Source organism: Cyclobacterium qasimii M12-11B (assembly GCF_000427295.1).
GTDB classification, from domain to species: Bacteria; Bacteroidota; Bacteroidia; order Cytophagales; family Cyclobacteriaceae; genus Cyclobacterium; species Cyclobacterium qasimii.
In genome coordinates this window covers 1-52,131 of record NZ_ATNM01000146.1, presented here as the reverse complement: position 1 = coordinate 52,131, position 52,131 = coordinate 1, and the positions used below count along the sequence as shown (strand labels likewise).

36 protein-coding genes, 3 pseudogenes and 1 riboswitch are annotated in these 52,131 nt (G+C 40.2%); of the genes and pseudogenes, 23 read left to right on the top strand and 16 right to left on the bottom strand.

The features are described from left to right. The 3 genes from ADICYQ_RS27220 to ADICYQ_RS18975 form a co-directional block, all read right to left on the bottom strand. Positions 1 to 119 (bottom strand): twin-arginine translocation signal domain-containing protein (locus tag ADICYQ_RS27220; protein ID WP_152520503.1); only part of this gene is annotated, 119 nt, incomplete at its 3' end. A gap of 9 nt (positions 120 to 128) precedes the next feature. Then, the gene (locus tag ADICYQ_RS18980) at positions 129 to 1,556 is read right to left on the bottom strand and encodes a DUF1501 domain-containing protein (protein WP_020893156.1); all 1,428 of its coding nucleotides are present in this window, start codon (positions 1,554 to 1,556) and stop codon (positions 129 to 131) included. 15 nt (positions 1,557 to 1,571) lie between these two features. After that, the gene (locus ADICYQ_RS18975; protein WP_020893155.1) at positions 1,572 to 4,070 is read right to left on the bottom strand and encodes a DUF1549 domain-containing protein; all 2,499 of its coding nucleotides are present in this window, start codon (positions 4,068 to 4,070) and stop codon (positions 1,572 to 1,574) included. 355 nt (positions 4,071 to 4,425) lie between these two features. On the opposite strand from ADICYQ_RS18975, the gene ADICYQ_RS18970 reads away from it, so the two are divergent. The 3 genes and pseudogenes from ADICYQ_RS18970 to ADICYQ_RS18965 all read left to right on the top strand — a co-directional run bounded on the left by ADICYQ_RS18970 (position 4,426) and on the right by ADICYQ_RS18965 (position 8,631). Next, positions 4,426 to 7,170, top strand: a complete 2,745-nt coding sequence (locus tag ADICYQ_RS18970) for a DUF1553 domain-containing protein (RefSeq protein WP_020893154.1) — start codon at positions 4,426 to 4,428, stop codon at positions 7,168 to 7,170. A gap of 1 nt (position 7,171) precedes the next feature. Continuing rightward, a pseudogene (locus tag ADICYQ_RS30405) lies at positions 7,172 to 7,249 on the top strand (hypothetical protein); the annotation flags it as partial. An 18-nt stretch (positions 7,250 to 7,267) separates the two neighbouring features. Beyond that, positions 7,268 to 8,631: pseudogene (locus ADICYQ_RS18965) on the top strand (DUF1501 domain-containing protein). Positions 8,632 to 8,944: 313 nt separating this feature from the next. Here the strand turns inward: ADICYQ_RS18965 and ADICYQ_RS18960 are convergent. Then, a complete protein-coding gene (locus ADICYQ_RS18960; RefSeq protein WP_020893150.1) occupies positions 8,945 to 9,985 on the bottom strand; it encodes an amidohydrolase family protein in 1,041 nt (346 codons plus the stop codon). Positions 9,986 to 10,397: 412 nt separating this feature from the next. On the opposite strand from ADICYQ_RS18960, the gene ADICYQ_RS18955 reads away from it, so the two are divergent. After that, on the top strand, positions 10,398 to 10,904 hold the full coding sequence (locus ADICYQ_RS18955; RefSeq protein WP_040417121.1) for a phosphohydrolase: 507 nt from the start codon (positions 10,398 to 10,400) through the stop codon (positions 10,902 to 10,904). 262 nt (positions 10,905 to 11,166) lie between these two features. On the opposite strand, the gene ADICYQ_RS18950 is transcribed toward ADICYQ_RS18955, so the two are convergent. After that, positions 11,167 to 11,514: a GIY-YIG nuclease family protein gene (locus tag ADICYQ_RS18950; RefSeq protein WP_235114801.1), complete on the bottom strand. Its 348-nt coding sequence runs from the start codon at positions 11,512 to 11,514 to the stop codon at positions 11,167 to 11,169. A 427-nt stretch (positions 11,515 to 11,941) separates the two neighbouring features. On the opposite strand from ADICYQ_RS18950, the gene ADICYQ_RS18945 reads away from it, so the two are divergent. Both ADICYQ_RS18945 and ADICYQ_RS18940 read left to right on the top strand, forming a co-directional pair. Continuing rightward, entirely contained in the window at positions 11,942 to 13,132 is a 1,191-nt protein-coding gene (locus ADICYQ_RS18945) for a CynX/NimT family MFS transporter (RefSeq protein WP_051160287.1), read from the top strand. 228 nt (positions 13,133 to 13,360) lie between these two features. Then, entirely contained in the window at positions 13,361 to 13,963 is a 603-nt protein-coding gene (locus ADICYQ_RS18940; protein WP_020893146.1) for a DUF2179 domain-containing protein, read from the top strand. Positions 13,964 to 13,972: 9 nt separating this feature from the next. Here ADICYQ_RS18940 and mtgA read toward each other — a convergent pair whose 3' ends face one another. Together mtgA and hflX are read right to left on the bottom strand one after the other, a co-directional pair. Then, entirely contained in the window at positions 13,973 to 14,659 is a 687-nt protein-coding gene (gene mtgA, locus ADICYQ_RS18935) for a monofunctional biosynthetic peptidoglycan transglycosylase (RefSeq protein WP_020893145.1), read from the bottom strand. Positions 14,660 to 14,921: 262 nt separating this feature from the next. Next, a complete protein-coding gene (gene hflX / locus ADICYQ_RS18930; RefSeq protein WP_020893144.1) occupies positions 14,922 to 16,187 on the bottom strand; it encodes a GTPase HflX in 1,266 nt (421 codons plus the stop codon). 229 nt (positions 16,188 to 16,416) lie between these two features. On the opposite strand from hflX, the gene rfbC reads away from it, so the two are divergent. The 7 genes from rfbC (at position 16,417) to ADICYQ_RS18895 (ending at position 22,732) form a co-directional block, all read left to right on the top strand. Further along, positions 16,417 to 16,968 carry a dTDP-4-dehydrorhamnose 3,5-epimerase gene (gene rfbC, locus ADICYQ_RS18925; protein WP_020893143.1) on the top strand — a complete coding sequence of 184 codons (552 nt, stop codon included), beginning with the start codon at positions 16,417 to 16,419 and terminating at the stop codon, positions 16,966 to 16,968. Then, positions 16,968 to 17,723 (top strand): tyrosine-protein phosphatase, encoded by a 756-nt coding sequence (locus ADICYQ_RS18920; protein ID WP_020893142.1) that lies wholly within the window; start codon positions 16,968 to 16,970, stop codon positions 17,721 to 17,723. The genes rfbC and ADICYQ_RS18920 overlap by 1 nt, the downstream gene beginning before the upstream one ends. 23 nt (positions 17,724 to 17,746) lie before the next feature. Continuing rightward, positions 17,747 to 18,709 carry an NAD-dependent epimerase/dehydratase family protein gene (locus tag ADICYQ_RS18915; protein WP_040417119.1) on the top strand — a complete coding sequence of 321 codons (963 nt, stop codon included), beginning with the start codon at positions 17,747 to 17,749 and terminating at the stop codon, positions 18,707 to 18,709. A 100-nt stretch (positions 18,710 to 18,809) separates the two neighbouring features. Beyond that, positions 18,810 to 20,222: a tetratricopeptide repeat protein gene (locus ADICYQ_RS18910; protein ID WP_020893140.1), complete on the top strand. Its 1,413-nt coding sequence runs from the start codon at positions 18,810 to 18,812 to the stop codon at positions 20,220 to 20,222. A 37-nt stretch (positions 20,223 to 20,259) separates the two neighbouring features. Beyond that, positions 20,260 to 21,021, top strand: coding sequence for a phosphosulfolactate synthase (locus tag ADICYQ_RS18905; RefSeq protein ID WP_020893139.1), 762 nt, complete (start codon positions 20,260 to 20,262; stop codon positions 21,019 to 21,021). Between the two features lie 32 nt (positions 21,022 to 21,053). After that, entirely contained in the window at positions 21,054 to 21,989 is a 936-nt protein-coding gene (locus tag ADICYQ_RS18900) for a DUF368 domain-containing protein (RefSeq protein ID WP_040417117.1), read from the top strand. Beyond that, positions 21,986 to 22,732 carry a shikimate dehydrogenase family protein gene (locus ADICYQ_RS18895; RefSeq protein WP_020893136.1) on the top strand — a complete coding sequence of 249 codons (747 nt, stop codon included), beginning with the start codon at positions 21,986 to 21,988 and terminating at the stop codon, positions 22,730 to 22,732. Before ADICYQ_RS18900 ends, ADICYQ_RS18895 begins: the two co-directional genes overlap by 4 nt. A 95-nt stretch (positions 22,733 to 22,827) precedes the next feature. Here ADICYQ_RS18895 and ADICYQ_RS18890 read toward each other — a convergent pair whose 3' ends face one another. Then, positions 22,828 to 25,320: a zinc-dependent metalloprotease gene (locus tag ADICYQ_RS18890; RefSeq protein ID WP_020893135.1), complete on the bottom strand. Its 2,493-nt coding sequence runs from the start codon at positions 25,318 to 25,320 to the stop codon at positions 22,828 to 22,830. Positions 25,321 to 25,451: 131 nt separating this feature from the next. Between ADICYQ_RS18890 and ADICYQ_RS18885 the strand changes: the two genes are divergently transcribed. Continuing rightward, the gene (locus ADICYQ_RS18885; protein ID WP_020893134.1) at positions 25,452 to 26,567 is read left to right on the top strand and encodes an NAD(P)/FAD-dependent oxidoreductase; all 1,116 of its coding nucleotides are present in this window, start codon (positions 25,452 to 25,454) and stop codon (positions 26,565 to 26,567) included. Between the two features lie 83 nt (positions 26,568 to 26,650). Here the strand turns inward: ADICYQ_RS18885 and ADICYQ_RS18880 are convergent, their stop codons facing one another. The 5 genes from ADICYQ_RS18880 to ADICYQ_RS18860 form a co-directional block, all read right to left on the bottom strand. Beyond that, positions 26,651 to 29,053, bottom strand: a complete 2,403-nt coding sequence (locus tag ADICYQ_RS18880; RefSeq protein ID WP_020893133.1) for a TonB-dependent receptor — start codon at positions 29,051 to 29,053, stop codon at positions 26,651 to 26,653. 82 nt (positions 29,054 to 29,135) lie between these two features. Beyond that, a riboswitch (TPP riboswitch) is annotated at positions 29,136 to 29,232 on the bottom strand. Positions 29,233 to 29,281: 49 nt separating this feature from the next. After that, a complete protein-coding gene (locus tag ADICYQ_RS18875) occupies positions 29,282 to 30,349 on the bottom strand; it encodes a fatty acid desaturase family protein (protein WP_040417116.1) in 1,068 nt (355 codons plus the stop codon). A 95-nt stretch (positions 30,350 to 30,444) separates the two neighbouring features. Beyond that, complete coding sequence (gene gldD, locus ADICYQ_RS18870; protein WP_020893131.1) at positions 30,445 to 31,059, bottom strand: gliding motility lipoprotein GldD; 615 nt, start codon at positions 31,057 to 31,059, stop codon at positions 30,445 to 30,447. After that, entirely contained in the window at positions 31,059 to 31,667 is a 609-nt protein-coding gene (locus ADICYQ_RS18865; protein WP_020893130.1) for a nitroreductase family protein, read from the bottom strand. Before ADICYQ_RS18865 ends, gldD begins: the two co-directional genes overlap by 1 nt. A gap of 24 nt (positions 31,668 to 31,691) precedes the next feature. Next, entirely contained in the window at positions 31,692 to 33,944 is a 2,253-nt protein-coding gene (locus ADICYQ_RS18860) for a TonB-dependent receptor domain-containing protein (RefSeq protein WP_020893129.1), read from the bottom strand. Positions 33,945 to 34,092: 148 nt separating this feature from the next. On the opposite strand from ADICYQ_RS18860, the gene ADICYQ_RS18855 reads away from it, so the two are divergent. Next, positions 34,093 to 34,635 (top strand): gluconate 2-dehydrogenase subunit 3 family protein, encoded by a 543-nt coding sequence (locus tag ADICYQ_RS18855; RefSeq protein WP_040417114.1) that lies wholly within the window; start codon positions 34,093 to 34,095, stop codon positions 34,633 to 34,635. Between the two features lie 13 nt (positions 34,636 to 34,648). Continuing rightward, complete coding sequence (locus ADICYQ_RS18850) at positions 34,649 to 36,352, top strand: GMC oxidoreductase (RefSeq protein ID WP_020893127.1); 1,704 nt, start codon at positions 34,649 to 34,651, stop codon at positions 36,350 to 36,352. Positions 36,353 to 36,998: 646 nt separating this feature from the next. Here ADICYQ_RS18850 and ADICYQ_RS18845 read toward each other — a convergent pair. Next, the gene (locus ADICYQ_RS18845) at positions 36,999 to 37,748 is read right to left on the bottom strand and encodes a helix-turn-helix domain-containing protein (protein WP_020893124.1); all 750 of its coding nucleotides are present in this window, start codon (positions 37,746 to 37,748) and stop codon (positions 36,999 to 37,001) included. Positions 37,749 to 37,989: 241 nt separating this feature from the next. Here ADICYQ_RS18845 and ADICYQ_RS18840 point away from each other — a divergent pair, with 241 nt between their 5' ends. From ADICYQ_RS18840 to ADICYQ_RS27835, 7 genes are all read left to right on the top strand, one after another. Next, positions 37,990 to 38,385: a CesT family type III secretion system chaperone gene (locus ADICYQ_RS18840; protein ID WP_040417113.1), complete on the top strand. Its 396-nt coding sequence runs from the start codon at positions 37,990 to 37,992 to the stop codon at positions 38,383 to 38,385. A 12-nt stretch (positions 38,386 to 38,397) separates the two neighbouring features. After that, the gene (locus tag ADICYQ_RS18835) at positions 38,398 to 39,111 is read left to right on the top strand and encodes a PspA/IM30 family protein (protein ID WP_020893122.1); all 714 of its coding nucleotides are present in this window, start codon (positions 38,398 to 38,400) and stop codon (positions 39,109 to 39,111) included. Between the two features lie 3 nt (positions 39,112 to 39,114). Beyond that, positions 39,115 to 39,819, top strand: coding sequence for a hypothetical protein (locus ADICYQ_RS18830; protein ID WP_040417111.1), 705 nt, complete (start codon positions 39,115 to 39,117; stop codon positions 39,817 to 39,819). Between the two features lie 9 nt (positions 39,820 to 39,828). Continuing rightward, complete coding sequence (locus ADICYQ_RS28975) at positions 39,829 to 40,989, top strand: flotillin family protein (RefSeq protein ID WP_020893120.1); 1,161 nt, start codon at positions 39,829 to 39,831, stop codon at positions 40,987 to 40,989. 77 nt (positions 40,990 to 41,066) lie between these two features. Then, positions 41,067 to 41,894, top strand: a complete 828-nt coding sequence (locus tag ADICYQ_RS28970; RefSeq protein WP_020893119.1) for an Inner membrane protein YqiK — start codon at positions 41,067 to 41,069, stop codon at positions 41,892 to 41,894. Between the two features lie 164 nt (positions 41,895 to 42,058). Next, the gene (locus ADICYQ_RS27840; protein ID WP_020893118.1) at positions 42,059 to 44,317 is read left to right on the top strand and encodes a DNA repair ATPase; all 2,259 of its coding nucleotides are present in this window, start codon (positions 42,059 to 42,061) and stop codon (positions 44,315 to 44,317) included. A gap of 128 nt (positions 44,318 to 44,445) precedes the next feature. Continuing rightward, entirely contained in the window at positions 44,446 to 46,926 is a 2,481-nt protein-coding gene (locus ADICYQ_RS27835; RefSeq protein WP_020893117.1) for an AAA family ATPase, read from the top strand. 446 nt (positions 46,927 to 47,372) lie between these two features. On the opposite strand, the gene ADICYQ_RS18815 is transcribed toward ADICYQ_RS27835, so the two are convergent. Further along, a complete protein-coding gene (locus tag ADICYQ_RS18815) occupies positions 47,373 to 48,017 on the bottom strand; it encodes a lipoprotein signal peptidase (protein WP_020893116.1) in 645 nt (214 codons plus the stop codon). Between the two features lie 3 nt (positions 48,018 to 48,020). After that, positions 48,021 to 51,393, bottom strand: a pseudogene (gene ileS / locus ADICYQ_RS18810) (isoleucine--tRNA ligase). Positions 51,394 to 52,131: the final 738 nt, after the last annotated feature.

Here is a 52,131-nt window from a genome sequence, read left to right as displayed (position 1 = left end):
TTATCATTTTCCATTGCGTAAGTTTTATTTACAATAATATTAGGAACCACTGCACCTGCGAGTACAGTAAGACCTGATTTCTTAAGGAATTCTCTTCTTGGGTTTAGGTTTTCTTTCATGGGTGTAATTTAAGCGAATAAATCCATTTCTGCTTCCCCATGACCATCAGGAGTAGTATAAAAAGGACGTTTTTCTATTTCAAAATTCGTTTCAGGGTCCATGCCCAGTGCATGATATATAGTTTGATGGATTCCTGCTATCTTAATAGGGTTTTCTATACTTTTACAAGGTCTTTCATCAGCAGTTTTGCCGTAAACATGCCCTTTTTTTATCCCTCCACCAAACATCAACATGGAGCAGCCATCTGTAAAATGCCTGTGCATGCCATAATTTTTTAAATCTTCAATAATATCTGGCACTTCTACCTGGTCTTTCACCGTTGCTCCTGGTCTGCCCTCGGTAAGCATGTCGCGGCTAAACTCACTGGCCAAAACCACAATGGTTCGGTCAAGCCTACCACTTTCATCTAGGTCTTTAATTAGTTGAGCGATGGGAGCATCCACCTGCTTTTTCATATCCGTAAGCCTTGTGTGCCCATTTTCATGCGTATCCCAACCTTTAAAAGGTTCGTATTCGGAAGTTACACTTATAAACCGAGCGCCCTGATCCACCAGTCTTTTGGCCATAAGACAGCCCAAACCAAATTTACCGGTATTGTATATATCATACTTTTCTTTGGGCTCCAGGCTTAGGTCAAAGGCTTTCGCTTCTGGAGAGTTCAATAACATATAAGCCTGCTCCATGGAACGTTTCAAGGATTCTTTCTGGTAATCACTACCAAATTCTCCCATGGCACTTTCCTTTACCAGGTTTTCATAGAGTTGATTTCTAGCTTCAAATCGCTTGGTAGACATCCCTACTGGTGGTCGAACGCTGTCCAACCCAGAAGTTGGGTCGGGTATTAGAAATGGCCCGTACTCACTGCCTAGAAAACCTGCACTATGGAAAGCTTTCAATTCCTCCCCTTCACCTACGGTGAAACGCTGCCCAATATTAATAAATGCAGGGATTACAGGATTTACCGAACCTAACTCTTTGGCCATCCATGAACCCATATGGGGGACTGCCACGGATTGAGGGGGCTCATAGCAAGTATGCCAATTGTATTGATGCCTGGTATGCAAAATATGCCCGAGGTCAGCCGCCACATAAGACCGAATAAGGCTTCCTTTGTCCATCACCTGACCAATTTTTTCCAATCCTTCAGAAAAATTAATACCATCTAATATGGTAGGCACTGCCTTAAAAGTACTCAAGACTTCCTTGGACTCCATACCTTTTCTAAACGGCGTATACCTTTTAGGATCAAAGGTCTCGGTATGTGCCATACCTCCAGCCATATACAATAAAATAACTGTATCCGCCTTACTTGTAATTTGATCCTTGGGCGAGCAAGAATTTAATAATGCTGATATTGGAGCTCCTGCAGCCATGGCTGCAATTGATGCAGCACTTGTCTTCTTTAGGAAATCTCTTCTCCTCCAATTATAATTCATAGCTTTTGCATTTGATCAGTAAATTAATTGAAATTCAGGAAGTAACAAAACAGCCCAAAACAAATCTTGGATGTCTTCTGCCTCAGGCGCTTCTCCCAATACAGCCATGGCTATATTGAATTCGCTCTGTTGAGGCTCTCTACCCAATAACTGTCGGTATACTTCATGGACTATAACATCCCCCGCTTCATATTTCTCCTTCCATTTGACAGCCCCTGTTTTAAGGGTATTGTTGAGCTGTTCCCCATTTGTTAATTCCAAGGCTTGCAATAAGCTGGCCTGACTGTCTCTACTTGTCATTACCACCTCACGGTTAGTACGTCCCAATGCTTTAAGGAGCCCATTATTGGCTACCAATGCTGCACGCACAAATCCAATGTCAGATTCCTCAGATACGCTCAATTGGTTGGGATCATATTTGATTTCTTCTTCACTGAAAATTGGATGAATTTTTTGACTTACGCCATCAGAAAACTGTTCCGCTGTCATTCTGCGTATTACAGTACCCTCAAAAACAAAATCATCATCTGCCAGAAACAGTGGATTTTCTACGCCAACTGCCGGTTGTTGGTAGGCTTTGGAAATAGCGATTTTATAAATCAATTCTTTGAGATCATAGCCTTCATCTTCAAAATCTGTGGCCAGCCAATCCAATAAATCCTGGCTCCATGGAACATTGTCCATCTCATCTGCAGGTTCCACTAGCCCTCTTCCCATTAATTGCTTCCACATTCTATTGACTACGGTGCGGTAAAGCCTGCCATTAGCAGGTTGCACCAGGTAATTGGCAAGCTGTTCCAGCTTTTCCGCCCTGTTGGCAGTACTGTCGATTTCACCCAATTCTTCCCATAAGATCTTTGTCCCGGCTGTTTCTCCAGTAGGAATATCACAGCGGCTAACGATTAATGTAGAATCTGAAAATATATTGGCAAAAGCATAGGCTTCTTTAAGCTTCCAATCACTTACAAAACTATCGTGACAAGAGGCGCATTTAAGGTTAAGGCCCAAGATGACCTGCCCAACATTTTGAGCAGCTTGCATTTCTGTCACCTGACTAGCATTTACATCTCCTCTCCAACGTATGCCTTCAATAAAGCCTTTGGATTTGTCATCCGGATTCAATAGTTGCTTGACAAATTGATCATACGGTTTATTGTCGCGCAAGGAAGTATACAGCCAATCGGTAATGGCATACCGGCCATTGGTGATATAACCTGTGCCAGTATAATCATTCCTTAAAGCATCGTTCCAAAAGGTCATCCAGTGAGTAGCATAATCGTCGTCCCTGTCTAGAAGTTCTCTAACCCAAATGGCCCGTTTATCCGGTCTGCTGTCTTTTGAAAAAGCATCATATTCTTCTGTGGAAGGCTGAAGCCCTATTAAGTCCAGGTATATCCTCCTTAAATAAACCTTGTCTTCAATGGGTTCCTTCCATTCGATCTCTTGCTCCTTAAAATATTCATCTACCCAAATGTCTATGGGCTGATTCAATCCACTTCTTGAAGCTGGTAAATCAGGTCTTCTTGGAGCCAATTCAGCTACCCTGTACACGCTTACATTCTCAGCAGCATCTGGCCAGGGAGCGCCTTTATCAACCCAAAATGAGATCAAAGCAATCTCATCATTGGAAAGCACCTTGCCTTTTGAGGGCATTGATTCCTTGTGATCCTTGGGTAGTTTTATTCTGCGAACCAAATCACTTTTTGCTGCATCTCCCGGAACGATTACAGGACCAGACTCTCCGCCTGCAAAGGTAAATTCTTTCGTGTCCAGCCTTAATTCTCCTTTTATCTTGGCATCACTATGGCATTTATAGCAATTGTGGGCAAAAACTGCTCTAACCTTACCAACCAATTCAATTTGCTTTTGCTCACTAAGATCTCCTTCCGTTTCAAAAGCCACCAAGTCTATGTCCAGGTCCTCGGGTGAGAATTCCGGTTCATTCCAAGGGAAGGTTTCTGTTAAATACTCTTCTCCATGAGTCAGCGAGGCACCGAAATGCCCTGCCACTGAAACTGACACCGCAGTAAAGAAAAGGACTGTTCTAAAAACTTTTATCGCCTGCTTATTTTTGATGCCATCGGCTTTACCCATCAAATAGATCAATAACAAACCCAATACGGCTGTTCCGATCCCCGTCCACTGGTGAATATCCAACATGTTACCGCCATAATCTTCTATATTCGCTAAAAGCAATCCCAAGACAACAGCTACAACCGCTCCTATCCCTCCTGCCCAAACCAACATGTATATACCAGGTCTTAACTTGTGGTTAAAGTTCTTTAGCGTAAACAATTCCAACAAAGCAGCAAAAAGCAAAAGGCTCACTGGGAAATGAACGGCAAGCGGATGTAAACGGCCAAAAAACTTCCATAACCAGAAAGAAGTTTCAACCTCCTCAGCCTGAAACAGTAGGACTGTTCCCAACGCGCTCACTTCCGTTGAGGCGACTAAAACCAGGAAAAAGAATAATCCCCAGAATGATAACAGGTTATCTTTATTCATCATTTTCATTAATTTCAATTTTCTATGGCATCCGGTAATACAAGTGTTTTTAATTAATCAAAAGGTAAAACTCCTCCGAAACGGATAAAAAATATTTGATCTAATAAGGGCCTCTTTTATTATTGAAACAACTGTAAAACCGAATATATGCTTAACTAAAAACAAGAATAGCTTGACACAATACTATTAAAATTTTGCTTCACAACCACCCTGTACTATCCTGCTTATTAAATAAAAGTTAAGCTTTGATTTGTTAAGCCACAAGTCTTTTTACACCAATCCCAAAGATCAGTACAAGTTCGGACTTTGAAAGTAATACTTTAATTCCTTACATTTAATGCGTTTGTTAGATTAACTACCCAAAATGAAAAGCCGCTATCTCATTTTCTTATTGCCTCTATTGCTTGTCCTTACCTTTTGGTTGTGGCCTGGAAAAGAACAGATAAGTTATAACCGCCAAATCCGGCCAATAATAAATAATAAATGCATCTCCTGCCATGGAGGTGTCAAGCAATCCGGTGGTTTCTCTTTGCTTTTTGAAGAAGAAGCCAAAATGAATACCGAATCAGGCAAACCTGCCATTATCCCCGGCGATGCAGATGGCTCCGAAATGTTAAAACGGATCATCCACAATGATCCTGAAATGCGAATGCCTTTGGGCAAATCTCCTCTTTCTCCTGAAGAAATTGAATTGATCAAAGAATGGATCAATCAGGGAGCAAATTGGGAAAAACATTGGGCCTATATTGCTCCGGAAAACAACATTGAAGTTCCGGAAGTAAACCTGGACATGCCTGTGCAAAATGAAATTGATCACTTCATTTACAAGCAATTGGAGCACATGGAACTAACGCCTAATGAAGAAGCACCCAAAGAAGTGCTACTTAGAAGGCTGTCTCTGGACATTACAGGATTGCCACCCACACTAGATGAATATGATGATTTCTCAAGTGACTCATCTCCTATGGCTTATGAAAAAACCGTAGACAAATTACTTGCTTCTCCTCGTTTTGGCGAAAAATGGGCTGCCTTCTGGATGGATCTTGCACGGTATTCAGATTCCAAAGGCTATGAAAAAGACCTGCACAGGGAAATCTGGAAATACAGGGATTGGCTCATAAATGCTTTTAATGAGGACATGCCTTTCGATACCTTTACAATTGCACAATTGGCTGGAGACCTCTTGCCTAACCCTACCGAATCAGATTTATTGGCGACTGCTTTCCATAGAAACACTATGGCTAACGATGAAGGGGGAACGAATGATGAGGAGTTCAGAGTAGCTGCTGTCATGGAAAGAGTGGGTACAACTTTTGAAGTTTGGCAAGGAACGACAATGGCTTGCGTACAATGCCACAGCCATCCTTATGACCCCATCCGGCATGAGGAATTCTACCAAACGCAGGCATTCTTTAACAATACCCAAGACAAGGATCTTTACAATGAACAACCTAAAGTATTCACCTACCAACCCGCTGATGAAAAGAAGGTAAAAGACCTACTTTCCTGGGTGAATGACAAGCTCAATCCTGCAGAAAAGCTTCCGGAAATCTCAGAAGATTTTCTATACCAACAAAAAGAGGATTTACTCTATTCATTAGGATATAGAAAGGTAGAAGCGGAAGAATTTCAGGACAAAAGCAGGTTTATAGAATTGGTAGCACATGACCAGGAATCAATTTGGCAGGTACAGGACAGTTCATGGATCATGTTTGAAAATGTGGACTTAGATCAAGTCAATGCCATTTCCTTGGGTTATGCTTCCGTCTACGGTGCCAAAGTAGAAATAAGGTTGGACTCCATGCTGGGCAGAATCATTGGCGAAGGAACCTTTGGCATTACAGACAAAAGTTTTCCTCGCAACCGTCCCGAGGATTGGAAAACTTTGAAGATACCCATCGAACCAGTTTCGGGAAAAAGAGACATTTTTTATTATTTCAAAAAAGACAAATCATTTGCGCAAGACTTGATCCGGGTAGACTGGGTTTTTTACCATGAAAAAGCACCTTTAAAAGACAAGTATCCTTCAAATATTCAAGCCAAATTGGTAGAGCTATCCAATGCCAAACCTATTCAAACACCTATATTAAAGGATTTACCAAAAGCTGATGCTCGAAAAACCTATGTATTCGAGCGTGGTGATTGGAGATCGCATGGAGAAGAAGTTAATGCAGGTATTCCTGAAATCATGGGTACAATCACCAATCAGGAACCCAACAGGTTGGATTTCGCTAAATGGCTGGTTAGTCGTGAGAACACGCTGACTTCCCGTGTCATTGTAAATCGCATTTGGGAACAATTATTTGGTTTTGGTATCGTTGAAAGCATGGAGGACTTTGGCAGTCAGGGCATCCCCGCCAGCCATCCCGAGTTACTGGATTGGTTGGCCGTATCCTTACAGGATGACATGAACTGGTCTTTGAAAACTTTGATCAAAAAGATTGTCATGTCGCAGAGTTACAGGCAAAATTCTACGACCGATGCTCAAAAAATAAAGAAAGATCCTTACAATAAGTACCTGTCAAGGGGCTCAAGGACTAGATTATCAGCAGAAACCATCAGAGATCAGGCCTTGGCCATTAGTGGTTTGTTGAATAAAAAACAATTGGGACCAAGTGTTATGCCTTACCAACCTGAAAACATCATTAGTTTTAACGGTAAATTTTGGTTTCCCAGCGAGGGAGAAGAACAATACAGGCGAGCGGTATACACCTATTGGAAGAGGACCCACCCTTACCCTTCATTTGTGACTTTTGACAGCCCCTCCAGAGAAATCTGTACCTCGAGGAGAATAAGAACCAACACACCGCTACAATCCCTCGTTTTATTAAACGACCCTGTATACATAGAAGCAGCAGATGCCTGGGCCCAGCGAATATTGAAAGAAAGTGGAGAGGACATTGAGAAGGGAATTGAAAAAAACCTTCAGTTGGTGACCGCTCTAAAGCCTGAGCCTGAAAAAGTAGCGGTATTGTTCCAATTATACGAGGAGTCACTTGCCTATTATAAAGGAGAAGGAAAGGATTTGGATGAAAATGCCAAATTAGCGGCCATGCGAATTGTTAGCAATGCCATGTTGAACTTAGATGAATTTGTAACCAGAAGATAGGATGAATATTTGGGAAGAAGCACTGATCCGAGAAGCACAATACAATAGTAGGCGCCATTTTTTAAAAAAATGCACCTCAGGACTTGGCGCATTGGCCATGGGTTCACTTATTGGCTGCGGAGCAAAATCAAGCCCTGAAGCGGCAACATCATTTCTCCATAAAAAAGCCTCCCATTTTGCCCCAAAGGCAAAAAGCGTGATTTTCTTGCACATGGCAGGTGGTCCTTCTCATTTGGAGTTATTTGATTTCAAGCCTACACTTCAGGAATTAAATGGTAAGGACACTCCACAATCATTGATGGAGGGAAAAGAATTTGCCTTCTTGAAGGGAACACCTAAGTTATTGGGACCTCAGGCAAGCTTTAAAAAATATGGGCAATCAGGCGCTTATGTATCTGATTACATGCCTGAATTTGCCAAAATGGTGGATGAAGTAAGCTTTCTAAAAGCCATGCATACCAATGAATTCAATCATGCTCCTGCTCAATTATTCATGCATACTGGAAGTCCTAGATTGGGCAAACCAAGCATAGGCGCCTGGTCTACTTATGGGCTGGGTTCGGAAAATGAAGACTTACCGGGATACGTGGTACTCACCTCAGGTGGGGGCGCCATAAGTGCAGGGAAAAGCGCTTGGGGAAGTGGCTTTTTGCCTACCATCTACCAAGGTGTACAGTGTCGCTCGGAGGGTGATCCTGTTTTGTTTTGTCCAATCCAAACTCCATTGACAGCCATCTCAGAAAAAAATCCATAGATGCTATCAACCAGATCAATCAGATGGAGTTTGAAGAAGCAAACGACCCTGAAATACTCACCCGAATCTCTCAGTATGAATTGGCTTTCAGGATGCAAACATCCGTACCGGAGACCATGAACATCAATGATGAACCTGAATACATCCACCAGATGTATGGCACCAATCCTGGACAAGCCTCCTTTGCCAACAATTGTCTTTTGGCGAGAAGACTGGTAGAAAAAGGAGTACGTTTCGTTCAACTTTTTGACAATCGCTGGGACACTCATGGGGTGGGTGCTGGCAATGGTGTTGGTGAAGGAATGCGAAGGTCCTGTAAAAACATCGATCAGCCAATTGCTGCTTTGCTCAGAGACCTCAAGCAACGAGGGCTTTTGGATGACACTCTAGTGGTATGGGGAGGAGAGTTTGGCAGGACTCCTATGATGGAATCCAGAACGGGCGAAGGCTTTGATGGAAGAGACCATCACCTTGAAGCATTCACCATGTGGATGGCTGGCGCAGGAGTTAAAAAAGGTCATATTCATGGCGCTACAGATGAAATTGGCTACTACGGCATAGAAGGCCGAACGCACGTGCACGATTTACAGGCCACTATTCTGGAAAGGCTGGGATTTGATCATGAAAAATTGACCTATGAGTTCCAGGGAAGGAATTTCAGGCTTACGGATGTTCATGGTAAGGTTATCAATGAAGTGCTTACCTGATAATCAATCCTATTTCCTAACAACAATTTTTGTTTCGATATTTCTAGAAACAAGCACTTTGGTGATGTACTCTCCCAGATAACCTGTTGGTCCAGCCAGTAAAATTTTGCCTTTTATCATAATTTCTATAGCTATTCAGATTGTCCAACGAACCAAAAAGATCATGGCGGTCTTTCTTAAATTCAATTTTATCCATATTTACCATCCGAATAGAAGCTTACTTTCTTAGTAGATGGTGCCTATATTCTAAAGGCCATTCGATTACCTGAATTAAATGAACGTGGATTATCTATTTAAATGGAGAAACAAAACATTAACTACCCACATTGTACCCAAGCTTAACCAGGCGCTCTTTTACATGAGGATAAAGCCGCATGGCATTTTTGTAATAAATTTTCTCCAATACTTCTTGAGGCAATTCAAGCCCTTGCACTTTTGGCCCACCAAAAAAACCACCATTGACAATTTTGTCGGTTTCTAAAATCTGGAAGGCTTTGGTATACTGGTCAGCTCTTAAGCTTATTTCTTCTTTGTTTTCCACTTTCCCTATATCTGTTCCAAACACTATCCGATCAGCCCATTCAATCATAAAAGACCGCAAGTTCTCCCTGTTGACCAGGTGATAATATTGAAAAGTAGCGGCCAAATCGATATTAAGGTTTGGAAAGGTTGCCAACATGTTTCGTAAATAATCAATTTGTGCATCTTGACATAACAACCAGTTTCCATGTGCTGTCACCACCACCAATTCCGGATGTTTTTCAAGGACATTTCTCCAGGCATTTATCTGAGTCCAGTACTCAATAGGATCTGCTAACCAGGCCGTTCTTTCACCGAAAGGCCCATTGGGGTCAGCAACGTGTACTGAGGCACCTATAAATCCTATTCTCTCCATTTCCGAAAAGGTAGCTTCATGAGCAGGGTTATCGATATAAGGATAACCATCTTCCTTTTTCTCAAGTGTTCTACTCCAGGGGCCCGACCAAATTTTGTAACCAACAAATCCCTTTTTCTGGAACTCCTCCAGGGATTCTGGCGAATAACTCAGTCCATCATGCGCCTTAAAATCAGCAATCCCGCAAAGCATCCTTCCTTGCCCAGCTTTCTCTACCTCTTCAATGTTTACCAACGGTTCATTTTTATTTCCCAAGTTGATCCATAACGCCAGATCAATGTCATTTTTTTCTCTCAAAACAGCTCCAATTTCAAGGTAATTTGCAATGCCATTCAGGTCACCAGCCACATGTGAGTGCACATCAACTCTCGGAATGTCAGGATAGTTGGATTTAAACTGACCAAATACAGGGGTGGATAAATTTATTGCCAAAAAAAGCAGGAAGAGGGTATTTTTCATACAAGTGATTGATTTACATACTAAGGTGGTAATGGGGAATAGTAGAGGCACTATTCCCAACAATTAAATTTACAAAAGAAAACCACGTAATTAACAATTCACTGATTTTAATAATCAACCTGTAACTTATGACATTTCTTATTTGATTTTTATCCAAAATCACCTAACTTTTATTGTTATCCTTAACGAAGGAGTGGCCAGGATAAAATTCTGGTTTTAACGGAATCTTCTGAATAAAGGCTTATTGACCCAAATCATTCATTTCCTTGTAATAACATCAACCTTTTGCCCATAAATAGCATATAAAGGAGCTATACATTGGAAGGAGAAACCTGAGGTTTTTTCATAAAGCCTTGAAGACTTAATACGCGAAAACCCTGATAGAGACACGAAAAATATAGATTATAGGATTATGTTACAGAAAACATCAGAATACGCAATTTACGCTCATCAAAAAGTTAATCACAAATACGGAGACAACGATTACGCTTACCACTTGAAAATGGTATATGAAGTGGCTGAAAAATTCAGTTATCTCGTAGCTGAGTCCGAGCGGGAAAATGTTTATTGCGGCTGTTGGGTGCATGATATAATAGAAGATGCAAGAGAGACTTACAATGACGTTTTACAAAACACCAATGAAACAATTGCGGATTTGGCTTTTGCGCTAACCAATGAAAAGGGGAAAAACAGGAATGAAAGAGCAAATGACAAGTATTATCAAGAAATGCACGAAATCCCGAATGCTATCTTCGTAAAGTTTTGCGATAGAATTGCAAACATTACCCATTCCAAAAGCCAGGGATCTAATATGTACGAAAAGTACAAAAAAGAAAACGCCAATTTTATTCAAAAAACCTATAGACCCGAATTGGAGGACATGATCAGGCATATTGATGAATTACTTGAAAACGAATAATTTTTGACTAATCCACCGCCCCCGGCGGTTGAGCGGAGTCGAAACCATAGGGGGACGAGGACGTAACGCCTAATCCTTCGGATCCGCTCAGGAACCGGCGATGGCATTCCCAAATCAATCTAGGCACTGGCTAATCTGCCAGCCGCGGCGATGGCATTCCCAAACCGGCTCAGGAACCGGCGAAAAACATTCCAGAACAGACTCAGTGGAACCGACGAGGTTATTTCCAAATCAATCCAGGACCTGTGAAATGTCCCTCGTTTTACTCGGCCCCACCATCTCGATCCCCCGGCGGCTGAGCGGAGCCGAAGCCAGAGGAATTAAATCCAATATGACTTGTCTCATTCATACACTTCGCTAATTCGTGAAGTTTTTCTGACATGTTATTTATTAAGGACGCCTTCTTTTTTCTAGTCCAGCCTTGAACTAGTTTTTCTCTATAAAACGCTTCGTCTATACGCTGAAACTCTTCATAGTAAATCAGTTTTACTGGCAATTTTCTTTTTGTGTATTTCGAACCCTCTCCATTTTGATGCTGCCTTAACCGCAATTCCAAATCCTTAGTACTTCCAGTATAGAAGCTACCATCCGAACATTCTAGTATATACATGTATCCTTTCATATCCTAAGCAGTTGAAACAATTTACCTTCCCCCGGCGGTTGAGCGGAGTCGAAACCATAGGGGAACGAGTACGTAATGCCTAATCCTTCGGCTCCGCTCAGGAACCGGCTAGAACGCCCTCCGCCGGCTGAGTTGAGCCGAAGCCTTAGGTACGAAAACTACTTGCCACACTCTTCATCACCCTTCCGCTCAGGACCTGGCTAGAACTCCCTCAGGCGGTTGAGCGGAGTCGAAACCAAGGGAACTTCTTTGTATACCCTTCATTTGGTTTCTTCCAACATGAAGAGGAGCAAGCTGGCTGGGGAAAGAAGATTTTTGATCTAAATCCTTAATTCATAAACCTAAATTAAATAAAATCAGGTACAAATATCCCAATTGACGGAACCTTATACGGCCAAACTACGGTTCAACTTGAATGACTTTTAGCCGGACAATAAACAGTTTAAAGGACAAGAATAGTAACCATTGGTTGGTATTGGGGATTTTGCTGGTGTCTTTTAATCTGAGGCCATCCATTACAGCAGTTGGGCCCCTAATCCCCTTTATCAGGGATGAAATGTCACTCTCCAATGGTATGGCGGGATTTCTTACTACCCTACCTTTGCTTAGCTTCGCCGTTTTCTCTCTTTTCTCCGCAGCTATTGGGGACTATTTTGGCAAGGCCAAAGCTATATTTCTTGGCTTACTCGTCCTTGGTATCGGCTCTATGTTGAGGGTATCGGGCGGCCCATATGTTCTTTTTATTGGCACTGCACTTACTGGCATAGGAATAGTCATCTGCAATGTGTTGCTTATTCCTTTGGTAAAAGCCCGAATGCCTTCCAAAACCGGAGCAGTCACGGGTCTATACAGTACAGGCATGTCACTAATGGCAGCCATTGCAACAGCATTCAGTGTACCCATGGCCATTGACCTCGGCTGGGGATGGAGAGGCTCCCTACTATTTTGGACTTCTTTGCTTTTTGCCGCTCTTATTGCATGGTGGCCACAGCTAAAACTCAGCCCGAAACCTAAGGTAAAGCCTGAAAAAACCAGCAAATCCGTTTGGCGCTCCAGACTGGCCTGGCAAGTGACCATGTTTATGGGCATACAGTCTTTTTTATTTTTCACCTTGGTAACCTGGCTTCCTGACATGATGATAGAAAGGGGCTTGTCTCCCGTTGAAGCTGGATTAACAGCATCCTTAATGCAGGTGGTAGGTTTGACTGGAACCTTCGTAGCACCATTTATTGCGGTCAAATACCAGCAACAATCCATTTTTAATATATCAATCGGTATCCTTTATATTGTAGGCTTTACCAGTTTGTTTATCCCTATCCTGTGGTTAAATATCTTTAGCATTGGACTTGTAGGTCTTGGAATGGGGGCAAGCATAAGTCTTGCCTATACACTTATCACACTTCGAACCAAGGGCGACAATTATACCTCAGCCTTATCTGGAATGGCGCAATCTGCTGGCTATTTTCTTGCTGCTTTTGGCCCCATGTTATTTGGCATCGCCTTCGATATTTGGCAGGATTGGGACCTATTGATTTACCTCATGATTTTGGCCTCTTGTATGTTTACCTATTTCGGATATTTTGCGGGTAAAAACAAAACAATTTAGGCTAAATAATTGGACCAATTGGATAAGACCAACAACCTTTAAAACAATGAAGGTCAACTTATTTAACAGCCTTCACACTTTCCTCAACCTTCAAAGAGAACAGCGATTATTACAAGGCTCTAATAAGGCTTCATTAGTTTGGGAAATGCCTTTTGCATATTTCTGGTGAAATGCTAAAAATTGGTTTTGTTTTCCTACTTTTGCAAATTGTAACCAAATATTAATCTCATGCAGGAATTTTTTGAATCTATTGGCATCAATGCCCCAGTATTTGATTACTTAGTGATGCCACTTTTAATATTTTTAGCCCGAGTGGTGGATGTTTCTATAAACACCCTTAGGATTATGTTTGTCCTAAATGGCAAAAAGACTATCGCTCCTATACTCGGCTTTTTTGAAGCGCTTATCTGGCTATTGGCCATAGGACAAATTTTCCAAAACATCAGCAACCCCATGTCGTATATCGCATACGCTGGTGGATTTGCCATGGGAAACTATGTAGGCATGGTAATAGAGGAGCAACTTGCCTTAGGTAGAGTGCTTGTAAGGGTAATTACCCCAGAACCTTTGCCAGAGCTTGTAGAATACATGAAAGAAAAAGGTTATCGATTTACTTCTGTAGGTGCAGAAGGACGTTACGGGAAGGTAATTTTAATGTTTACGGTCATTAAAAGGGAAATGCTTAAAAGCTTTATTAGTAAACTTAAAGAAAGTCACGAAAAAGCTTTCTATACCATTGAGAGTGTAAAGCGTATTTCAGAGGACGACTTAAACCTTATGGAAGATAAGCCAAGATTCGCTTCCCGACTAAAAAGTATGATAAGAAAGTAATCGGTCCCTTTACTCCTCAAATTTCACTTCTCCAAGGTTCCGCATGTTCCTTAAAATCCAGCTTTGTCGCTTTCGGATATAATCCGTTGGTTTATCTGGCCTCCATCTAATTGGGTTTGGAAGTACTGCCGCGATCAAGGCGGCTTCTTGTCTGTTCAAATCAGAAGCTGGTTTTTTGAAATAATATTGAGCTGCAGCCTCTGCGCCATAGATACCATCCCCCATTTCTATCACGTTAAGGTACACTTCTAGTATCCTTTCTTTGCCCCACATAAGTTCAATTAAAACGGTGAAATAGGCTTCCAAACCTTTTCTGACAAAATTTCTTCCAGGCCACAAAAAGACATTCTTAGCCGTTTGATTGGAAATAGTACTCCCCCCTTTTAATTGCTTTCCTGACTTATTACCCTTAAAAGCACTTTCTATAGCCTCCCAATCAAAACCTCCATGGCTTAAAAACTTCTGGTCTTCTGAGGCAATTACCGCCAGGTACAAGTGTGGGGAAATCTTTTCAATAGGCTCCCAATCCTTCTTTAAAACCAGGTCCTTGTCTTCTGAAAAAACCTGTTCTACAGTTCTAATACCCATCAAAGGGGTGAAATAAACTGGGAAAACACTAAGCAACACTACCATTACTATAGATGCGACGAACATAGCAAGCAGCACTTTTCCTACCCATGAAATAATTTTCTTCAATGAATGTGTCTTTAAAAATTGAACCCGAAACAACTTAAAAAAATGCGTTATAGATCAGCAGCGCTTGATCTAAAGCGCTCGGAAAAAGCGACCCAATAGAGCGCTGAAATTACTTTAAAGCTCAGTCATTTCACCTTTTTTGATCGAAGCCAACTTGCGACTTCCTTTCAAAGGATCCAATTGCATTATTGTAATTTCAACACTCCTAATGCGTTTCAAATACAAACCATCAAAACTTCGTTTTTGACTTATTCAAAACGGCTTAATCTTCTTCTGGATATTGAGACAAGTCCAACACTTCATCATCCAGGTAATGAGGATACATTTTTTTATGTATCTTTTTTACTTCAGCAATAATAGCTGTTCTGAAACCCTCAATATTCGTCCCGTCCTCAGCGGCCATAAATACTGGGTTGATGGCTGATTTTTTCACATAACTTTCTTCCAGTTTGTCAAAATCAATAAAATTGGCCTGCTCCACTTCAAATTCTGACATCTCCATCAGTTTTTCCTCTGAAGGCATTTTAGGCGCAATGTCAATTTTGTTGAATACCATGATTACAGGTTTATCACCTGCACCCATTTCACTAAGCGTTTGGTTGACAACTGTAATTTGATCCTGATACCCCGGATGGGCAATGTCCACTACATGAACCAAAAGATCCGCTTCCTCTATTTCAGAAAGGGTAGACTTAAATGATTCAATAAGGTGGGTAGGGAGTTTTCTAATAAATCCTACCGTATCAGAAATCAAAAATGGAATGTTCTCCAACACTACTTTTCTAACAGTAGAGTCTACCGTAGCAAAGAGTTTGTTTTCTGCCAGAATGTTCTCTTTTGTCAATAGGTTCATCAGGGTACTTTTACCAACATTGGTATAACCGACCAATGCTACCCTTACAATGCCTTCTCGGCTTTTCCTTTGGGTTTGTCCCTGTTTCTCAATTTTCTTGAGTTTTTCCTTAAGGATGTCTATTTTTCTTCTGATATCTCGCTTATCCGTTTCTATTTCTTTTTCACCAGCACCACCACGAGTAGCAGTACCCCCTCTTTGGCGTTCAAGGTGAGTCCACATTCGTGTTAGTCTTGGAAGAAGGTATTGAAACCTTGCCAATTCCACCTGGGTTTTGGCTTGGGCTGATTGGGCCCTGTTTAGGAATATGTCCAGGATCAACATGGATCTATCGTAAACTTTAATCTTCAACTCGTTCTCCAGGATCTTCACTTGAGAAGGGCTTAGGTCTTCATCAAAGATCACCATATCAACTTCAAAGTGTTCTATATAGGACCTTATATCTTCAAATTTACCTGAGCCTACAAAAGTCCTTGGGTCTGGTTTATCCATACTTTGGGTGAACCGATGAACAGCTTTCGCTCCCAATGTTTCTGTCAGAAACGCCAGCTCATCCAAATGTTCATGCACCAACACCTCAGTCTCATTTTGGTGGATTAGTGCCACCAAAACAGCAGTCTCTACTTTTGGAGAATTATCTACTAATTTTGCTAATTTTCTACTGTGTTTACTCATTCAGAAAGTTTAATTCAATCTTTTTTAATACAAGAATTTACAACGTATTGTCATACCAATAGATTCACTATCAGTCAAATTAAATGCCACATTTTTGTGGACTTTCTCCATTAAAATTGCTTATTGTCCCCATCTTTAAACCGTATCTTTAAAAATTCGTTTTAAATTTATATATCTTCATAAGATATTTAGCAAATTACACCATTTTTAAAGAAATAAATCCAAAGGTATGGAAATCAGGGAAACGCCTATTAAAGATGTATATGAAATCTACCCAAAAGTATTTAAAGATGCAAGGGGTTATTTTTTGGAAAGTTACCGCGAAGATCATTTTAAAAACAAGGGAATGAACACCTCTTGGGTTCAAGACAATCAATCCTATTCAGAGGCTGGTATAGTAAGGGGGCTGCATTTTCAGAGTGGTGAACATGCCCAGGCAAAGCTTGTTAGGGTAATAAGCGGCAAGGTTTTGGATGTTTGCGTTGATTTAAGAAAAGGGTCTGCCACCTATGGCAAATTCCATTCGGTTGTTTTGGATGAAAAACTTCAAAACATGCTCTATGTACCTACTGGATTTGCCCATGGCTTTGCCGTTTGGGAGGAAGCAGTTTTTACGTACAAATGTTCAAACCTTTACAATAAAGAAAGTGAAGGTGGAATTATTTGGAATGATAATGAGTTAAACATTGATTGGGGAGTGGAAGAACCACTTCTGTCTGAAAAAGACCAGCTTTGGCCTGACCTTAAAACATTCACCGAAATAAGCAAAGGAGGACTTTAATGTCTATCATTAAACTATTCAGAAAACTAAAGCGCTCACCAAATGTTCAGCACCTTGACCTGAGTTGGGTAGGTACTGACATGCACAGTCATTTGATTCCTGGTATAGATGATGGCTCACAAAAAATGGAGGAGTCCATTGCCTTAATTACAAGGCTTTCCGGTTATGGGTTAAAGAAACTTATCATTACACCGCATATTATGAGTGAGTTTTTTAAAAACACACCCGAAATCATAAATGCCGGTTTAGAGAAGCTAAAAATAGCCGTAAAAGAAGCTGGAATTGACATCGAATTGGAAGCTGCAGCAGAATATTATCTGGATGAAATATTCTATGAGAAAATAGAAAACAATGAACCTATTCTTTCATTTGGCACCAACAAGATGGTGCTAGTGGAAACAGGATTTATGAGCAAGCCTCACATTCTTTTGGAAACATTTTTCAAAATGGAAATGTTAGGTTACCAGCCTGTATTTGCACACCCAGAAAGGTACATCTACTTGCATCAGGAACCTGAAACCCTTGATGCCCTGGTCGATAGGAACATTCCTTTTCAGCTTAACTTGCTTTCTCTTACTGGATACTATTCCAAAGGAGTGAAAAAGTTTGCTGAAAAAATAATTGACAAGGGTTTGGTGAAATTGGTTGGGACAGATTGTCACAATGAAAAGTACCTTGATGCCATGGAAAGATTGCCACATAGTAAATACTTTGACAAATTGCAGGAATTGGATTTGTGGAATAAAAATTTGTAAAAAACCTGTAAGCGTTATTGCGTGTGAAAAAAATATTGATTACCGGCATTACCGGACTATTGGGAAGCTATTTAGCTAAAAGCTATGCTGGTAAGGCAATTGTATCGGGCCTCAAAAGATCAAATAGCAGCACAGCACTTCTTGGAAACTTGTCTTCCCAAATCAATTGGTATGAAGGCGAAATCACAGACGTTGAATTACTTATAGAAGCTTGTAAAGAACAAGACATGGTAATTCATGCTGCAGGTATGGTTTCATTTGATGAATCTAAAAAAGAAGCCTTGCTTCAAACCAATACGCAAGGGACAGCCTGTCTGGTCAACGCCATGCTCACTACAAATTGTAAAAACCTGGTTTTTATTAGTTCTGTAGCGGCTCTTGGGCGTGACTCAATTCCCCGTATTAACGAAAATCAAAAATGGGTCAATTCGACGCTCAACACCCCCTATGCCATTTCCAAACACCTTGCTGAACTTGAAGCATGGAGAGGCGCGCAGGAAGGTCTTGAGGTAATGGTATTTAATCCATCCATTCTTCTGGCCAAGGTAAGCGACGAAAGAAGCAGCAGCCAGATTTACAGGTATGTTTTAGAAGGTAACCGGTATTATCCAATCGGTGATGTAAACTATATTGACATCAGGGATGCCGTTTCGCTCATAACAACGACCATAGAATCAGAATCATGGGGAAACCGCTATATCCTAAGTAAGGAAGCCATTTCTTATGAGAAATTCTTTACAGAAATGGCCATAGAATTTAAATTAAAACCTCCCAAAAAACCGTTGAATAACCTGATGGCCAAAATGGTCGTCAATTGGTCTATGTTTTACAATTATTTTGCTAAAAATAAAATTCCTGTTACCCGGCAAACGATTCAATCAGCACAGACCAAAATAGAATATGACAACACTAAAATTAACGAATTAACAAAGTATACCTATACCCCTTTAAGGGACACATTTAAATGGGCTAAATCAATAAATTAGTGAAAAATAAAGCCCCGTTAAATAACCTTAAATACTTAAGTGGATAACACTTCAAAAAGAAAATATTTGGTATCTTAAGTTTAAAATATAGATCAAACCTATGACAGGAGATTTTGATAATCAATCAGATCAAGAGAAAGAATTGGTTAAGAGGTTTGAAAACTCACTTAGCGCAAACCTTGACTTGTTTTTCGGAGAGGAAGAATTAGAGGATATCATTAGATATTACCATGAACATTTTAAATACAGAAAAGCATTAAAGACCAGCCAACTGGCGATATCAAAATTCCCTTTTTCTATAGAAATCAAATTATTGATGGCTCAATCTTTGATTTTTTTAGATGACGTGGAAGAAGGTTTGGAAATTCTTGAAAACCTAAACAATATCTCTCCAAACAATGAAGACATCATACTGACACTGGCCAATGCCATGTCCATTCTTGATCAAAATGCTGATGCAATTCAGTTACTTCATGGTTTTATGCCATTGGCAGAAGACAAGGCAGAGGTATTTTATCTTTTAGGTAATTTTTACAGAATTGAAAATAAAAATAAAGAGGCTATAGATTGTCTTAAGGAAGCTGTAAAACTCAAAATCAACCACGAGGATGCATTGTTTCAGTTGGCCATGCTGACGGATGAAGAAGGCTCCTTTGATGAAATTTTGGCTTTTTACCAGGAGTTTATTGACCATGACCCCTACAATGCCAACGCATGGTACAATTTAGGCGTTGTTCACAACCGCCTGGGGAATTTTGAGGATGCTATTGAGGCCTACGAATACACCCTTCTGATAGACGACACTTTTGCTTCGGCTTATTTTAATTTGGGCAATGCCCTAATGAATACGAACCAGTATGAAAAAGCACTGGAAGCCTATCAAAACACCATAAATTGTGAAGGCAGCAATGCTGAAAATTGCTGCTACCTGGCTGCTTCCTATGAAAAGCTAGATCAGATTGATATGGCTTTTAAGTATTTCAAAAAGTCAGCGAAGTTAGACAGCGAATACGATGATGCATGGTTTGGATTAGGGATGTGCATGGTCAAAAAGAAAAAATATTTTGAGGCCATTCATTATTTCAAAAAAGCCATTAAGCTTACGGCAGAGAATGCGACCTATTGGGTAGGGCTTGCCGATGCTGAATACGAATTGGGAAATCTCCAATCAAGTTCCGAAGCCTATGAAGAGGCTATTAATCTGGAACCGGGCATTTTAGAAACCTATGTCAACTTATCCTTGATTTACTTTGACCAGAACCGATTTGAAGAAGCCGAAGATGTAATTACGGAAGGATTAGAAGAATTGCCTGAAGAAGCATCCTTGTATTATCGACTGGTAGTATACATGATTAAGACAGGTAAATACAAAGAAGCCTTTTCAATTTTGGAAAATGCATTAACTTTGGACTTTGAAAAACACGTCCTCCTTTATGAGTTGATGCCAGAACTGGAACAACAGAAGGCAATTTACAAAATAATTAACCAGTATAGAGAGGGTTCAAAAGAATAGAAACTCTTATTTATCTATTTTATCAAAATTATATTGAATGAATTACATCCTAAATAGCATCCCATTCAGAACGCAAAAGCCTAGAAATACCGGATACACCATGGCGATGGACAAGGGTTTAAGTCTAAGAGAGGTGGAAGATTTCCTAGAGTCTAACGGAGATTACGTAGATATCGTAAAATTAGGATGGGCCACTTCCTATGTCACAAGCAAGCTCAAAGAAAAAATTGATATCTACCGCTCTGCAGGAATTCCTGTTTACTTCGGTGGAACCTTATTTGAAGCCTTTATCGTAAGGAATCAATTTGATGATTACAGAAGGCTTTTGGATAAATACAAGCTTTCGTTTGTAGAGGTTTCTGATGGATCCATCACATTGGATCACGACGAGAAATGCGAATACATTAGAACCTTGGCAAAAGATGTCACAGTTCTTTCGGAAGTAGGTTCTAAAGATGCTGCTAAAATCATTCCTCCGTACAAGTGGATTGATCAAATGCAAAAAGAATTAAGTGCTGGCGCATGGAAAGTAATCGGTGAGGCCAGAGAAGGTGGTACCGTAGGTCTTTTTAGGGATTCAGGAGAAGTAAGGCAAGGTCTTGTAGAAGAAATCTTGACCCAAGTTCCAGAAGAAAAAATCCTTTGGGAAGCGCCACAAAAAGAACAGCAGGTCTGGTTTATCAAACTACTAGGGACAAATGTCAACCTGGGAAATATCGCACCTAATGAAATCATTCCTTTGGAAACATTAAGGCTTGGACTAAGAGGAGATACTTTCGATTTCTTTTTAGATAAATAAATTTCACATCTCTTTATTAAAAAGTCCAACCAATGAATAAGTTTAGTGAGAAGGCATTGCTTTTCTTGAAAGGCATGGGTATGGGAAGTGCTGACATTGTCCCCGGCGTTTCAGGGGGCTCTATTGCACTGGTAACAAAAATCTATGAAGAGCTCCTGGAGAGTATCAATTCATTTGACCTAACGGCCCTAAAACTCCTCACTAAGCTTGACATTGTCGCTTTCTGGAAACATGTAAATGCAAGCTTTTTGCTGACCTTGTTTCTAGGAATCCTTACAAGTATTTTTGCTTTCTCGAAAGCCATAACGTTCTTCATAGAAAAGTATCCTATTCCCTTGTGGTCGTTCTTCTGCGGATTGATACTTATCAGTGCGATCATAATCTTGCGGGACATTAAGCGCTGGAACATTGTAGCCATTTTGATGTTCCCGGCAGGGGTAGTCATTGCGTATTTCATCACAGAACTACCGATGATTTCCTCCCCGAATAACATTTGGTTTACTTTTATTTCCGGATCCATAGCCATATGTGCAATGATCCTCCCTGGGATATCAGGCAGTTTCCTATTGCTTATTCTAGGGAAATACGAATACATCCTCCATGCTGTCAATGAAAGAGACTTCGCCGTTTTGGCTGTTTTTGCCTTGGGTTGCATTACAGGCTTACTTCTGTTCAGCAGGGTGATCTCTTGGTTCTTGAAAAACTACCACGCCATTACCTTGTCTTTTTTGTCAGGTTTCATGATAGGTTCTATCAATAAAATCTGGCCTTGGAAAAAAATACTCAGCTATAGAATGTCAAGCTCAGGTACTCAAAAACCATTTTTGACAGAAAACATTTTACCCCATGTTTATCTTTCCGAGACAGGCCAGGAACCTGCTTTTTTAATCGCCATTATGGCATTCTTAATTGGAGTAATCCTTGTAGTTGGGCTTGAAAGAATAGCATATAATTTTAGAAAAGAATGAGAAAATTTGGTTTAATAGGTTACCCATTAACACATTCCTTTTCAAAAAAGTATTTTTCAGATAAATTTACCCGGGAGGGAAAGCCAGATTGTCAATACGATCTGTACGAAATCGCCAATATCAAGGATTTACCTGGAATTATTGACGCACAAAAGGAGTTGATAGGCATCAATGTAACGATCCCTTATAAAGAACAGGTCATCCCCTATTTGGACAACCTTGACCCAGCATGTAAGGCCATAGGAGCGGTGAACTGCATCAAGCTTACTCCTGATGGTTTGGTCGGCTACAATACGGATTATTATGGCTTTAAAACTTCTTTGACCAATTGGTTGGGCGCAGAAAGACCACAAGCACTAATTCTGGGTACTGGTGGCGCTTCAAAAGCCGTTTGCCAGGCATTAAATGACCTGGAAATTCCTTACTTAAAAGTTTCCCGAAATCCTGATCCTTCAGCCAAGGACATTATCAGTTACGATAAGATTAAAGCCTCTCCTGATTACCTATCCAATTATCCACTTATCATAAACACAACTCCTTTGGGTACTTTCCCCAATATTGAAGCAATGCCTGACCTGCCCGTCTCGAAATTTAATAAAGGCAATTGGTATTATGACCTGGTCTATAATCCTACAGAGACGGCCATGATGACTGCTGCTGCAAAGATGGGTGCAAAAACAAAAAATGGAATAGAAATGCTTCACTTACAGGCAGAGGCCGCCTGGGAAATCTGGAACAAATAAGAGTCTTCCCTTAAGCAAACCTTAAAATTGAACAAAAAATAACCCCACAGGCAATGCCTGTGGGGTTATTTTTTAATCCTATTCTATCCACTCGCTCAAGAGGGATCCAAAATGTTTTTTATTCTTTCCAAACTGTCTTCCAGATGAATTTTACTCATGGTGTCTGAAGTTCCAGGAATCGCTCGAGTTATTTCTCCTTGAATTACATTTAACGAAGCCCTTGAAACAGCACGAATATCGGACTGGGAGGCATTTATCAGGGAAGCTGATCCTCCGCTGGCATCCTTCGTCATTAGCTCTTCAAGTTTCTCTATATGCGCTCGCTGTAGACTCCTTCTGTTAACATCAATGGCCTCACCTGTGGTAAGCTCTACCCAAATTCCTTTTCTTAAATCAGTCATCAATTGCAGTAAGCTATATGCTTCGGAACCGTTAAAGGCCTCGTTTTCAATCACCCTTCCTAATCTACCCCAGTCCAAAATAGCATTCAAAGTACCTACTTGCAATTTCCTGACCCTGTCCAGAACCCCTAAATCTTGAATTTTGTTGGTAATATTGTTATCTATCAGCCAATCCTGAGTCGTAAAGAGCTCTTTTTGGATAAAGTCCATGGCTTCCTTCTGCTTGGCCTTGTCTACATGGGTATAAACATTTTCGTTCTGCCCAATGGCTTTATAAACTTCATATACACCTCCAATATTGGTCTTGACATGCCCCATGTACCGATTGTATTGGGTTAAAACTTGAACATAAAGCTCACTAAGGTCATCATAGTCCTTATAAGGCTTGTCCAATTCGCCGGTCCATTCAATTAGGTTTGGAAGGATGCGTTTTAGGTTTTGGATGCCATAAGCTGAGGCCTTCATGGCATCATCTCCTAAATCCTCACTTTGCCCACTAGGGTCATAAGTATTGCCCTGTCTGCCATAGCGATAGATAGGATCTCCATTTTTGGCAACTATCCAGGAATCTAAAATCGCCTGCTCCTCTTCTGGCGTTTCGGCTTCAAGAATTGGCCTATATCCCCAGGAAATAGCAAACTTATCATATAGACCTACCTCAGGAAACAAATGAACCCCTTTGTCTTCTGGCTGAGCAATGTAATTAAAACGTGCATAATCCATAAGTGATGGTGCGGTACCATACTTGGCTGTAAAAGTGGCCGAACGCAAAGAGTCTACAGGGTAGGCAAAGGAAGAAGCAAAGTTATGTGGCAAACCAAGGGTATGCCCCACTTCATGAGAAGAAACAAAACGGATCAACCTTCCCATCACTTCATCTTCAAACTGCATTACTCTTGACTCCGGATTGATTGCTGCAGTTTGTACAAAAAACCAGTTGCGCAACAGGTTCATCACATTGTGGTACCAGCCTATATCGGATTCTATAATTTCACCAGAACGGGGATCTGAAACGTGCGGTCCATAAGCATTTTGAATGTCTGAGGCAAAATACCTGATTACAGAATACCTTGCATCTTCCGGATTCCAATCAGGATCTTCCTCCGGACTTGGGGCTTCTTTCGCTGTGATGGCATTTTTAAATCCAGCTTCTTCAAAAGCTGCATTCCAATCCTCTACGCCTGCTATTAGGTAAGGCACCCACTGAGAAGGAGTAGCGGGATCTATATAATAGACGATTTGTTTCTTTGGCTCTACCAATTCACCTGCTTTGAATTTTTCCAGGTCTTCTTCCTTTACCTCTAGTCTCCAGCGGTCCAGGTAGGTCCTTTTACTTGCTTTATGCGCATCCAATCCATAGTCTGTTACCCTGGTATTGAACCAGCCAACCCTTCGGTCTGCCAACCTTTGCTTCATAGGCTCTTCAGGAAGCAATACCATGCTGCTATTCATCTCTATGGTAATAAGTCCCGTGGCACTATTAGAGGGCGCTTCAGACGCAGCATAGGTCAGCACATACCTCGCTTCAATATTGGTCGGGTAAGGACTGATTCTTTCTATATAAGACCTGTCCGTATCCAAGCGGGTCACTTTATACCCTTTTCTTCGGCTTTGTTGTAAGCCCAGTGCATGTATGTCTTTGGAAAAAAGGTCAGACACTTCTATCAACCAGCCTTTTCCATCCTTGCCTTTGGCCTCGATGTCAAACCGGTACAGGATAGGTTCCAAATTGGAGTTTTTTACAGCCTGATAGATTGGAAGTGAATCTGCTGCAGTATTGGCATAGGAAACCACTTTTAGCAGGATGTTCTTGTCCTTCTTTTCCCATCGAAGCATCTGGGTATTGGTTCGCTCTCCACCATAACCTATGCCGTTGGCAGTCTTGGCGATAGTGGTGACCATGAGCATTTCCTTACCAAGCATTGCTTCAGGAATTTCATAATAGTATTTCTCATCCACCTTGTGAACGGTAAAAAGTCCGGGCTTGGTTTGGGTACTGTCTTTGATAATGTCTTCATAGGATTTCAATCCATCCTTGTTCTTCACCGGCTTTTTTTCCGGATCTTTGACTTCTTGCTCGTCCTTTTTTTTCTTTCTTCGCTGAGCTTCTGCCAAATCCGTAGAAATTAGATTCAGGCCAAAACTTACTAACAGCAAAATCAAAATGCTTGCTTTTGACTTTAACATATGGGTTCATTTAATTAAGTTAGGAATAATAGAGAGCCAAAATTAAAATTTTAATTCGTAAACTTGGTAAAAGCCAGCACCTAAATCAAATAGCCGCAAACCATTACTGGCGCCGGTTGTTAATAAAAAACATGGATAAAAATCAAATTACAATCATTGGAGGTGGGCTTTCAGGCCTTATTTCTGCCTACCTTCTGGCAAAGGCGGGTAAAAGTGTTCTTGTAATCGAAAAAAAGAGTTATCCTTTTCACAGGGTCTGTGGTGAATACATTTCCAATGAGGTTAGGGATTTCCTAATCCAAAAAGAGTTATTCCCTTTCTCATTTGAACCTGCCGAAATCAATACTTTCAGGCTTAGTGCCGTCAACGGAGCCATGGCTGAAGTCCCACTGGGCTTGGGTGGATTTGGAATTAGCCGATACCACCTGGACCACTTCCTGTACCAAAAATGTCAAGAAATTGGGGTGAAATTTCTCTTAAAAACCCAGGCAGCAACGATCGATTACAAGCCAGACCGGAAAATATTTGAGGTAACTACCAATGAAGGGCACTTACTGACTTCCCCCATCGTGCTTGCCGCTTATGGCAAAAGATCCAAAATAGACAAATACCTTAACCGAAGTTACCTGAAACACCGAAGTCCTTATGTAGGCATCAAATACCATATTAAAATAGCGCATGAGGAAAATATGGTGGCCTTACACAATTATAATGGCGGCTACCTGGGCATCAATAAAATAGAAAATGGCCAGTTTAACGTTTGCTATTTGGGAAGCAGGGAGCAATTAAAAGTTGCGGGCAACATTCAAAACATGGAGGAGCAATACTTGTTTAAAAACCCCCATATCAAAGAGATCTACAATCGAGCAGAATTTTTATGGGAAAAACCTGAGGTAATCAATGAGATCAGTTTCGCCACCAAATCTCCAGTAGAAAACCAAGTCCTTATGATTGGAGACGCCGCCGGCATGATAACACCTTTGTGTGGCAATGGTATGGCCATCGCTATTCATACAGGTAAGCTGGCCGCTGAGGCCATACTAAAGCATAAGAAATTAGAAATGATTCAAAAAGAATACGCCAAAGCCTGGAACCAGTATTTTTACAGCCGATTGAGAACTGGAAGAGCCGTACAAAGGCTTTTCGGGGCTCCTTTCGTCTCCAATATTGCTGTTAATGTGATCAAGAAATCTCCTTATCTGGCAAAAAAACTCATTCTTCAAACCCATGGGCAAGCCATAAAATAAAAATGCTCCCAAGCTTAAGCCTAGGAGCATTTTCAATAAAATTTGAATATTAAAGGTTATTTCTATTTCTTGAACCCGAAATATCAAAAACGGATAGCTACACCAGCCATAAAGCTGGTTCCTGCCATTGGGTAATAATAGTTTTCTGCTATACGCTCCATGCCCTGTCCTTCACTGGAAGGAACGAAATAACCAAAAGTGTATCCATTTGGCTCGTAAAGGTTATTGAATAGATTATTAACCTTACCGGAGAACACCATTTCTTTAACGAAGCCAGGTTTCCAGGAATAAATAAATCTTAAGTCAGATGTCAAGTAGGCGTCCAGACTCCTTGCTTCTTGTTGCGCATTGTCCAAAAATTGTTGGCCAACATATTTGTTGAGCAAACTTACTTCCAGGTTTTTAATTGGCCTGAAGTCTATAATGGCACTAGCTACAATGTCAGGAGAGAAAGCAATGTCTGTATTGGTATAGGTAATGCTTTCCTGCCCTGTAAAAGCCCAGTTCTCGTCATACACATCACTGTACTCAGTATAGCTGTCAATCTTGTTTTGACTAAATGCGATGTTACCTCCAAGCGTCCATTTGGGTGAAAGCACTACAGCACCGTCAAGTTCTATTCCTGCTCGGTAGCTACTGGCTACATTCTCACGAATATAAGCACCAACATCATTCAACTGGCCGGTAAGCACAAGTTGATCCTTGTAACCCATATAGTACAAATTGGCATTGTACTGGAAGTTGGATTTCTTCACCCTAATTCCTGCCTCCACATTATTAAGTTTCTCAGGTCTTGGGATTTCTGAGATTGGAGAATCTGTGAAATCACTTCTTACTGGCTCCCTGTTGGCCACTGCATAGGAGGCGTAAAGGGTTTTTCCAGTACCAGTTTCATAGGACAAGCCAAGTTTAGGATTAAAGAAAGTGTAGGATTGATTACCACTAACAACTCTTTGATCGCTATTCTTACCATCAAAAGAATAGTCAATGCCTCTTACCTGCATGTCTGCAAACAAGTACAACCTTTCCTTCACCTCATAGGTGGCTTTTAGGTAAACGTTTCTATCATCCTTCACAGCGACATTGTTGTAATATTTGTCCCTGATATTGGTATTGCCAGTGATTCCCATCCAGATGATTTCACCAAAGTGGTCTCCATCATACCTGTTGGCCCCACCACCTAGAATTGCGTCCAATCTCCCATCCGTAGAAACGTAATTCAGGGAGAATACAGCGCCATAAAAGTCATTGTCCAACCATCTTCTTCGGATAATATCGGTACTGTTAATAACCTGATCGCCTATTTGAATAGGTTCAAATCCATAATCCTCTAAGTCATCGTCGCCTCTAAACTGTTCATAATATCCTTGTCCTGCCGTATAATGTAAAGCAAAATTGGCTTTCAAATTATCACTCAATGTCCCAGCATAGATGAACTGATAATGGTTTTGTTGGTAATTGTCGGTTTCATTTTCATAGGTATAGCCATTGAAAGTCCGATCGGATCCAAGTAGATTTTCGGGTACTCCATTCCATGCCTGGTACGTTTGTTCGGAGCCTGCAAAGATGTTTACCTTAAATACATGCTTGTCCCCATAATAGCCACCAGACACAAAGTAAGATTTCAGGTCAGAAAAAGCCCTGTCTATGTACCCATCAGAGGTGACTTGGGATAGTCTTGCATCCACAGCCCATTTGTCATTGATCAATCCTGTTCCAGCTTTAACCGTATGCTTTCTTGTATTGAAAGAGCCATAGGAGTTGTCCGTTTCTGCGTAAGCTTTTTCCTTTTTAGTGTCTGTCTGAATGTTGAGGCTAGCACCAAAAGTAGCTGCCCCATTGGTGGATGTTCCAACACCACGTTGGATTTGGATGTTATCCACTGAAGAGGCAAAGTCCGGCATATTTACCCAGAAGACCCCATGAGATTCAGCATCATTTAGCGGGATTCCATTTACAGTAACATTGATCCTTGTCTGATCTGTGCCTCTGATCCGCATTCCCGTATAGCCTACACCTGTTCCCGCATCAGAATGCGTAACAATAGAAGGGGTGTAATTAAGTAAAAGGGGCAGGTCTTGCCCAAGATTGTCCTTACCAAGAGTCTCTTTACCAATCACTTGAAAGGTAGTAGGAGTGGTCTCAGAAGCCCTGGTTCCTGAAACAATAAATTCTTCAGTGGTAAGGGTGGTAGCATTCAGTTCGATTAGTAAATCTACTTGTTGAGGAAGTGCTACGGTTATCGTTTTAGACGTATAACCTACAAATGAAATGCGAAGAGTGGCCTCTTTTTGATTTAGATTATTCAATTGAAATGCACCACTTTGGTCACTTACAGTGCCTTTTTGGCTTCCTTCCATGTAAATTGTAGCACCTGGAAGAGGCATGTCATTTTCAGCATCCTTTATAATCCCATGGATACTATTTTGGGCAATAGACAATTGGCACAGCAATAAAAATATTGCTGAAAAACAAATACGAATCATTTAAATAAATTTTTCTGGTTAAACATAGCAGAAGTGAGGGGACAATTCTACTTTAGTTGTTTACCCAATAGCATTACGTACGATTAGCTATTTCACATTTCCCTTCGCCGGCATTATCCGGATCAGGTGATATGGGTATGATCTCAGCCCGTTATATTAAGGCACCCCTAATGATCTTGCTACAAATGTAGCTGGTATTATTTAAAATGACAAACTTTCGTCTTTTACCTAAGCGTTCCCCAATCCCCTCAAATGACGGAAATGAGAAATAAAAGCCCTTCTCAATTGTCGGTGTTCAAGGTATTGGATGTTATAATCCTTGCAGGTTTGTTTGATGATTTTACTCAAAGCAGGATAATGAATGTGCGAGACTTTTGGGAACAAGTGATGCTCTATTTGGAAATTTAAGCCTCCCAAAAACCAGGTAAGGGTTTTGTAACCAGTTGCAAAATTGGCAGTGGTTCTGATCTGATGAATCATCCATTCGTCTTCCAGACAATTGGATACAGGCTCAGGAACAGGGAAAGCAGTTTCTTCCAGGCTATGTGCCAATTGGAAAACAAGCGTCAACACAAGTCCTGCAAAAAGGCCATACACAAGAAAGCCTACTAACCATGGAACCCAACCAACCATGTAAACTGGAATGGCTACAAAAAGCACCAAATGAAGCGCTTTGAAACCCCAAAAACTGATATGATCAGACAGTTTCATTTTTTGAATAGGCACTATCCCTACTTTTCCGGTTACGTATTTTTTATAATCCGTGAAAAACACCCAATAGAGATACAATAGGGAATAGGTGAAAATAAAATAATAGTGTTGAAACTGGTGTATTTTGAATTTCTTTTGACTTGGAGAAAGACGTAAAAATGGTCTGGCGTTCAAGTCATCATCTACGCCATCAACGTTTGTGAATGAGTGGTGAACAACATTGTGCTTTGTCTTCCACATGAAAACATTTGCTCCCAGAAAATTAATAGACATCCCTGCCAAGGTATTGACCCAAGGCCGGTCACTAAAACTTCCATGAGCGCCATCATGCATTACATTAAAGCCAATAAAGGCTGTTAAAGCACCTAAGATTAAGCATTCAAACAATCCTAAAATCCAATGTGGCGTAAAAAACACAAGGTGGATGTACAACAATACAAAGGACACAACAATGATTGCTGCCTTAATAAACAGTTGGGAATTTCCTGAACGAGCGATATTTTGAGCTTTAAAATATTCGCTCACCCTTAATTTCACAACTTGATTGAAATTGATTTTAGGTCTAGAGAATTTCGGCGTCGCCATATATTAATTAATAGGTAAATGATTTAGGATAATACTACTTGGCCTAAGTAAAGTTAATGAAAAAAGATTGGGGGATGCTCATTAAAGGTACCAAATTAATTTGACATTTTCAATTCAAACGAAAGTGTGTTGATCAAATGTATCATGTCAGTTTTGATATATTCGATGATCGGAGCCAAGGAGTCATTTTTAACAGCTGTCTGAAAATACAACGCTCCTCTGAGGAAATGTTGTGTGGAATCTGTAACAAAAAATTGAAACTGAGTAGGTACGTCTCCACTTAATTCAGAGACAAAACCAGTGTAGCCCTTGGGTGTCAACAACACAGCTTCATCGATACCATAGGCTTTTACCTGGTGCTTAAAAGTAAGGCTCATGGCATCTTCTAAATAGGTTTTAAACAGCGCCTTGTCTCCTTTGATGGCCTTATAAGTCAGGTGAACCCTTGCATCAAAATCGGTATAATGGACGTTGGCCCATGTTTTTTCCTGCAGGTTAAAAGAATCCCGTTCCATTTGGGCATGAACGGAATATTCGAAATTGTAGGGCAGGTTTTTATCTAAAGAAACAAAATCCCGCATTGGCAAATCAATGCGGTTGTAGCCTTTGGGTTTGGGAAGGTAGTCTTCACTACAGGCCCCAATCAAAAGCAAAGCCAACCAACAAAAGGCCAAAGCAGGATTTTGAAATTGTTTTTTTAGAAAAAGCATTATTCTTTTACCCAAGTCACTTTATCTGAAATCGGTGCTCTTTTTCCTTCAGGCCATTTGTCTGATGCTGCCTTGGCAACAAAGAAAAAGCCCATCAATAGGTCTTCTTCGGCTAACCCAAAAAAGGTTTTGGCTTCTGGCCAGAAAGTAGGTGCTCCTGTACTCCAGTAAGCCGCTAACCCCCTTGCACTTGCTGTCAGGTACATGTTTTGAACAGCCATTGCTACGGATGCTATTTCCTCCATTTCAGGAAGGTTGGCGCGTAGGTCTCTTTTCATCCCTATGGCGATGACATGAGATGCCTTTAAAGGACTTTCTTTCAATTTGGTGTAAACAGCCTCTTTGAAAACGCCTGTCTTTTCACTTCGCTCTTTGTACAAGTTTGACTGATAATCAGCCAATGTTTTCAAGCCTTCACCTGAAAACACTACGAAACGCCAAGGTTCCGTCAGCTTATGCGTAGGTGCCCAGTTGGCATTTTCCAAAAGCTCTTTAATGATACTCTCGTCTATAGGATCATTTTCCTTAAACTGAGCTACAAATTGAGACCTTCTATTCCTGATAATTTTATTAACTTCTTCTATATTAAATACAGGCCTATTGTTCATATTTTTATATTTTTCTTGAAACTACTAATATTTTAGACCAACCTTTATTCCTCCGTAAAAGTTTCTTGTGGCCGCAGGTTGGAAATACCTTCCTCCAAATGGGTTTAGGTCATTGCCCAGGCTATAGCTGGCATTCGTTAAATTTTGAACGCCAAAATACATTTCAAGATCAAAAGCCTTTCCAACATCTCCTCTCCACCCTACTCTTGAATTCATCAAGTGATAGGAATCCTGAAATACCGTATTGGCATCATTCAATGGAATGTCATCCACAAACTGGTGGGTAAAGTTAAGGTAAAATCCAGGTTTGGTTTTGATGTCCAATTGATTGACCAAGGTATTTGGGGCTACACCAGTAAGGTCATTTCCACTGTAATCGTTGTCTCCTTTTACAAAGTCTACAAACTCAAAATAATGTCCGGTAAATGAATGCGTCACTTTAACCTCTTGAACAAAGGACATTTGCTTTCTTATCAATGCATAATCCACCAACAATTCTATTCCTTTTTGATTGGTAGCCCCTGCATTTCTAAAGAGTACTACGCCTTGCTCATTGACAAAAGTAGTAATGGTTTCATCTAGTTTAAAGTAGAAAACGGATCCATCTACATTAACTCTGCCCTTATTGAAACTTGAGCGGTAACCCAATTCATAATTCACCCCTTTTTCTGCATCCAGGTCCAGGTTGATTGATCCTTCATTGGTCCTAACCTCATCAATGGTAGGAGGTGAAAAACCTGAACTGATACTACCATACACTGCAGCATTGGTATTTAATTTTGCAGACAAGGCAACTCTTGGTATGAGCACCGGATCAAAAGTACGTTTGGCATTGGAAGGTACGCCATTGATCATGTCAATATTTCTAGCGATGTTAAAACTGGAAAAGTTTTCACTCAGCCCAACGGTCATTAGAAACCTGTCGGAAAGTTCGGCTTCCAACTGCTGGAAAAGAAAAGCCGTTTTTGTCAATAGCTCATCACCAAAACGGATGGTATCAATTTGCCCTCCATTGTTACCGAAATTTTGAGCAGAAGTTTTAGAAAGTTGGTATTCGCCACCAGCGATAAGTCTTACAGGAACATTGGACCAAATATCGTCATAAGTGAAGCTTGTTCTTCCACCATAACCATATTGCGTTTCTTTTTTGTAATCCAGGTTAAAAGGATTCTCAAAATCTGTAGTGTTGATGTAAAGCGAGGTTTTATTGTCCAGGTTATGGTTGAACCTATAGTCATGAGACAAGGTACCGTACAATGACTTCTGGTTGATAGATGCGTTCTGTGCTGCTGATCCTGGTCTTGCCTGTCTTGGATTTTCAGCCACCTGTTCAGCCGTTAGTGCTCCAGGTAATTCATAAAAAAGATCAGAATACAGGATTTGGGTAGTTAGTTTCTGCTTTTTTGAAGGCTGAAAATACCCTGTAACTTGCAACACTTCCCTGTCCATGGCGGTATGGTCTCTGTAACCATCAGATTTTTGTTTGGCGTAGGATACGCTAACACCTCCATTTTCAAGTTTCTGGTCTACTCCCATACGGTAGCGAACCAAACCAAATTCACCCACTGAAAAGTCTGCACCAATTCTGTTTTCATCAACTGACTCTTTGCTGGTGAAACTGATCACGCCACCATTTCCTGCGCCATATATACTCCCGGCTGGACCTTTAATAATTTCTGTGTTTTGAATATTGGACAAGTCGAGCATGTTCAACGGTGTAGTACCATCCGGTGCGGTAAAAGGCATACCGTTCCAGTAGACTTTTACATTACGTACACCAAAAGGCGAGCGCAATGAGCTTCCACGGATAGAAACCCTGTAACTGGCAGGTGCTCTTTCTTCAATGCGAATTCCGGGTTTGGTATTAAAAGCCTGGACAATCGACGTTTCATTAAAACGGTACAAGTCCGCTTCGGATACACGCGCAATTCCTGCTGCCTGCTCCAAAAGTGGTCGCTCAGACTCAAAAGAGCTTACCAATACTTCGGTCAATGCATTTTCCCCTCTTACTAAATAAACGGTGACCTCACCTGAAGCAGGCACCAATACGTTCTGCTCTTCATAGGCGATATGTGAAAAAAACAAGTTGGAAGGCTCACTAAGATTTATTGTCAATTCTCCCTTATCGTCGGCAGTAACGGCTTTTTGGGTATTTACTTTTACTGTAACAAAAGCCACTGGCTCTTGAGAGGCCGCATCCAGCACTTTTATATTGGTCTGGGCCAATAGTGTCAATGGAAGCAGTAAGAGAAGTATTAGGTGTAATTTTAATTTCATTTTTAATTAATTAATAGTTGTGGCTAAGTTTAAGAGTGTAAAATTAAAGCATTTTTAAAGGAATTCACCACCGATGAAAAAAACCTTGCTCACTTAATCAAAATTTTGATAACTTGTTCGTGTATTTTCATTTTACCCAAAAACGATTATGGATAGAAGATCAGCTATGAAGCAATTAGCGATTCTAACCGGAGGGGCAGTTCTTATGCCTGCCTGCGACTTCAGCGAAGAATCCATTTTGCAAGCCTATCAAAACCTAAACATTACCCAGAGTAATAAAGTTTTACTTAGCCAGGTAACCAATACCATTTTTCCAGGTACTACACTTAAAAAGGCCGAAGATTTAATGATTCAGGACTTTGTGCTCGTAATGAGTAACGACTGCCTGAGCACTGAACAGCAAGCAGGCTTCGTAAAAGGACTTAAAGGCTGGGAGGATTTTTCAAAGAAAACCTTTGGCAAAGCTTTTTCAAAAATGGACCAGAAAGAAGCAGAGGAGGCCATCATGAAAGGCATGGCCCTGGAAGGTGAAAACGAAAGTGAAGCAGGCCATACCCGCCAATTCCTAAATACCACCAAACGGTTTGCTTTACAGGGATATTTGAATTCCGAATATTTCATGACCGAAATAAAGCCTTATGAACTGGTTCCTGCCCGTTTTTATGGCAGTAAATTAATTGAAAACGCATAAAAAAACGGACCCAATGGCCAATTTGAATATAAAAAGCAAAAAAGAAAACAGCTATGATGCCATCGTTATCGGCTCAGGAATAAGTGGGGGATGGGCAGCCAAAGAATTTTGTGAAAAAGGATTGAATACCCTTGTACTTGAAAGAGGCAGGGAAGTGAAACACGTCAAAGATTACCCCACCACCAATATGATGCCCTGGGAACTGGAGCACAGAGGTGGCATACTTCAAAGTGTAAAAGAAGAAAACCCGGTAGTAAGCAGGTGCTATGCCTACAAGGAAGACACCCAGCATTTTTTTGTAAAGGATACGGAACATCCTTATGTGCAGGAAAAGCCTTTTGACTGGATTCGTGGCTACCAAACCGGAGGCAAATCACTTCTTTGGGCAAGGCAGGTTCAACGTTGGAGCGATTTCGATTTTGAAGGTCCTGCAAGAGATGGATTTGCTGTGGACTGGCCCATTCGGTACAAAGACCTTGCACCCTGGTACAGCCATGTAGAAAAATTCGTAGGCGTTTCCGGGAACAAAGACGGCAAAGCCAATTTACCGGACGGAGAGTTTTTGCCTCCCTTCGAATTGACCGCTGGAGAAAAATATTTCAAGGAGTTTTTGAAAAACAATTACCCGGAAAGGGAGATTGTGGTTGCACGTTGCGCCCACATCACAGGAAACCAGGATTTTTACGCCAAGCAGGGCAGAACCTTGTGTCAAAACAGGACCCTTTGCCAGCGAGGCTGTCCATTCGGCGGGTATTTCAGTAGCAACTCCTCAACATTGCCATGGGCTGCTCAAACAGGAAACCTTACCATGCACCACCATGCAGTGGTACACTCTATCATATATGATGATGAAAAAGGAAAAGCCACGGGAGTTAGGGTTATCGATGCCCAAACCAAAGAAATGAAGGAGTTTTATGCAGACATCATCTTTGTCAATGCAAGTGCGCTGAATACCAATTTGATTTTACTTAATTCTACTTCCAGCCGTTTTCCAAATGGTTTGGGAAATGACAGTGGTACACTGGGCAAATACGTAGCTTTCCATAACTACCGGGCAGGCATCTCTGCCGAATACGACGGATTGAAGGAATACACTACCGAAGGCAGAAGACCTACCTCAGGTTACTTCCCAAGATTTAGGAATCTCCACAAACAAGAAACGAATTTCCTTAGAGGCTATGCGGCTGGCTTCAGTTCTGGAAGAAGCACCCACAGTGACTATTCGGGCATAGGCGATGAATTGGAGCAATCTATGGCAAAAGCACCGGAATACGGTCCCTGGAGAATGGGTTCTCATATGATGGGAGAAACAATTCCTAAAGAAGAAAGCCAGGTTAGCCTTGACCCTACTCTAAAAGACGAATGGGGCATTCCACAGCTGAAAATCTCCATGGATTATGATGACAATGATGAAGCCATGATAAAGGATTACCTGGAACAAATGTCGGAGATGTTTGAGGCGGCAGGTTTCACCAATATCCGTACACGGGATGACAAACGTGCCCCAGGCCTGGACATCCATGAAATGGGAGGAGCCAGAATGGGGAAAGACCCAAAAACATCGGTACTCAATGAATGGAATCAGGTGCATGCCTGCCCCAATGTCTACGTTACAGACGGCGCCTGCATGACCTCCACCAGTACCCAAAACCCTTCTCTTACCTATATGGCATTTACAGCAAGGGCGGTAGACCATGCAGTGAAGAACAGGGGGTAATTATAAAATAAAAGTTGATTTTGACCTTAAAGGTCAATTCAGTAGGCCGAGACATTGTTTCGGCCTATTTTTTTTTGTTGGCGTTGGGCTTCAGGAGGTCGATTGGTTATGTTTGGTAATTCATGAACACTTGAGATTTTGTCAGCATTGTTGCTAAAAACAGGCAACAATACCGCCAAAATCATGACGTATATATCTCCTTACCATGGGCTGCACCCGTGGCTAATTTATTTCAGCCTTTTAGGCCTTTAGTGAAATAGGTTTGTTTCCGAAATTATTTTCAAGCCTTTTAATTGACAATGTACCAGCTATTCAATAACTTATAACAAATAAAACCCTAAAGCCATGAACATAGTTTGGATTGTTATTTTACTTATTGCCGCAGCGCTGGGAGGAGCATTTGTTTACCTGATGGTAAATAAGATTAAGGAAAGTCAAAAATCAACAAAAGATAAATCCCTTTAGGGGACTAGAAAGCACTGATAGTTCAGTACTCATGACAAAGTAAAACGGAAAAGCGGTAAAGTCCTTTTGGGACATTTACCGCCTTTTTTATTTTCAAATATTTGAAGAAGTAGTAAACTCGAGATATGAGTTTTCCATTAAGTAAGATTAATTATAAAAGGCAATACAACGACGGGAGGTTTTACTTTTTTAATTTCTCAATTTCCATCCTTAAAAGATTAATCTGATCCGATATTTCGCCAGAGGTTTCAGGAATTCTCTTATAAAACACATAGCGAATACGCCAAAGTTCATGGATCTGTTTGGCGTTAAAAATTTGATCATCAATTCCTTTATGATCGGCCCTTAGCACAAAACCTTTATCTGTGGTGATAAATCGTCTCACTAAAATATCAGTATCGGTAATAACAAATACGGGCGTTCGGTTATTGAGTTTTTTATAGGCTGATTTTGGTACTAGTTCACCCACCACCACATCGTTAGGATAGAAACCAACATCCTGATTCGCCATTTCCAAATCTGTAATAGTGTAGGCCCTAAATATTTTTTCATTGTTTATGGGCAAGCTCATCACCGGCAAATCTGCAATAAAGTTTTTCTTTGAATGATGATTAAGGTAATCTCCAACATACTCAGGTAAAATTATCGGCACCTTGGTCAATACTGTAACCTCCATCCTGCCTGCATCCGTAGTTAAGTTGGTATTGAATTTTAATAATTGGTTTATGGTCAATTCCTTTGTTAGCAGATCGTCAATAGGAATGCTAAAATAATTTGCAATCTTGATAATGGTGTCTATTTTAGGTTCACTACGTTCTTCCTCATAAGCACCCAAAGTAGCTCTTTTGAGGTCAAACACCTCAGCAAACGCTTGCTGAGACAGCAACTTTAAACTTCGTATTTTTTTAATATTCCTTCCAAAAAAAGACATGTATTGCTAATTTTATTTGCAAAAATATAATTTATTACTATATTTGTTCTAACAAAATTAGCTAAAAGCAATGAAACTACAAATATTTTTAGCTAGTTGTTCGGGATTTAGCCGAAGCCTAAATGGTTAATTACAGGAGATTTTACTTGTATTGATCAGCAAAAAATTAAATTTACTTCGGCTATAAATTCTTTTTTCAGATTGTCATAAGCAAAATTGTTACTTAAGCAAACAATAAATTATGGATAACTATTATAATCGTATTATAGAATTTTTATTGAAACTGGATGTTGACATTACCAGAGAAAATCCTGAGGAAGGTATCTTGGTCATCCAGAAAGAGGACAACGGTATCAAGAACCTTATTGTAGGGATTGCACCCCCAGTTTTAATTTTAGAACAGTATATCTTTAAAATTAAGAACAATAACAACTCGATCTACAAAAGTTTATTGCAAAAAAACAGAGATATTATTCACGGAGCATTTGTACTGGATGACGATGGCGATAAAGTAATTTTCAGGGACACACTTCAAATAGAAAATCTGGATTTAAATGAAATAGAAGCTTCCCTAAATTCCTTAAGTCTCTTACTGAGTGAATACTCGGAGCAAATCATTAAGTTTTCTAAATACTAAAATTAAATAACAATGAACTTCTTGAAACGAATATTTAAAATAGGACAAGCAGAAGCAAATGCTGCGATAGATAATATGGAAGATCCCATAAAATTGACCGAACAAGGCATTCGAGACTTAAAATTGGATTTAAATAAAAATTTAGAGTCCCTGGCGCAAGTTAAAGCTTTGGCAATACGTGCAAAAAATGACAAAAAAGAGATGGATAACTCGGCTGAAGAATACTATAATAAAGCCGTTATAATTTTAAAGAAAGCCAAATCGGGAGAATTAGTTGCAGAGGAAGCGGATCGCTTGGCCAAGCAGGCATTGCTTAAAAAAGAAGAAGCTTCTGAGAAAGCTACCCAATATGCTAACGAAGCAAGCAAATTACAAGAATCTGTTAATCAACTTGATGGAAACATTCAAGAATTAAAAAACACGATTAATAACTGGGAAAATGAGCTAAAAACACTTAAGGCCAGGGTAAAGGTGAGCAACGCAAAAAGTAGCTTGAACAAACAAATGGCACAGTTGGACAGTACAGGGACCGTATCTATGCTGGAGCGAATGAAAGAAAAAGTAGACCAAGAAGAAGCACTGGCCGAAGCTTATGGCGAAATAGCCAATAAGAATCAAAGTATAGACAGCGAGTTAGATAAGGCAGCGAATGTCAGTGAAGCAAATGCCGACAATGAGCTGGACGAATTAAAGAAAAACCTCGGCCTAACTGATAAAAACACTTAAAAATTGGAAAACATCATTGACATTATATTTTCGAATGTAAATCTACCATTGAGTATTTTTACCATTATTTTGATCCTCTACTGGTTATTAACCATGATTAGCGGAATTGATTTTGACTTAGATATAGATGTTGATGTGGATGCAGGTTTTGAAGCTGATACCGGTTTAGAAAGTGGCAATATTGATTTTGAAGATGTATCAAACGCAGAATTCAACGAGAAAGATGTAGCGGGAAATAGACGCAAGCAATTGAAATGGTGGCAAGTATTTTTGATTTATTTCAATTTTGTAGGCTTACCCTTTATGTTTACTTTCACAAGTTTTGTATTTGCCTGGTGGTTTATCACTTTGACTGTGACGACTCTAACGCATACGTATTCAAACAGTTTGGGCTTTATTTTTATGATGGCCGGTTTTATACCAGCACTTATTTTCACCAAAATTTTTACAACTCCATTCAAAAGGTTTTTCAAGAGTTTTAATAAAAACGGAGATAAGGCCATAGATTTTATCGGAAGAAAAGGCACATGTTTATCCAGTATTGAAAAGGATAAATTAGGCAATGCCGAATTTATCATCGACGGCAACCCTATGTCTGTTTACATCAAATCTTTAAATGGAGAAAAAATCAGTTTTAGAGAAATTGTCCTTATTATCAAAGAGTCGGAAGACAAAAGTTTTTATTACGCACAAGCATATAACGACTAATTAACAACTATGACAGAGATTCCATCATTATTGGCAATAGGAATAGCGTTAATCGTATTCCTCATCATTATTTTCTTTGCAATTATTGCATTGTTCTATAAGAAGGTTCGCCAAGGCGAAGCCTTAATCCGTACCGGCTTTGGAGGGATCCAAATCGCCACCGACAAGGGGATGTATGTAGTTCCTTTATTTCACAAGTTAGAAATAATGGATATTTCTGTAAAGAAAATCCAGATCGAAAGACTAGGATCGGAAGGCTTGGTATGTAAGGACAATATGAGAGCAGACATTAAAGTAGCTTTTTTTGTTCGTGTAAATAACGACGTAGATTTTATCAAAAGAGTAGCACAGACCATTGGTGCGGAGCGGGCGTCAAAAATTGAAACCCTTGAAGACTTGTTTGAGGCAAAATTTTCCGAAGCCTTAAAAACAGTAGGGAAAAAGTTTGATTTTATTGAACTTTATGAAGCCAGAAGGGAGTTCAGGGATGAAATCGTAAATATAATTGGAACAGACCTAAACGGATATACCCTTGAAGATTGTGCGATCGATTTTTTAGAACAGACTCCGGTAAATTATTTAAGGGCTGATAATATTCTAGATGCAGAAGGAATCAAGAAAATTACTGAACTGACAGCAGAGCAAAACAAAAAAGCTAACTTCATTAAACGTGATGAGGAAAAAGTTATACGAAAGCAAGATGTAGAGGCACGAGAAGCTATCTTGGAATTAGACCGCCAATTAGCAGAAAAAGAAGAGTCCCAACGAAGGGAAATTGCCAACATTAAAGCTCGGGAGCAAGCGGATATTCTGAAAGTCGCGGAAGAAGAGCGATTAAAATCCGAAACGGCCAGAATAGCCACTGAAGAAAAGGTAAAGGTAGCTGAGGAAAATATGCAACGCCAGATCATCGTTGCAGAAAAGAACAAGGAACGTACCGAGGCTGTTGAAACCGAACGAGTAGAGAAAGACAGAATGCTTGAGGCAACTGAAAGAGAGCGTATAGTAACGCTTGCTCAAATTGAAAAGGAAAAAGTTGTTGAAGTAGAAAAGAAAAACATCCAAGATGTTATCAGGGACCGAGTTGCCCTTGAAAAGGGAGTGGTACAGGAACAAGAAAACATGAAGGATATTGAGGCCTTTAAAACAGCAGACCGGGATAAAAAGTAAAAATTACAATTGCAGAAGGGGAAGCAGAAGAAGAGCTTATTAAAGTAATTAAGCAAGCGGAATCCAAAAAGGAAGCCATGAAGCAACATGCTGAGGAAATCAATATTGAGGCGCAGGCGAAAAAAGAAGCAAGTTCCAAGGAGGCCGAAGGAAGAAAAATTCTGGCAGAAGCAACTGCCAAAGAAGAAGCGACCATGGGATTGTCGGAGGCCCAGGTTATGCATGCCAAAGCGGAAGCAAATGAGCGCCAAGGAATTGTAGAAGCTTTAATAATTGAGAAAAAAGCCATGGCAGAGGCCAAAGGTATTGAGGCAAACGCAGAAGCGAAACGTAAAGATGGATTGGCGGAAGCAGACGTTATTAAAGAAAAAGCCCTGGCCGATGCAGCCGGAATTGAAGAGAAGGCCAACGCCATGAAGAAATTAGATGGTGTGGGCAAAGAGCACGAAGAGTTTAAACTTAAACTGGAGAAAGAATTACAGGTGGACTTGGCGGAAATCAATATTCAAAAAGCAATTGCAGATGCTCAGGCACAAGTCATTGGGAATGCTTTAAAAGCTTCCAAAATTGATATTGTGGGCGGAGAAACAATGTTTTTTGAACAAATTATTGGTCAAATCACTAAAGCAAAAGGCTTTGATAGGATGGTAAATAACAGCACAAACATCCAGGAAATTAAGCAAGCCTTACTAGGTGACGGTAGTGGTAATGAGGGAGAATTATTGTCACGGATAAAGGATTTTGCTGAAAGGTATAACATCTCAAGTGAGGATATCAAAAACGTCTCGATTGCCAATTTATTGATGACCATGCAAAATCAGGCTACAGATAAAAGCGAGCAAAACGTGATTGGCAACCTTCTGAGTTTAGCGAAAGGCCTAGGGATTTCCGGAAATAAATTGTAATACTTATAACGTTCAATGTCTTTCGGCGAAAGCTTAATAAGCGCATTGAACGCATTATTCTATTGCAAAAAGTTATCCTTATAACAACACGCAAGTGTTAGCATTGAGCCGCTGATGTGTCAATTATTCACGTAAGTAATGCACACCTATATAGTACAACTCCAATGACTGAACCAAATAAAACGGAACAAAAGCAAATTTTAGATGGTGGCACATATGAAATCATTAGAAACAGGTTACAAAATCAAAAACAAGACCTTCAAAATCGGTTAAACCAACTTAACGAGGATCGTAAAACTGTTTTTGGTGCTTTAGAAACAAAGCTGATAGCTAATGATAGAATTTCCACAGAAAATAATTGTATCGCAAGGGATATTGTTTCTTTTGGGAATACTTGTGTGTTTGGCTATAATGTGCATTTTGGTCTACGTACGGACATAAAGCTAAACGATGTATTTAGCGTTTACAGCTTTACCAATAACAGGTTTGAAACCATAGGGCTAGAATTTATAGAAGATATTCAGTTTCAGGCAGATTTTGATAATCTATATAAATACTACCGCAATACCATCTTTGCGAGATTTTCCAAAATAGGCAATTTTCTATACATGATTTTTCAATTGAGCGAAAGCGTCACGGATATAAAAGCATTTAAATGGCTTATCAAGGATGAAAAACTAGTATATGTAGACAACAGAAGCGATCATGAATACAAGTTCCCAGCTCAATATGAGTTTAAATGGCAAGAAATTACACGTGATATGCACAGGTACGGGGTGCATTCGCATGTATCCATTTTAGACAAGGTATTTGTAGAGGCCATAGGAGGAGATCTTACTATAAAAATAGAGGACAATACAGAAGATGGTAAAGGGGTCTATGAGGAACCTGTAGATTACCCAGATCAAACGCTGGACGATGCCCAATACAAATATGCAGATTTAGGAAACCTTATTCTTATTGAAATAAAACCATTTCAAGAGGCTTCCAGATATTTTGTGTACAACCACAAAGTACAGGAAGTGCAAAAAATTGACAGTTTACAAGAAGCTGCAGTACTTCTACCAGATGACCAAGGAATTATTTTTCCAACAGGGTACTATTTGCAAACCGGAGAATACCATGTTTTCGATAACAGCATCCCTAATGTAAAGTTTGTTTCGCGAATTGCTTCTCCCAATGGTGAAGATTATATGTTCGTGTTCTATTCACCTTCGGAAGGATTATATATCCTAATGAGTTATAATGTGATCACTCAACAGATTGTCACTCCCATTATTTGTAACGGGTACACCATTTTACATAATGGAGAACTTAGTTACTTTAAGGGTGAGGGGGAGCAAAACAAGCATCATGTGGTACAAATATGGCAAACCCCCTATATAAAAGGTGATTTTATCCCCAGCGAACACACGGACTCGCTGTTGTATAAAATAGGAAATAAAGACATTGTAAAGGCCATGGCAGAAAGCAATGCCCTGATCAATTTACTCAACAAGGATGATAATTATGACGGCCTGTATGGGGATGTGTCCAAGGCTGCAAAAGATATTTTAGACTCGTATTATTGGATCAATGAACCGGATACACAGGACCTTTCTGTACCGCTAAATGAAATTAGCAATGCTGCCAACGCTGCTATAGATGAGTTTACGAAGGTCGTTCAATTAAAAAAAGCAGCTGCAACCCAATCAAAAGCGTTGCAAAAAAAAGCGGATGAACTGTTTGTTATAATTAAAAGCACCTCTTTTAACAGCATCAATGATTTTGTATCGATGTTAACCAAGCTTCGTGGTTTACGGGGAGAAACCATTGAGTTAAACGATGTTCGCTATGTAGATACCGACTACACCAAGGAACTTGAAAATACGATTGCCGAGTATTCCGACAAAATCGCCCAGCAATGTGTAGCATTTTTACTTAATGAAGATGCATTGGCGCCCTATAAATCACAAGTTGATGAGAAGAAAACGGCTTTGGAAAAAGTCACTAAAGTAATTGAAGCCAAGCAGCTTGAGGAAGGGGTCAATCAAATTGCAAAGGATTTAGAGTTATTGATAGAGATTGTAACCAATTTAGAAATTGAAGACACATCGCAATCAACTAAAATCATCGATAATATTTCCTTGATTTTTGCAACTTTAAATCAGCTCAAAGCTGCTACTAAGAACAAACGCAAATCCCTCGGCAGCAAAGAGGCCATTGCAGATTTTTCTGCGCAAATAAAACTGGTGGACCAAAGCATTATTAACTATTTGGATATTGCCGATACTCCCGAGAAATGTGATGAATACCAAACCAAAGTCTCTATTCAACTGGAAGAACTGGAAGGTAAATTTGCAGATTATGACGCGTTTATTCCCAAAATAATTGAAAAAAGGGAGGAAGTCCATGCTGCTTTTGACAATAAAAAACGGGCCTAATTGAGCGACGCAATAAAAAATCAATTGCTTTAAAAACTGCAACAGCGCGAATTTTAAAAGGAGTTGCTAAAAAAGCGGAAACCTTAAAATCCACTGCAGAAATAAATGGTTATTTCGCATCCGACTTAATGATCAACAAGGTCCGTGACATCATCGATCAGCTAAACGAATTGGATGAAAGTGGGAATGCAGAAGAAGTGGCCACTTCTTTAAAGGTTGCCAAGGAAGATGCCTTACGTAAATTAAAGGACAAGCAGGAACTGTATGAAGATGGTGAAAACGTCATTAAACTGGGCAAGTACAAATTTGGTGTTAATAAACAACCTCTAGATTTAACCATAGTTTTTAAAGACAATCACCTCAATTATCATTTAACAGGGACAGATTTCTATCAAAAACTGACCAACAAAGTGTTGGTAAACAGCCAGAAATATTGGGATCAAGAATACCTTTCTGAAAATGCCAAAGTGTATAGAGGGTGTTATTTAGCTTTTACACTATTTAAGGAAACACCCTGGGACCAACTGGCGGAGGCATCACAGGAAGATCTGGGTCAATTGGTAAAAAAGGCAAGCAGTGCCAACTACAATGAAGGGTATACAAAAGGGGTGCACGATGAGGATGCCGCAAAAATTTTACTGACATTAGTGAATACGCATAAAGACTTGGGTTTACTGCGTTATGCCCCTTCCATAAGGGCCCATGCACAATACAGTTGGTACTCATTTACTGAAAAGGAACGCCTGCATTTTAATCGGATGATAAAAGCGGCTGGATCTGTTTTGGAAATATTCCCCTACTCTAAGGAGTTTAATTACCTGATAGATGAATTGCAGCAAAAAATTCATATGCTTGTTTCTGAAACTCGGCTATTTTCAAGTGCAGAAATTAATGTTATATCCAATTATTTATTTGAAGAATTGCAGGGTAATGATGCCTTTGAAGTAAGTTCAGAGGCAGAGGAATTAAGGCAAGCATTTAATAGTGTCATGAAAGCAAAAAATGCTGATTTACGCTTTAAAGAAGCCATTGACAATACCAGTACATTTCATGAGAAAATAAAGCTCGTAAGGCAGTGGGTTGCTGCATTCATCAATCAGGAGCATCCACAAAATGCACGTTATATTGATGAGATAGTTTGTAATTGTTTGTTTGATCAACCCATTACAAAAAAGAAGATGATTTCGCCCAACGCTGTCATTCATAATTTAGCTGGAAACCACCCTAGCATTATTGAAGGAGAATTTAATTTTAATTATCATGATTTCGTAGCTACCTTAACTCATTTTACAAATGAGGAATTACCCGCTTATCAAGCCTTTAAAAAGGCAAAAACTGATATTACCCTTCAGTTAAAAGAGCAATTAAAATTGGAAGAGTATAAACCTCAGGTTCTGACTTCCTTTGTCCGCAACAAACTGATCGATCAGGTTTATTTGCCTTTATTTGGAGAAAACCTAGCCAAACAGCTGGGTACCGTGGGGGATAATAGTCGGACAGATAGAATGGGTCTTTTGCTATTGATTTCACCTCCTGGCTACGGTAAAACCACATTGATGGAATATATTGCCAACCGTTTGGGCTTGGTGTTCATGAAAATTAATGGTCCGGCCATAGGGCATGAGGTTACCTCGGTAGACCCAGAAGCAGCCACAAATAGTGCTGCAAAAGAAGAGTTAAAGAAACTGAATTTAGCCTTTGAAATGGGGAATAACGTAATGTTGTATTTAGACGATATTCAACATTGTCATCCAGAGTTTTTACAGAAATTTATATCCCTTTCCGATGGCACCAGAAAAATTGAAGGAATATATAACGGAAAACCACGCACCTATGATCTTCGGGGTAAAAAGTTCTGTGTAGTAATGGCCGGAAACCCCTATACAGAGCGTGGGGCAAAATTCCAGGTTCCGGACATGCTTTCAAACCGAGCAGATATCTATAATCTAGGGGACATTATAGGTGATACAGACCATCAGTTTAACCTCAGCTTAATAGAAAATTCATTAACGAGCAATCCTGTCTTGAATCAACTAAGGAACAAATATCTTGAAGATGTTTATACCTTGTTAAATCGGGTTGAAAACGAAACTCAGGACGGCGTACTTCACGGAAATCACACCAATCAAGAAGTTCAGGATTACATAAGCGTAATCCAAAAGGTTTTAAAAGTAAGAGACACTGTACTTAAAGTGAACCTGGCCTATATAGATAGCGCAGCTAAAGATGATGCCTATAGGACTGAGCCCCCATTTAAGCTGCAAGGTTCTTATAGAGACATGAATAAGTTAGTGTCCAAAGTCGTTCCTATTATGAACAATAAGGAGTTACAAAGCCTTTTGTTGTCCCATTACGAAAGTGAGGCACAAACGCTCACAAGTTCCGCCGAAGCCAACCTATTAAAATACAAAGAACTAACTGGCACAATTACACCAATAGAACAAGCTAGATGGGATGAAATAAAAACCACTTTTTTAAAAAACAACAAGTTAAGAGGCTTAGGAAATCAAGATGAAATGGCACAAGTTGTACTCCAAATGGTCAATTTCAGTGATAATCTAGAAGGCATAAAAGAAGTGCTAGAACGTGCCATTAAGGCGAAAAGGTAAAATGAGACTGTCGCATTAAGTTGCTTCAAAAGTACTTCAAAAGGGATGTTGTAATGCGAGAACATTAAATGCACTCTTTCCCTATAATAGTAACAGATAGGTGAATTATTAACGGCTTTATCGCTTCCTTCGTTAGGGCGGAATAGTATCCAAAACTACATACTTTTTAACTCTTTTTATTTCCAAATTAGGTAGAAAGAACTGGATAGCCATCCCCCGGCGGCTACTCACCATCCCGGCGGCTGAGCGGAGTCGAAGCGATAGGGTGAAGAGCACGCAATGCCTAATCCTTCGGCTCCGCTCAGGAACCGGCTAGCAATACACCATTTACCCATAACCATGTTACAAAGGCTGAAATAACTTAGATACAACAAAAAAAAGCGGTAAAGTCCTTTTGGGACATTTACCGCCTTTTTTATTTTCAAATATTTGAAGAAGTAGTAAACCTACTTTTCGTCGATAAACTGCTTTTGCACTTCATCTTCAGCTTCTTCGTTGTTCTTGTCTTCAGTATTCTCTTCCTCAAAAAAACGTTTCTGGAAAATAAGTATTATGCCTACGCCTACAAAAATAGACGCATCGGCTATATTGAATATTGGCCATAATGCTGTGTAGCCTCCGCCAAATATTGGGATCCATTCTGGTACAAAACCTTCCCAGATATCAACATAAAACATGTCTACCACCTGACCATGAAACCAGGGTGTGGTGGATTCGAATGGGGCATTTCCCAACCAAACGCCATAAAAAACGCTATCGATAAGGTTGCCAACGGCGCCTCCCAAGATCATGGCTATGCAGACTATGTATCCAACATGCGCTTTATTGGTGATCAAGGAATACAGGTAATACCCAATACCAAACATGGCAATCAATCGAAAACTGGTCAACAATAGTTTACCATATTCTGAACCAAGCTGCATGCCAAAGGCCATTCCAGGATTGGTGGTATAATGAAGCTTGAACCAATCTCCAAAAACCTTGATCTGACCTGCAGTCCCAAAATCCATTCCGTAGTGGACCATCATCTTCACCGCCTGGTCAATCACGATCACCAATAGGGTGATACCAAAATACTTCCAATATTTCATATGTTATACTTTCTCTATTTTAATGGCGAGTTCAAACTCATCCATGTCCAATACGGTGGCATTATTACTTTCCCCATCAAGTGTTAACGCCAAGGCTTGTGTCTCTGTTTTGATATACTCAGAGAAATTTAACAAGGCGTTGTCCACCCTTTCATTAAGCGGAACAATCTGAATGCGGATTTTATCCTGCACTTCAAGTCCCATATCCTTACGCAGGTTCTGAACCCTGTTCACAAAATCTCTTGCAACACCTTCTTCTTTCAATGCTGTAGTTAAAGTGACATCCAAAGCCACGGTAATTCCATTGTCTGTGGCTACAGACCAACCTGGAATATCCTGCGACTGAATCAGCACTTCTTCCAATTGCAGTAGGACCGTTTCCCCATCTATCGTGATGTTGGCCTGGCCTTCGCTTTCAATTTGAGAAATCTCTTCCTTGCCCCATTGCTGAATAATTTGACTGACAGCTTTCATTTTCGGACCAAACCGCTTGCCCAATAAGGCAAAGTTAGGCTTGATACTTTTAACCAAAAGGTCAGAGGTATCATCAATGTATTCGATTGATTTTATATTAACTTCTGATTTGATAAGGTCTTCTACATGCGCTATCAAACCTTTGATATCTTCCTTTAAAACTGGAATTAGCACTTTCTCAAGTGGCTGCCTCACCTTTAGTTTTCCTTTTCCTTAAGGAATGCACCAGAGAAGAGATGTCCTGTGCCAATTGCATGCTGTTTTCGAGGGACAGATTAATCAAGTTCTCCTCAGAAGATTTCCAATCCGTCAAATGCACAGACAAAGGCTTGCTTTCCAGACTTGCCGTAAGGTTCTGGAACAACCAATCTGCATAAAAAGGAGCTATTGGGGACATCAACCTGGCAATGACTTCAAGGCACTCATACAAGGTCTCGTAAGCCGCTTGTTTGTCGGCGTTCATGTCTCCTCTCCAGAATCGCTTTCTGGCCAATCTTACATACCAGTTGGACAACTGATCGACTGTAAAACTCATGATGGCCCTGGAGGCTGGTGTTACATCATAGTTTTCATATGCCGTTTCTGTTTCCTTTATCAGTGATTGAAGTTTGGAAAGTATCCATTGATCAAGTTCCGGACGCTCGTTTACAGGTATTTTATTTGATGCATCGTAAGCAAAGGCATCCAAATTGGCATAAAGGGCAAAGAAATTATAGGTGTTTTGAAGCGTACCAAAGAATCTTCTTTGCACTTCCACAACGCCTTCTTTATTGAACTTAAGGTTGTCCCATGGGTTGGCATTGCTTAACATGTACCAACGTAGCGCATCAGGTCCAAACTCTTTTAAAGTTTTGAATGGATCTACAGCATTGCCAAGGCGTTTGGACATTTTATTGCCTTTTTTATCCAATACCAGGCCGTTGGCAATTACATTTTTAAAGGCCACACTATCAAATAGCATTACTGCCAAAGTATGTAGCGTGAAAAACCATCCCCTTGTTTGGTCCACACCTTCTGCTATAAAGTCTGCAGGGTAATTTTCTTTGAACTTATCCTCGTTTTCAAAAGGATAATGCCATTGCGCATAAGGCATGGCACCGGAATCAAACCAAACATCAATAAGGTCTGGCTCACGGAACATCTTTTCACCGTTGTCGGCTACCAATATTATGTCATCCACATAAGGTCGGTGCAGGTCAATTTCTTTCCCTTTGTAGGGAGATTCTTTCATAAAACCTTTGGCAATCGACTCTTCTATTGCTGCTTCTAATTCAGCCACAGACCCGATGCATTTGGTTTCCGTTCCTTCTTTATTTCTCCAGATAGGCAAAGGTGTTCCCCAAAACCTTGAGCGACTTAAATTCCAGTCTACAAGGTTTTCGAGCCAGTTGCCAAATCGTCCAGATCCTGTTGATTCAGGCTTCCAATTGATCGTTTTATTGTATTCAACCAGTTTGTCCTTGTAAGCAGTGGTTTTGATAAACCAGCTTTCCATAGGATAATATAATATCGGCATGTCAGTACGCCAGCAATGAGGGTAGCTGTGTTCGTACTTTTCTACTTTAAAGGCCTTGTTTTCATTCTTCAGTATGATGGAGATAATGACATCTGTGCTTTTGTAAGCCTTGTCACTTTCATCATCATGGGTATAATTTTTAACATAGAAGTCATCGGCAGTAAAGGTCTTGTGAACGGGAATAGCATGCTCTTCCATTTTGGTCAACAAGTACTCGCCTACCACAGGAAGGAACTTGCCCTTCTTGTCAACGATAGGTATTTCCAGGCCTTTATCATCTTTCAAGAAAACACCTGGGACATCCTGCTGAACAAGTGTTCTAAAGTCATCTGCTCCAAAAGCCTTGGCCAGGTGAACAACCCCTGTTCCATCTTCCGTGGTCACATAATCTGCCGAAATAACCGTAAAAGCAGGTTCCGGAAGTGCCAATGCATCAATAGGAAATAATTGTTCGTATTTAATTCCCATCAAATCCTTGCCCTTCATCTCCTCCACGATTTGATAAGGTATCACCTTATCACCGGGCTTATAGGCATCTAAATCAACTGACGCACCTTTAGGATTAAAATATGCGGACAATCTGGCTTTGGCCAAAAGGACCGTCTGAGGTGCAAAAGTATAAGGGTTGAATGTTTTTACTTTTACATAATCCAACTTCTCACCAATGGCAAGAGCGGAATTAGAAGGCAAGGTCCATGGAGTGGTGGTCCAAGCCAATATATACAGGTCTTCCTCACCTATCACCTTGAATTGAGCGGTGATAGAGGTGTCCTTTACATCGCGGTAGCTACCAGGCTGATTGAGTTCATGGGAGCTTAAACCTGTACCTGCTGCTGGAGAATAAGGTTGGATGGTATAACCTTTGTAGATAAGGTCCTTTTCATATAGTTTCTTTAGCAGGTGCCAAAGGCTCTCTATATACTTCACATCAAAGGTGATGTATGGATCGTCCAAATCTACCCAATAGCCAATTTTTTCTGTTAAGTCATCCCATTCATGCTTGTAACGCATGACCGTTTCCCTACATTTTTGATTGTATTCAGCAACAGAGATCTTTTTACCTATGTCTTCCTTGGTGATGCCTAGCTCTTTTTCAACTTGCAACTCTACAGGCAAACCATGGGTGTCCCAGCCACCTTTTCTTTTTACCTGAAAACCTTTAAGGGTTTTGTAGCGGCAGAAGACATCTTTAATTGCCCTGGCCATTACATGGTGGATTCCCGGAGTGCCGTTGGCAGAAGGAGGACCCTCATAAAAAGTATAGGTAGGTGCTCCCTCCCTATTGCTCACGGATTTCTCGAAAACGGCGTTGCTTTTCCAAAATGCCAATACGTCTTCCCCAATTTTGGGATAATCTACCTGTTTAAACTCCTGATATTTCTTCACTGTAATTATAAAATATAATCTGTGCTATGTTGCGTCTTGTAATATTGGACAATTGAAAGCTGTCCAAAATGAAGGCGTAAAGTTAATAGAAAACAAGGGTATATGTATGGCAAATGACGAAAAACTATACAGTTAGCCTATTGAACAGCAACTGGAACAACAATTCAGCAGTTCAATTAAGTAATTCTTTGTCTAGTAATTGTCTTTAAGGGGGTTAAACAGCGGTTTTGCGCCATCCTAAAAAAGTACGTGAAGCAACGCTATTCGTCAATAGTGACATGCCTTAAGCTTAATTATTTATAGATTATGTCTGCTACACAAGTATTCTCCTAAACAAAGTCAGGTTATGGCCTTCTTAAAACAGGACATATCGTAACTGGGAGAGTTTTTTTGTATGGAATGTTTACGAAAGAATCCCCCTTTGTCCCCCTTTGAAGAAAAGGGGGATTTTGTGCTTTCAGGACTTACGAGTGCGTTATTGGCTTTAAATTCACTCAGCCCATTCCAATGATGCCAATTCAGCAATAAAATACCTTTTGCCGAAAATCCCCCTTCAAGGGGTTTAGGGGATTTTTATGGGATTGTAAACCTATACCAGTATTTAAACAATAATCTGTAAACTTTTTTAGGACGAGCCATTATTGTTAGTTGGGACGTTCTCGAAAGAATCCCCCCTTGGTCCCCCCTTTTGAAGAAAAGGGGGGATTTTTGTGCTTTCAGGACTTACGAGTGCGTTAT

Bases quoted from the DNA above. Each gene is read 5' to 3' on its own strand.
- ADICYQ_RS18980 (WP_020893156.1), bottom strand. From the start codon at position 1,556: ATGAATTATAATTGGAGGAGAAGAGATTTCCTAAAGAAGACAAGTGCT.
- ADICYQ_RS18975 (WP_020893155.1), bottom strand. From the start codon at position 4,070: ATGAAAATGATGAATAAAGATAACCTGTTATCATTCTGGGGATTATTC.
- ADICYQ_RS18970 (WP_020893154.1), top strand. From the start codon at position 4,426: ATGAAAAGCCGCTATCTCATTTTCTTATTGCCTCTATTGCTTGTCCTT.
- ADICYQ_RS18960 (WP_020893150.1), bottom strand. From the start codon at position 9,985: ATGAAAAATACCCTCTTCCTGCTTTTTTTGGCAATAAATTTATCCACC.
- ADICYQ_RS18955 (WP_040417121.1), top strand. From the start codon at position 10,398: ATGTTACAGAAAACATCAGAATACGCAATTTACGCTCATCAAAAAGTT.
- ADICYQ_RS18950 (WP_235114801.1), bottom strand. From the start codon at position 11,514: ATGTATATACTAGAATGTTCGGATGGTAGCTTCTATACTGGAAGTACT.
- ADICYQ_RS18945 (WP_051160287.1), top strand. From the start codon at position 11,942: ATGACTTTTAGCCGGACAATAAACAGTTTAAAGGACAAGAATAGTAAC.
- ADICYQ_RS18940 (WP_020893146.1), top strand. From the start codon at position 13,361: ATGCAGGAATTTTTTGAATCTATTGGCATCAATGCCCCAGTATTTGAT.
- hflX (WP_020893144.1), bottom strand. From the start codon at position 16,187: ATGAGTAAACACAGTAGAAAATTAGCAAAATTAGTAGATAATTCTCCA.
- rfbC (WP_020893143.1), top strand. From the start codon at position 16,417: ATGGAAATCAGGGAAACGCCTATTAAAGATGTATATGAAATCTACCCA.
- ADICYQ_RS18920 (WP_020893142.1), top strand. From the start codon at position 16,968: ATGTCTATCATTAAACTATTCAGAAAACTAAAGCGCTCACCAAATGTT.
- ADICYQ_RS18910 (WP_020893140.1), top strand. From the start codon at position 18,810: ATGACAGGAGATTTTGATAATCAATCAGATCAAGAGAAAGAATTGGTT.
- ADICYQ_RS18905 (WP_020893139.1), top strand. From the start codon at position 20,260: ATGAATTACATCCTAAATAGCATCCCATTCAGAACGCAAAAGCCTAGA.
- ADICYQ_RS18900 (WP_040417117.1), top strand. From the start codon at position 21,054: ATGAATAAGTTTAGTGAGAAGGCATTGCTTTTCTTGAAAGGCATGGGT.
- ADICYQ_RS18895 (WP_020893136.1), top strand. From the start codon at position 21,986: ATGAGAAAATTTGGTTTAATAGGTTACCCATTAACACATTCCTTTTCA.
- ADICYQ_RS18890 (WP_020893135.1), bottom strand. From the start codon at position 25,320: ATGTTAAAGTCAAAAGCAAGCATTTTGATTTTGCTGTTAGTAAGTTTT.
- ADICYQ_RS18885 (WP_020893134.1), top strand. From the start codon at position 25,452: ATGGATAAAAATCAAATTACAATCATTGGAGGTGGGCTTTCAGGCCTT.
- ADICYQ_RS18880 (WP_020893133.1), bottom strand. From the start codon at position 29,053: ATGATTCGTATTTGTTTTTCAGCAATATTTTTATTGCTGTGCCAATTG.
- ADICYQ_RS18875 (WP_040417116.1), bottom strand. From the start codon at position 30,349: ATGGCGACGCCGAAATTCTCTAGACCTAAAATCAATTTCAATCAAGTT.
- gldD (WP_020893131.1), bottom strand. From the start codon at position 31,059: ATGCTTTTTCTAAAAAAACAATTTCAAAATCCTGCTTTGGCCTTTTGT.
- ADICYQ_RS18865 (WP_020893130.1), bottom strand. From the start codon at position 31,667: ATGAACAATAGGCCTGTATTTAATATAGAAGAAGTTAATAAAATTATC.
- ADICYQ_RS18860 (WP_020893129.1), bottom strand. From the start codon at position 33,944: ATGAAATTAAAATTACACCTAATACTTCTCTTACTGCTTCCATTGACA.
- ADICYQ_RS18855 (WP_040417114.1), top strand. From the start codon at position 34,093: ATGGATAGAAGATCAGCTATGAAGCAATTAGCGATTCTAACCGGAGGG.
- ADICYQ_RS18850 (WP_020893127.1), top strand. From the start codon at position 34,649: ATGGCCAATTTGAATATAAAAAGCAAAAAAGAAAACAGCTATGATGCC.
- ADICYQ_RS18845 (WP_020893124.1), bottom strand. From the start codon at position 37,748: ATGTCTTTTTTTGGAAGGAATATTAAAAAAATACGAAGTTTAAAGTTG.
- ADICYQ_RS18840 (WP_040417113.1), top strand. From the start codon at position 37,990: ATGGATAACTATTATAATCGTATTATAGAATTTTTATTGAAACTGGAT.
- ADICYQ_RS18835 (WP_020893122.1), top strand. From the start codon at position 38,398: ATGAACTTCTTGAAACGAATATTTAAAATAGGACAAGCAGAAGCAAAT.
- ADICYQ_RS28975 (WP_020893120.1), top strand. From the start codon at position 39,829: ATGACAGAGATTCCATCATTATTGGCAATAGGAATAGCGTTAATCGTA.
- ADICYQ_RS28970 (WP_020893119.1), top strand. From the start codon at position 41,067: ATGAAGCAACATGCTGAGGAAATCAATATTGAGGCGCAGGCGAAAAAA.
- ADICYQ_RS27840 (WP_020893118.1), top strand. From the start codon at position 42,059: ATGACTGAACCAAATAAAACGGAACAAAAGCAAATTTTAGATGGTGGC.
- ADICYQ_RS27835 (WP_020893117.1), top strand. From the start codon at position 44,446: ATGATCAACAAGGTCCGTGACATCATCGATCAGCTAAACGAATTGGAT.
- ADICYQ_RS18815 (WP_020893116.1), bottom strand. From the start codon at position 48,017: ATGAAATATTGGAAGTATTTTGGTATCACCCTATTGGTGATCGTGATT.